This window comes from Variovorax trehalosi, assembly GCF_051216415.1.
In the GTDB taxonomy this organism is placed as follows: Bacteria; Pseudomonadota; Gammaproteobacteria; order Burkholderiales; family Burkholderiaceae_C; genus Variovorax.
In genome coordinates this window covers 55,625-110,662 of the sequence record NZ_JBPJZG010000012.1, presented here as the reverse complement: position 1 = coordinate 110,662, position 55,038 = coordinate 55,625, and the positions used below count along the sequence as shown (strand labels likewise).

At 66.7% G+C, this 55,038-nt stretch carries 55 protein-coding genes (2 of these 55 only partly in view); 32 read left to right on the top strand and 23 right to left on the bottom strand.

Annotation, left to right across the window (positions count from 1 at the left end):
• Positions 1–80, top strand: partial view of a glutathione-regulated potassium-efflux system oxidoreductase KefF gene (gene kefF / locus ACSFA7_RS31860; RefSeq protein WP_435503059.1) — the 3' portion only. 682 nt of this gene lie to the left of the window's left edge; the window shows 80 of its 762 coding nt (coding positions 683–762); its start codon lies off the left edge, out of view; it ends in the stop codon at positions 78–80.
• Positions 81–82: 2 nt separating this feature from the next.
• Positions 83–1,933, top strand: a complete 1,851-nt coding sequence (gene kefC, locus ACSFA7_RS31855) for a glutathione-regulated potassium-efflux system protein KefC (RefSeq protein ID WP_435503058.1) — start codon at positions 83–85, stop codon at positions 1,931–1,933.
• A 22-nt stretch (positions 1,934–1,955) separates the two neighbouring features.
• Here the strand turns inward: kefC and ACSFA7_RS31850 are convergent, their stop codons facing one another.
• The gene (locus ACSFA7_RS31850) at positions 1,956–2,822 is read right to left on the bottom strand and encodes an amidohydrolase family protein (protein ID WP_435503057.1); all 867 of its coding nucleotides are present in this window, start codon (positions 2,820–2,822) and stop codon (positions 1,956–1,958) included.
• Between the two features lie 104 nt (positions 2,823–2,926).
• Here ACSFA7_RS31850 and ACSFA7_RS31845 point away from each other — a divergent pair, with 104 nt between their 5' ends.
• From ACSFA7_RS31845 to ACSFA7_RS31820, 6 genes are read left to right on the top strand one after another with little or no spacing between them, the layout of a single operon-like run.
• Positions 2,927–3,700: a crotonase/enoyl-CoA hydratase family protein gene (locus ACSFA7_RS31845; RefSeq protein WP_435503056.1), complete on the top strand. Its 774-nt coding sequence runs from the start codon at positions 2,927–2,929 to the stop codon at positions 3,698–3,700.
• Complete coding sequence (locus tag ACSFA7_RS31840; protein ID WP_435503055.1) at positions 3,697–5,550, top strand: feruloyl-CoA synthase; 1,854 nt, start codon at positions 3,697–3,699, stop codon at positions 5,548–5,550. The genes ACSFA7_RS31845 and ACSFA7_RS31840 overlap by 4 nt, the downstream gene beginning before the upstream one ends.
• Positions 5,551–5,572: 22 nt before the next feature.
• Entirely contained in the window at positions 5,573–6,337 is a 765-nt protein-coding gene (locus ACSFA7_RS31835; protein WP_435503054.1) for an SDR family NAD(P)-dependent oxidoreductase, read from the top strand.
• 34 nt (positions 6,338–6,371) lie between these two features.
• Complete coding sequence (locus ACSFA7_RS31830; RefSeq protein ID WP_435503053.1) at positions 6,372–7,364, top strand: Bug family tripartite tricarboxylate transporter substrate binding protein; 993 nt, start codon at positions 6,372–6,374, stop codon at positions 7,362–7,364.
• Between the two features lie 8 nt (positions 7,365–7,372).
• Entirely contained in the window at positions 7,373–9,130 is a 1,758-nt protein-coding gene (locus ACSFA7_RS31825; RefSeq protein ID WP_435503052.1) for an acyl-CoA dehydrogenase family protein, read from the top strand.
• 36 nt (positions 9,131–9,166) lie between these two features.
• Positions 9,167–9,658: a MarR family winged helix-turn-helix transcriptional regulator gene (locus ACSFA7_RS31820; protein WP_435503051.1), complete on the top strand. Its 492-nt coding sequence runs from the start codon at positions 9,167–9,169 to the stop codon at positions 9,656–9,658.
• Positions 9,659–9,680: 22 nt separating this feature from the next.
• On the opposite strand, the gene ACSFA7_RS31815 is transcribed toward ACSFA7_RS31820, so the two are convergent.
• Positions 9,681–10,334, bottom strand: coding sequence for a TetR/AcrR family transcriptional regulator (locus tag ACSFA7_RS31815; protein WP_435503050.1), 654 nt, complete (start codon positions 10,332–10,334; stop codon positions 9,681–9,683).
• A gap of 132 nt (positions 10,335–10,466) precedes the next feature.
• Here ACSFA7_RS31815 and ACSFA7_RS31810 point away from each other — a divergent pair, with 132 nt between their 5' ends.
• The 5 genes from ACSFA7_RS31810 (at position 10,467) to ACSFA7_RS31790 (ending at position 13,858) form a co-directional block, all read left to right on the top strand.
• Complete coding sequence (locus ACSFA7_RS31810; protein WP_435503049.1) at positions 10,467–10,904, top strand: VOC family protein; 438 nt, start codon at positions 10,467–10,469, stop codon at positions 10,902–10,904.
• Positions 10,905–10,944: 40 nt separating this feature from the next.
• Positions 10,945–11,472, top strand: coding sequence for an SRPBCC family protein (locus tag ACSFA7_RS31805; protein WP_435503048.1), 528 nt, complete (start codon positions 10,945–10,947; stop codon positions 11,470–11,472).
• A 20-nt stretch (positions 11,473–11,492) separates the two neighbouring features.
• Complete coding sequence (locus ACSFA7_RS31800; protein WP_435503047.1) at positions 11,493–11,912, top strand: VOC family protein; 420 nt, start codon at positions 11,493–11,495, stop codon at positions 11,910–11,912.
• 43 nt (positions 11,913–11,955) lie between these two features.
• The gene (locus tag ACSFA7_RS31795; protein ID WP_435503046.1) at positions 11,956–13,428 is read left to right on the top strand and encodes a DHA2 family efflux MFS transporter permease subunit; all 1,473 of its coding nucleotides are present in this window, start codon (positions 11,956–11,958) and stop codon (positions 13,426–13,428) included.
• A 70-nt stretch (positions 13,429–13,498) separates the two neighbouring features.
• On the top strand, positions 13,499–13,858 hold the full coding sequence (locus ACSFA7_RS31790; RefSeq protein WP_435503045.1) for a DUF1428 domain-containing protein: 360 nt from the start codon (positions 13,499–13,501) through the stop codon (positions 13,856–13,858).
• 15 nt (positions 13,859–13,873) lie between these two features.
• On the opposite strand, the gene ACSFA7_RS31785 is transcribed toward ACSFA7_RS31790, so the two are convergent.
• Together ACSFA7_RS31785 and ACSFA7_RS31780 are read right to left on the bottom strand one after the other, a co-directional pair.
• Positions 13,874–14,632 carry a sulfite exporter TauE/SafE family protein gene (locus tag ACSFA7_RS31785; protein ID WP_435503044.1) on the bottom strand — a complete coding sequence of 253 codons (759 nt, stop codon included), beginning with the start codon at positions 14,630–14,632 and terminating at the stop codon, positions 13,874–13,876.
• A gap of 77 nt (positions 14,633–14,709) precedes the next feature.
• Entirely contained in the window at positions 14,710–15,549 is an 840-nt protein-coding gene (locus ACSFA7_RS31780) for an intradiol ring-cleavage dioxygenase (protein WP_435503043.1), read from the bottom strand.
• A gap of 379 nt (positions 15,550–15,928) precedes the next feature.
• On the opposite strand from ACSFA7_RS31780, the gene ACSFA7_RS31775 reads away from it, so the two are divergent.
• From ACSFA7_RS31775 to ACSFA7_RS31765, 3 genes are all read left to right on the top strand, one after another.
• Positions 15,929–18,868 carry a hypothetical protein gene (locus tag ACSFA7_RS31775; RefSeq protein WP_435503042.1) on the top strand — a complete coding sequence of 980 codons (2,940 nt, stop codon included), beginning with the start codon at positions 15,929–15,931 and terminating at the stop codon, positions 18,866–18,868.
• 180 nt (positions 18,869–19,048) lie between these two features.
• Positions 19,049–19,978, top strand: a complete 930-nt coding sequence (locus ACSFA7_RS31770) for a LysR family transcriptional regulator (RefSeq protein WP_435503041.1) — start codon at positions 19,049–19,051, stop codon at positions 19,976–19,978.
• A 124-nt stretch (positions 19,979–20,102) separates the two neighbouring features.
• Positions 20,103–20,570: a DoxX family protein gene (locus tag ACSFA7_RS31765; RefSeq protein ID WP_435503040.1), complete on the top strand. Its 468-nt coding sequence runs from the start codon at positions 20,103–20,105 to the stop codon at positions 20,568–20,570.
• Positions 20,571–20,579: 9 nt separating this feature from the next.
• Here the strand turns inward: ACSFA7_RS31765 and ACSFA7_RS31760 are convergent, their stop codons facing one another.
• A complete protein-coding gene (locus tag ACSFA7_RS31760) occupies positions 20,580–21,323 on the bottom strand; it encodes a Crp/Fnr family transcriptional regulator (protein ID WP_435503039.1) in 744 nt (247 codons plus the stop codon).
• Between the two features lie 29 nt (positions 21,324–21,352).
• Here ACSFA7_RS31760 and ACSFA7_RS31755 point away from each other — a divergent pair, with 29 nt between their 5' ends.
• Both ACSFA7_RS31755 and ACSFA7_RS31750 read left to right on the top strand, forming a co-directional pair.
• Positions 21,353–23,023 (top strand): adenylate/guanylate cyclase domain-containing protein, encoded by a 1,671-nt coding sequence (locus ACSFA7_RS31755; RefSeq protein WP_435503038.1) that lies wholly within the window; start codon positions 21,353–21,355, stop codon positions 23,021–23,023.
• A 114-nt stretch (positions 23,024–23,137) separates the two neighbouring features.
• On the top strand, positions 23,138–23,521 hold the full coding sequence (locus ACSFA7_RS31750; RefSeq protein WP_435503037.1) for a helicase SNF2: 384 nt from the start codon (positions 23,138–23,140) through the stop codon (positions 23,519–23,521).
• Positions 23,522–23,628: 107 nt separating this feature from the next.
• Here the strand turns inward: ACSFA7_RS31750 and ACSFA7_RS31745 are convergent, their stop codons facing one another.
• The 6 genes from ACSFA7_RS31745 to ACSFA7_RS31720 form a co-directional block, all read right to left on the bottom strand.
• Entirely contained in the window at positions 23,629–24,690 is a 1,062-nt protein-coding gene (locus tag ACSFA7_RS31745; protein ID WP_435503036.1) for a maleylacetate reductase, read from the bottom strand.
• A gap of 97 nt (positions 24,691–24,787) precedes the next feature.
• Positions 24,788–25,192 (bottom strand): DoxX family protein, encoded by a 405-nt coding sequence (locus ACSFA7_RS31740; protein WP_435503035.1) that lies wholly within the window; start codon positions 25,190–25,192, stop codon positions 24,788–24,790.
• Positions 25,189–26,547 (bottom strand): MFS transporter, encoded by a 1,359-nt coding sequence (locus ACSFA7_RS31735; RefSeq protein WP_435503091.1) that lies wholly within the window; start codon positions 26,545–26,547, stop codon positions 25,189–25,191. Before ACSFA7_RS31735 ends, ACSFA7_RS31740 begins: the two co-directional genes overlap by 4 nt.
• 38 nt (positions 26,548–26,585) lie before the next feature.
• Positions 26,586–27,797 (bottom strand): 3-hydroxybenzoate 6-monooxygenase, encoded by a 1,212-nt coding sequence (locus ACSFA7_RS31730; protein WP_435503034.1) that lies wholly within the window; start codon positions 27,795–27,797, stop codon positions 26,586–26,588.
• A gap of 1 nt (position 27,798) precedes the next feature.
• On the bottom strand, positions 27,799–28,770 hold the full coding sequence (locus ACSFA7_RS31725) for an amidohydrolase family protein (protein ID WP_435503033.1): 972 nt from the start codon (positions 28,768–28,770) through the stop codon (positions 27,799–27,801).
• A gap of 7 nt (positions 28,771–28,777) precedes the next feature.
• Entirely contained in the window at positions 28,778–29,767 is a 990-nt protein-coding gene (locus tag ACSFA7_RS31720) for a Bug family tripartite tricarboxylate transporter substrate binding protein (RefSeq protein WP_435503032.1), read from the bottom strand.
• 74 nt (positions 29,768–29,841) lie between these two features.
• Between ACSFA7_RS31720 and ACSFA7_RS31715 the strand changes: the two genes are divergently transcribed.
• Positions 29,842–30,291 (top strand): MarR family winged helix-turn-helix transcriptional regulator, encoded by a 450-nt coding sequence (locus ACSFA7_RS31715; protein ID WP_435503031.1) that lies wholly within the window; start codon positions 29,842–29,844, stop codon positions 30,289–30,291.
• Positions 30,292–30,319: 28 nt separating this feature from the next.
• Here ACSFA7_RS31715 and rtcA read toward each other — a convergent pair whose 3' ends face one another.
• The 7 genes from rtcA to ACSFA7_RS31680 form a co-directional block, all read right to left on the bottom strand.
• On the bottom strand, positions 30,320–31,357 hold the full coding sequence (rtcA, locus tag ACSFA7_RS31710) for an RNA 3'-terminal phosphate cyclase (RefSeq protein WP_435503030.1): 1,038 nt from the start codon (positions 31,355–31,357) through the stop codon (positions 30,320–30,322).
• Entirely contained in the window at positions 31,354–32,214 is an 861-nt protein-coding gene (locus tag ACSFA7_RS31705) for a nucleotidyltransferase domain-containing protein (protein WP_435503029.1), read from the bottom strand. The genes rtcA and ACSFA7_RS31705 overlap by 4 nt, the downstream gene beginning before the upstream one ends.
• Before the next feature lie 70 nt (positions 32,215–32,284).
• Positions 32,285–33,244: a ribonuclease Z gene (locus tag ACSFA7_RS31700; RefSeq protein ID WP_435503028.1), complete on the bottom strand. Its 960-nt coding sequence runs from the start codon at positions 33,242–33,244 to the stop codon at positions 32,285–32,287.
• Positions 33,245–33,294: 50 nt separating this feature from the next.
• Positions 33,295–33,969 carry a hypothetical protein gene (locus tag ACSFA7_RS31695; RefSeq protein ID WP_435503027.1) on the bottom strand — a complete coding sequence of 225 codons (675 nt, stop codon included), beginning with the start codon at positions 33,967–33,969 and terminating at the stop codon, positions 33,295–33,297.
• A complete protein-coding gene (locus ACSFA7_RS31690) occupies positions 33,966–34,883 on the bottom strand; it encodes a zinc-ribbon domain containing protein (RefSeq protein WP_435503026.1) in 918 nt (305 codons plus the stop codon). The genes ACSFA7_RS31695 and ACSFA7_RS31690 overlap by 4 nt, the downstream gene beginning before the upstream one ends.
• A gap of 48 nt (positions 34,884–34,931) precedes the next feature.
• On the bottom strand, positions 34,932–36,152 hold the full coding sequence (locus ACSFA7_RS31685) for an RtcB family protein (protein WP_435503025.1): 1,221 nt from the start codon (positions 36,150–36,152) through the stop codon (positions 34,932–34,934).
• 821 nt (positions 36,153–36,973) lie between these two features.
• Positions 36,974–38,527 carry a vWA domain-containing protein gene (locus ACSFA7_RS31680; protein ID WP_435503024.1) on the bottom strand — a complete coding sequence of 518 codons (1,554 nt, stop codon included), beginning with the start codon at positions 38,525–38,527 and terminating at the stop codon, positions 36,974–36,976.
• A 215-nt stretch (positions 38,528–38,742) separates the two neighbouring features.
• Between ACSFA7_RS31680 and rtcR the strand changes: the two genes are divergently transcribed.
• The 10 genes from rtcR to ACSFA7_RS31630 all read left to right on the top strand — a co-directional run bounded on the left by rtcR (position 38,743) and on the right by ACSFA7_RS31630 (position 46,875).
• Complete coding sequence (gene rtcR / locus ACSFA7_RS31675) at positions 38,743–40,350, top strand: RNA repair transcriptional activator RtcR (protein ID WP_435503023.1); 1,608 nt, start codon at positions 38,743–38,745, stop codon at positions 40,348–40,350.
• Between the two features lie 16 nt (positions 40,351–40,366).
• On the top strand, positions 40,367–40,894 hold the full coding sequence (locus ACSFA7_RS31670) for a 2'-5' RNA ligase family protein (RefSeq protein WP_435503022.1): 528 nt from the start codon (positions 40,367–40,369) through the stop codon (positions 40,892–40,894).
• A 3-nt stretch (positions 40,895–40,897) separates the two neighbouring features.
• Positions 40,898–41,227 carry a low molecular weight protein tyrosine phosphatase family protein gene (locus ACSFA7_RS31665; RefSeq protein ID WP_435503021.1) on the top strand — a complete coding sequence of 110 codons (330 nt, stop codon included), beginning with the start codon at positions 40,898–40,900 and terminating at the stop codon, positions 41,225–41,227.
• A gap of 79 nt (positions 41,228–41,306) precedes the next feature.
• Complete coding sequence (locus ACSFA7_RS31660; protein WP_435503020.1) at positions 41,307–42,098, top strand: hypothetical protein; 792 nt, start codon at positions 41,307–41,309, stop codon at positions 42,096–42,098.
• A gap of 12 nt (positions 42,099–42,110) precedes the next feature.
• Entirely contained in the window at positions 42,111–42,677 is a 567-nt protein-coding gene (locus ACSFA7_RS31655; RefSeq protein ID WP_435503019.1) for a 3'-5' exonuclease family protein, read from the top strand.
• Positions 42,674–43,531 (top strand): alpha/beta hydrolase, encoded by an 858-nt coding sequence (locus ACSFA7_RS31650; protein WP_435503018.1) that lies wholly within the window; start codon positions 42,674–42,676, stop codon positions 43,529–43,531. The genes ACSFA7_RS31655 and ACSFA7_RS31650 overlap by 4 nt, the downstream gene beginning before the upstream one ends.
• Positions 43,528–44,463 (top strand): bifunctional Delta(1)-pyrroline-2-carboxylate/Delta(1)-piperideine-2-carboxylate reductase, encoded by a 936-nt coding sequence (lhpI, locus tag ACSFA7_RS31645; protein ID WP_435503017.1) that lies wholly within the window; start codon positions 43,528–43,530, stop codon positions 44,461–44,463. The genes ACSFA7_RS31650 and lhpI overlap by 4 nt, the downstream gene beginning before the upstream one ends.
• Positions 44,464–44,719: 256 nt before the next feature.
• The gene (locus ACSFA7_RS31640) at positions 44,720–44,989 is read left to right on the top strand and encodes a hypothetical protein (RefSeq protein WP_435503016.1); all 270 of its coding nucleotides are present in this window, start codon (positions 44,720–44,722) and stop codon (positions 44,987–44,989) included.
• A 357-nt stretch (positions 44,990–45,346) separates the two neighbouring features.
• Entirely contained in the window at positions 45,347–46,021 is a 675-nt protein-coding gene (locus ACSFA7_RS31635; RefSeq protein WP_435503015.1) for a glycosyltransferase, read from the top strand.
• Positions 46,022–46,188: 167 nt separating this feature from the next.
• Entirely contained in the window at positions 46,189–46,875 is a 687-nt protein-coding gene (locus ACSFA7_RS31630) for a hypothetical protein (protein ID WP_435503014.1), read from the top strand.
• Between the two features lie 88 nt (positions 46,876–46,963).
• Here the strand turns inward: ACSFA7_RS31630 and ACSFA7_RS31625 are convergent, their stop codons facing one another.
• Positions 46,964–47,389 carry a hypothetical protein gene (locus tag ACSFA7_RS31625; protein WP_206175390.1) on the bottom strand — a complete coding sequence of 142 codons (426 nt, stop codon included), beginning with the start codon at positions 47,387–47,389 and terminating at the stop codon, positions 46,964–46,966.
• Between the two features lie 264 nt (positions 47,390–47,653).
• Here ACSFA7_RS31625 and ACSFA7_RS31620 point away from each other — a divergent pair, with 264 nt between their 5' ends.
• The 3 genes from ACSFA7_RS31620 to ACSFA7_RS31610 all read left to right on the top strand — a co-directional run bounded on the left by ACSFA7_RS31620 (position 47,654) and on the right by ACSFA7_RS31610 (position 50,960).
• Positions 47,654–48,025 carry a VOC family protein gene (locus ACSFA7_RS31620; protein ID WP_435503013.1) on the top strand — a complete coding sequence of 124 codons (372 nt, stop codon included), beginning with the start codon at positions 47,654–47,656 and terminating at the stop codon, positions 48,023–48,025.
• A gap of 7 nt (positions 48,026–48,032) precedes the next feature.
• Positions 48,033–50,426, top strand: coding sequence for a DNA polymerase II (locus tag ACSFA7_RS31615; RefSeq protein WP_435503012.1), 2,394 nt, complete (start codon positions 48,033–48,035; stop codon positions 50,424–50,426).
• Positions 50,427–50,534: 108 nt separating this feature from the next.
• Complete coding sequence (locus ACSFA7_RS31610; protein WP_435503011.1) at positions 50,535–50,960, top strand: hypothetical protein; 426 nt, start codon at positions 50,535–50,537, stop codon at positions 50,958–50,960.
• On the opposite strand, the gene ACSFA7_RS31605 is transcribed toward ACSFA7_RS31610, so the two are convergent.
• From ACSFA7_RS31605 to ACSFA7_RS31590, 4 genes are all read right to left on the bottom strand, one after another.
• Positions 50,938–51,996, bottom strand: coding sequence for an RNA methyltransferase (locus tag ACSFA7_RS31605; RefSeq protein WP_435503010.1), 1,059 nt, complete (start codon positions 51,994–51,996; stop codon positions 50,938–50,940). The genes ACSFA7_RS31610 and ACSFA7_RS31605 overlap by 23 nt on opposite strands.
• Before the next feature lie 80 nt (positions 51,997–52,076).
• The gene (locus ACSFA7_RS31600; protein WP_435503009.1) at positions 52,077–52,700 is read right to left on the bottom strand and encodes a hypothetical protein; all 624 of its coding nucleotides are present in this window, start codon (positions 52,698–52,700) and stop codon (positions 52,077–52,079) included.
• Positions 52,701–52,755: 55 nt separating this feature from the next.
• Positions 52,756–53,103 carry an immunity protein Imm33 domain-containing protein gene (locus ACSFA7_RS31595; protein ID WP_435503008.1) on the bottom strand — a complete coding sequence of 116 codons (348 nt, stop codon included), beginning with the start codon at positions 53,101–53,103 and terminating at the stop codon, positions 52,756–52,758.
• Positions 53,104–53,121: 18 nt separating this feature from the next.
• Positions 53,122–55,038 carry the 3' portion of a tetratricopeptide repeat protein gene (locus tag ACSFA7_RS31590; RefSeq protein WP_435503007.1) on the bottom strand. The gene runs 834 nt beyond the window's last position, so 1,917 of the gene's 2,751 nt are visible here — the last part of the coding sequence; its start codon lies off the right edge, out of view; its stop codon occupies positions 53,122–53,124.

The following is a 55,038-nucleotide window of genomic DNA, read 5'->3' as shown; positions in this document are numbered from 1 at the left end:
TGACCCGGGGCATCGCCTCCATGTCCGCCGCCAACGAAGCCAAGAACAACGACGACAGCAACCGGGAAGGCACGGCCTGAACATGGAACACGCACCCGCCTGGCTGACCAGCAGCCTCATCTATCTGGGCGCCGCCGTGCTGGTGGTGCCGCTGTCGAAGTTCCTCGGGCTCGGCTCGATCATCGGCTACCTCGTGGCCGGCATCGCGATCGGCCCCTGGGGACTGGGCCTCGTGTCCAGCGTGGAGGACGTGCTGCATTTCGCCGAATTCGGCGTGGTGCTGATGCTGTTTCTCGTCGGCCTGGAGCTCGAGCCCAAGCGCCTGTGGAACCTGCGCCGGCCGATCTTCGGCTGGGGCGCGGCGCAGGTACTGAGCTGCGCCGCAGTGCTCTTTGCCGTGGGTTGCGCGGTCGGCGCCGAATGGCGCGTGTCGCTGGTCGCAGCGCTGGGGCTGGCGCTCTCATCCACGGCGATCGCGCTGCAGGTGTTCGGCGAGCGCAACCTGCTCAAGACGCCGAGCGGCCAGGCCGGCTTCTCGATCCTGCTGTTCCAGGACGTGGCGGCGATCCCGATCCTTGCACTGCTGCCGCTGCTGGCCGGTGCATCCGCCGCCGAGCATTCGCTCAGCGGCCTGGACCGCGCGCTCGAGGCGCTGAAGATCGTCGGCGTGATCGCCGGCATCATCCTCGGCGGCCGGCTCTTGCTGCGCCCCCTCCTGCGCTGGATCGCGCGCAGCGACACGCCCGAGATCTTCACCGCCGCGGCGCTGCTGCTGGTGGTGGCCATCGCGGCGCTGATGCAGGTGGTGGGCCTGTCGATGGCGCTGGGCGCCTTCCTCGCCGGCGTGCTGCTCGCGGAAAGCGAATACCGGCGCGAACTCGAGACCGACATCGAGCCTTTCAAGGGCCTGCTGCTCGGCCTTTTCTTCATCGCCGTGGGCATGTCGATCAACTTCGGCGTGCTCATCGCGAGCCCCTGGCTCATGGCCGCGCTGGTGGTCGGCTTCATGGTCATCAAGCTGGTCGTGATCTACGCGCTCGCCAAGGCGATGGGCCTGGCCTACCAGGAGCGGCCGGTGTTCACGCTGCTGCTCGCGCAGGGCGGCGAATTCGCATTCGTGGTGTTCCAGGCGGCGGGGCCCAACGTGCTGCCGCCTGAGATCACGTCGCTCCTGATCGGTGCGGTGGCGCTGTCGATGCTGCTGTCGCCGCTGCTCCTGGTGCTGCTCGACAAGTTCGTGCTGCCGCGCTACAGCCGCAACACCGGTCCGCAGCTGGAAGAAATTTCCGAGCAGCAGGACGCCAAGGTGCTGATCTGCGGCTTCGGGCGCTACGGCCAGATCGTCGGCCGCATGCTGATGTCGCAGGGCCTGCGCGTGACGGTGCTCGACCACGACGCCGACACCGTCGAGGGCCTGCGCCAGTTCGGCTTTCGCGTGTTCTACGGCGACGCGACGCGGCTCGACCTGCTGCGCACCGCGGGCGCCGGATCGGCCAAGGCCATCGTGGTGGCGGTGGACGACATCGAGCAGTCGCTCGAGATCGTCGACCTCGTGACCGAGAACTTCCCGCAGGCCCGCATCATCGCGCGGGCGCGCAACGTGACCCACCTGTTCCAGCTGCGCGATCGCGGTGTGAAGGACATCGAGCGCGAGGTGTTCGAGTCATCGCTGCGCAGCGCCCGTTCGACGCTCGAGGCGCTGGGCTGGCCGGCGCACGAGGCGCGCGAATCGACGATGCGGTTCCGCACGCGGAATATCAAGCTCAGCGACGAGATCTATCCGCACTACAAGGACCGCGCGAAGCTGATCGCGGCCAACAAGGAAGGCCGCCAGCAGTTCGAGGAACAGATGGCGCGCGAGCGCGAGGAGCGGCAGCGCCGCTCGGGGCGCGACTGGGACCGGATCGACGAGAAGGAAGAGGCGGACTCGTAGCCCGCCTTCCTTCTTCCGTTCGTCAGCCTTCCAGCTTCAGCAGCCTGACCGCGTTGCCCTTCAGGATGCCGGGCATCACCTCCGGCTTGAACCCCGCCGCCTCGAAGTCCTTCATCCAGCGGTCGGGCGTGATCAGCGGGTAGTCGCTGCCGAACAGGATGCGGTCCTTCAGCAGCGTGTTCGCGTACTGCACCAGCTGCTTCGGAAAGTACTTCGGGCTCCAGCCCGAGAGGTCGATCCACACATTGGGCTTGTGCGTGGCCACGCTCAGCGCCTCGTCCTGCCAGGGGAAGCTGGGGTGGGCCATGACGATCTGCATGTCGGGGAAGTCGATGGCCACGTCGTCCAGATGCATCGGGTTGCTGTACTCCAGCCTGAGCCCCCCGCCGCAGCGCATGCCCGAGCCGATGCCGCTGTGGCCGGTGTGGAAGATCGCCGGCAAGCCGTATTCGGCGATCACCTCGTAGATTGGCCAGGCCATCCTGTCGTAGGGGTGGTAGCCCTGCACCGTCGGGTGGAACTTGAAGCCCTTCACGCCGTGCTCCTCGATGAGACGGCGCGCCTCGCGCGCGCCCATCTTTCCCTTGTGCGGATCGATGCTGCCGAAGGCAATCATCATGTCGGCGTTGTTTTTCGCGTGCTCCGCGATTTCCTCGTTCGGGATGCGGCGGCGGCCCATGTTCGACTCGGCATCGACCATGAACATCACCAGCCCAATCTTCCTTTCACGGTAGTACGCCACGCTCTCGGCGATGGTCGGGCGGCCGCTCGAGCCGAAGTACTTGTCGGCCGCGCGGTCGTACTCCTCGCCGTAGTTGTCGAACGGGTTCCAGCAGCTCACTTCGGCGTGGGTGTGGATGTCGATGGCGATCAGGTTCCGGTGATCCATGTCGTTGTCTCCAATGCGGGTAAGTCCCTAGGATTCGAGGCGCTCAAATGCCTTGAATTGATTATTTATCATAACCATAATTCGACTCACACTCAAACCCGATCATGACCAATTCCGACCTTCAAATCGACATTCGCGACGACGTCGCCATCGTTCGCCTCGCGCGCGGCGCCAAGCGCAATGCGCTGTCGGACGGCCTGATCCTCGCGCTGCGCGACACCTTCGAGCAACTGCCCTCCACCGTGCGCGCCGCGGTGCTCGACGGCGAGGGCCCACACTTCTGCGCCGGGCTCGACCTGAGTGAACTGAAAGAGCGTGATGCCGGCCAGGGCATGCAGCACTCGCGCCTGTGGCACAACGCGCTCGACCTGATCCAGCACGGCCCGGTGCCGGTGGTCGCGGCGCTGCACGGCGCGGTGGTCGGCGGCGGGCTCGAGCTGGCAAGCGCCTGCCACATCCGCGTGGCCGACCGCTCCACCTTCTACGCGTTGCCCGAAGGTTCGCGCGGCATCTTCGTGGGCGGCGGCGGCTCGGTGCGCATCCCCAAGCTGATCGGCGTGGCGCGCATGATCGACATGATGATGACCGGCCGCGTCTACAACGCCGAAGACGGCGAGCGCGCCAACTTCGCGCAGTACCTGGTCGACGAGGGCACGGCCTTCGACAAGGCTTTCGAGCTTGCGAAGCGCATCGCCACCAACGCGCCGCTCACCAACTACGCGCTGATGCACGCGCTGCCGCGCATCGCCGAGCAGTCGGCCGACCACGGCTTCTTCACCGAGGCGCTGATGTCCGGCATCGTGCAGGCTGCGCCCGAGGCGAAGGCGCGCGTGCGCGATTTCCTCGAAGGCCGCGGCGCGAAAGTGAGCAAGGGATGACCTCCATCCGTTACCGCCCGCTCGCCTTCGGCGTGACCCGCGCAGTGCTGCGCGACGGTGCGCCGGGCACGCAGTACCTGCAGGCCGAGACGCAACTCGAGGCCTACCGCGAACGCATGACCGACCGCCTCGCGCACTGGGCCGAGCATGCGCCCGAGCGCACCTTCATCGCCCGCCGCGAACGGCTGGCCGACGGCAGCACGGGCGACTGGCTGCGCGTGTCGTACGCACAGGCACTGCAGGAAGCGCGCGGCATCGGACAGGCGCTGCTAGACCGCGGCCTGAACGCCGAGCGCCCGGTCGCGATCCTCAGCGAGAACGGCATCGAACACGCGCTGCTCGCCCTCGGCTGCCTCTACGCCGGCGTGCCCTACTGCCCCGTCTCGCCGCCCTACTCGCTCGTGAGCCAGGACTTCGAGAAGCTGCGCCACGTGCTGGACACGCTCACGCCGGGCCTCGTGTTCGCCACCGACGCGGCGCGCTACGGCCGCGCCATCGAAGCCACCGTGCCAGCCGGCACCGAGGTCGTGCTCGCCGAAGGCCGGCTCGAAGGCCGTGCCACCACCGCGTTCCACGCGCTGGCGTCGACGCCCGCAACACCCGCCATCGACGCCGCGATGCGCGCGACCGGCCCCGACACCATCACCAAGTTCCTCTTCACCTCGGGCTCGACCAAGATGCCCAAGGCGGTGATCAACACGCACCGCATGTGGTGCGCCAACCAGCAGCAGCTACGCCAGTCGATTCCCGCCCTGGGCGACGAGCCGCCGGTGCTGGTCGACTGGCTGCCGTGGAACCACACCTTCGGCGGCAACCACAACGTGGGCATCGTTCTGGACAACGGCGGCACGCTCTATATCGACGACGGCAAGCCCACGCTCGCGGGCATGGCCGAGACGCTGCGCAACCTGCGCGAGATCGCGCCCACCATCTACTTCAATGTGCCGACCGGCTTCGAGGCCATCGCGCAGGCGATGGAAAGCGACGCGGTGTTGCGCCGCAATCTGCTGTCGCGCGTGAAGATGTTCTTCTACTCGGGCGCGGCGCTCTCGCAACCCGTGTGGGACAGCCTGCACAAGACGCAAGAAGCCGAGGTCGGCGAGCGCATCGTGATGGGCACGGGCCTGGGCATGACCGAGTCGGGCCCCTTCGCGCTCTACGTGACCGGGCCCGAGGTGAAGTCGGGCGACATCGGCCTGCCCGCGGCCGGCATCGAGATCAAGCTGATCGAGGTCGACGGCAAGACCGAGGTGCGCTACCGCGGCCCCAACATCACGCCCGGCTACTGGCGCGCGCCCGACGCCACGGCGGAGGCGTTCGACGAAGAAGGCTTCTTCTCGACCGGCGATGCGGTGAAGTGGATAGCCGACGACAACATCCACCGCGGCCTGCGCTTCGACGGACGCATTGCCGAAGACTTCAAGCTCGCCACCGGCACCTTCGTGAGCGTGGGGCCGCTGCGCGCGAAGATCATCGCGGCCGGCGCGCCTTATGTGCAGGACGCGGTGCTCACCGGCATCAACCTGAAGGAAGTCGGCGCGCTGATCTTCCCTACGCAGAAGGTGCGGCAACTCGCCGGCCTGGATGCGAGCGCCACGATGCTGCAGGTGCTCGAAAGCGCCCCGGTGCAGGCGCATTTTCAGCAGGTGGCCAACGACCTGGCCGCCATGGGCACCGGCAGCGCCAATCGCATCGCGCGGCTGCACCTGATGGCCGAGCCGCCCTCCATCGACAAGGGCGAAGTGACTGACAAGGGCTCGATCAACCAGCGCGCCGTGCTCAAGCACCGCGCCGCGCTCGCCGACGCGATGCACGCCGGTACGCTGCCTTTCACCCTCGTGCCTCGCTAGACATTCCAGGAGACAACACACCATGAAGATCGAAGGACAAGCCGCCCTCGTCACCGGCGGCGCATCGGGCCTCGGCGAAGCCACTGCGCGCGAACTTGCACGTCTGGGCGCGAAAGTCGCCGTGCTCGACCGCAACAGCGCGCTCGCCGAGAAGGTGGCCGCGGAGATCGGCGGCATCGCCTGCACCTGCGACATCACCGACACCGAGAGCGTCACCGCCGCGCTCGACAAGGCCGCCGCGGCGCACGGTCCCGCGCGCATCCTGATGAACGTAGCAGGCATCGGCAGCGCCAAGCGCATCGTCGGCAAGGACGGCAATCCGGCGCCGCTCGAGGAATTCGTGCGCGTGGTCAACATCAACCTCATCGGCGGCTACAACATGGCGCGCCTCTTTGCCGCGCGGTGCGCCAAGCTCGAAGCGCTCGACAACGGCGAGAAGGGCGTGATGCTCTTCACCGCCTCGGTCGCGGCCTTCGACGGCCAGGTGGGACAGCAGGCCTACAGCGCTTCGAAGGGCGGCCTCGTCGGCATGACGCTGCCGATGGCGCGCGACCTCGCGCAGCACGCCATCCGCGTGTGCACCGTGGCGCCCGGCCTCTTCGCCACGCCGCTGCTGCTGGAGCTGCCCGAAGCCGTGCAGCACTCGCTGGCCGCATCGATCCCGTTCCCGCCGCGCCTGGGCAAGCCTTCGGAATTCGCCGAGCTGGCCTGCCACATCGTGACGAACGGTCACCTCAACGGCGAAGTGATTCGCCTAGATGGCGCCCTGCGCATGGCGCCGCGCTGATTCCAGCCCCAGCAGCAAAAACCGGAGACAACCCATGACCAACCGACGTCAGTTCGTGAACATGCTCGGCGGCACAGCCGCCATCGGCGCCCTGCATCCCCTCGCCGCGCTCGCCCAACTGGTGCAGCAGCAGGTGAAGATCTACTACGGCTTCCCGGCCGGAAGCGCCGGCGACAGCGTGGCGCGCCGCGTGGCCGACAAGGTGGGCAACACGCCCTTCACGCAGACGAACCCGGTGGTCGAGAACAAGCCCGGCGCGGGCGGGCGCATCGCGCTGGACACGCTCAAGACCTCGCCGGCCGATGGCTCGGTGCTGTGCCTCGCACAGGCCTCGGCGCTGTCGACCTATCCGCACATCTACACCAAGCTGGCCTACACCATTGCGGACTTCGCCCCGATCTCCATCGGCGCCGTGATGACGCACGGCCTGGCCGTCGGCCCCATGGTGCCGGCCAGCGTGAAGACGCTGAAGGACTACATCGCCTGGGCCAAGGCCAACCCCGGCCAGGCCAGCTATGGCTCGCCCGGTGCGGGCTCCACGCCGCACTTCCTGGGCGCGCTGCTGGGCCTGAGCACCGGTGCCGACCTGCGCCACGTGCCCTACCGCGGCTCGCTGCCCGGCATCAACGACGTGGTGGGCGGCCAGATCGCCTCGTGCCTGACGCCCGCCGGCGACTGCCTGCCCTTCGCCAAGGCCGGCAAGCTGCGGGTGCTCGCCACCTCGGGAGCGCAGCGTCCGGCCTACCTGCCCGACGTGCCTACCTTCACTGAACAGGGCTTCCCGGAAATCGTGGCCGACGAATGGTTCGGCTTCTTCGCACCGGCGAAGACGCCCGCGCCTGTCGTCAACGCAGCGAGCACCGCGATCCAGGCTGCGCTCAAGGACAAGGCCGTGGCCGACGGCCTGCTGTCGGTCGGGCTGATCGCCCACGGCTCCACGCCCGAGGAGATGAAGAAGTCGCTGCAGGCGGAGTACGAGCGCTGGGGTCCGCTGGTCAAGAAGATCGGCTTCACCGCCGAATCCTGAAGCGGCCGATGGATTACCAGCCCCGTCCCGAAGACGTCCGCTTTCTCCTGAACGTGGTGCTTGATGCGCCTGCACGGCTGCAGGCGCTCGCGCCTTTCGCGGAGGTCGACGCGGCGCTGCAATCGCAGGTGCTCGAAGAGGCCGCGCGCTTCGTCGGCGAGGTGGTGGCATCCATCAATCGCGAGGGCGATGAAGTCGGCTGCCGGTTCGACAAAGGCGAAGTCATTTCGCCACCGGGATTTCGCGAGGCGTATCAAGCCTTCGTCGACGGCGGCTGGCCCGCCCTCTCCGCCGCAGCCGAAGACGGCGGCCAGGGCCTGCCCTCGGTGCTCGAAGCCGTGCTCTACGAATGGCTCAGCGCGGCGAACCACGGGCTCACGATGGCCCCGGGCCTGCTGCACGGCGCCTACGCGTGCCTCAAGCACCACAGCAGCGACGAACTGAAGGCCCGCTACCTGCGGAAGATCTCGACCGGCGAATGGCTCGCCACCATGTGCCTGACCGAAGCGCACGCGGGCAGCGACCTGGGCCAGGTGCGCACGCGTGCCGTGCCGCAGGCCGACGGCAGCTTCCGCGTGAGCGGCGGCAAGATCTTCATATCGGGCGGCGAGCACGACCTGACGCCGAACATCGTCCATCTCGTGCTGTGCCGGCTGCCCGATGCGCCGGCCGGACCGAAGGGCCTGTCGCTCGTGCTCGTGCCCAAGATGCTGCCCGACGGCGCGCGCAATGCCCTGCACTGCGAGCGCATCGAGGAAAAGATGGGCCTGCATGGCAGCCCGACCTGCTCGATGCGCTTTGACGACGCCACCGGCTGGCTGGTCGGCGATCCCGGCCGCGGTCTCGCCGCGATGTTCGTGATGATGAATTCGGCGCGCCTGCACGTGGCGCTGCAGGGCATCGGCCTGCTCGACGCCGCCTGGCAGAAGGCAGACGCTTACGCGGCCGAGCGCCGCCAGATGCGCGCACCCGGCACCGTGCCCGCGAGCCGCGGCGCGGAAGCGGCCGACCTGATCGCCGAGCACCCCGCCATCCGCCGCATCCTGGAGACGCAGCGCGCCTGGATCGACGGCGCGCGCACGCTGGCGTATCGCAGCGCGCTGATGCTCGACGTGGCCGCGCACGACGCCGACCCCAAGGCCCGCGAGCGCGCGCAGCGCTGGTGCTCGCTGGTCACGCCGGTGCTCAAGGCGGCCTGCACGCACCAGGCCTTTCATGGCGCGAGCGAATGCCTGCAGGTGTTCGGCGGCCACGGCTATGTGCGCGAATGGGGCATCGAACAGGTCGTGCGAGACGCGCGCGTGACGATGATCTACGAGGGCACCAACGAGATCCAGGCCATCGACTTGCTGGTGCGCAAGGTGCTGCCCGACGGCGGCGCCGCCATGTCGGCCGTGCTGCTCGAACTGCGCGACACGCTCGATGCATCGCGCGAGGCCGACGCCGACGTGCAGCGCCGGCTCGCGCAGCTGCGCTACCTGGGCACGACCATCGCAATGTCCGCCCATGCCAATCCCGTGCTGCCGTACGAAGTGGCCGACGACTACCTGCGGGTGGTGATGCTCACGATGATGGCCTGGGCCTGGGCGCGCATCGAGGCGGCGGACGACAGCGCCTCGGCGGGCCACGCCGGCCGGGTGCGTTCGGCGGCCGCCTTTCGCCGCTGGGTGCTGCCCGAGTTCGAGATGCGGCTGGGCATCGTCAAGCGCGCCTGCGAGAGCCTGGCCCTCTCGCACGCAGCGGCGGCGGAAGGTGTCGCGCGGTAGGTTCCTGGCACCGCCACGGGCGGTTACGCTCGGGCCATGCCTGCACCCGCGAAAAAAACCTCCCCCAAGAACGAGCCCCTCGCGGCCGTATCGACCCGCTCGGACCGGCTCGATGCCCGCGTGCTCGAAACCCTGGTCGGCTACAACGCCCGCCGCGCCTGGCTGATCATCAGCGGCGTCTTCTCGGAGCGCATGGCGCCCTACGGGCTCAAGCAGATCGATTTCTCGGTGCTCTCGCTGCTGGCGCACAACCCGGGCGCCACCTCGCGGCAGCTGTGCACCACGCTCGACATCCTGCCGCCCAACCTCGTGAGCTTGGTGGCCACGCTGGACAGCCGGGGGCTCATCGAGCGCCGGCCGCATCCGCACGACGGCCGCGCGGTGGGGCTGCATCTCACCTCCGCCGGGGAAGCGCTGGTGCGGGAGGCCGAGCAGACCGTGGTGCAGCTGGAGTCCGATGCCAGCGCCCAGCTCACGGTGCGCGAGCGCGAGACGCTGATCAAGCTGCTGCAGAAGATCTATCTCTGACCTTTGAGATCTCGGGCGGGCGCTACAGGCCCCGTTCGACCATGTCGATGAGCCGCTGCCCCAGCGCACGCGTGGTCTCCGCGTCGAGCGTGCGCAGCGGCCCGTGGATGATGAGCAGGGCCAGCCCGTGCACCGCCGACCATGCGAGGAATTCCGCATTCGGACGGCGCGCCGGATCGAGCACGCCGGCGTCCACCAGCCGGTCGATCGCCGCGCCCAAGAGCTGGAACGGGCCCATGCCGCTCGCCCCCGCGGCGGTGGGGCCCACCTCGCCCTCGCCTTCTTCGGTGATCACGAACGCCGTGCGGAACAGGCCCGGCTCGGCCTGCGCGAACCGCAGGTAGGCCGTTCCGATGGCGCGCACCTGCGCGCGGGCGAAGTCGGCGGGCGGCTGGTCGAAATGCAGCACGGCCAGTTCCGACTCCATCGCCTTGGCGGCGGCCGAAAGTGCCGCGCCGCGCACCGCCAGCAGCAGCTCCTGCCGGCTGCCGAAATGCCGGTACGCCGCGTTGGGCACCACGCCCACGCGCCGCGTGGCCTCGCGCAGCACCACCGCGTCCGGGCCACCGTCGCGCGCCAGTTCGACACCCGCCTCCAGCAGCGCACGGCGCAGGTCGCCGTGGCGGTAAGTGCTGCGGGCAGGAGGCAGGCTTTCGGGGACGTTTTTCAGCTTCATTGCAAATTCCATGTGGACACTGTCCATTATCCCTGCTATTCTTTGTGGACGGTGTACACAAAGTAGTTCCATCGTATTCGCGCAGAAGCCGCTGCGCATCCTTGAAACCTTTATCAGCCCAAAGGAAATGCCATGAAAGTCCAGTCTTACCTGTCCTTCGAAGGCCGTTGCGACGAAGCGATCGCTTTCTACAAGAAGGCGCTCGGCGCCGAAATCATCCAGCTCATGCGCTACAGCGATGCGCCTGCCGACGCGTTCGAAGGCAACACCGACGCCAGCTGCGCCGGCGCCACGCCCGGCCCCGACAAGGTGATGCACTCGGTGCTTCGCGTCGGCGACACCGAGCTCATGCTCTCCGACGGCCAGTGCTCCGGCAAGGCGGAGTTCAAGGGAATCATGCTGTCGATCACCGCGTCCGCCGATGCCGACGCCCGCAAATGGTTCGATGCGCTGGCCGATGGCGGCCAGGTCATGCAGCCGCTCACGCCGACCTTCTTCACCAGCAACTTCGGCATGCTGGCCGACCGCTTCGGCGTGGCTTGGATGCTGGTGGTGGACGCCGCCAAATAACCCGTTGCCGCCCGCTGCCCGCCCGCCCTGGAGTCCCTTCATGTTCAAGAAAATCGTCTTCGTCATCCTCGCGCTGATCGCGATCGTGCTCGTCTACGCGGCCACCCGGCCCGACACCTTCCGCGTGGAGCGCACCGCGCGCATCGCGGCGCCGGCCGAGAAGATCTTTCCGCTGATCAACGACTTCCACCGCTGGGGCGAGTGGTCGCCCTACGAAAAGCTGGACCCGGCCATGAGGCGCAGCTTCGGCGGCGCACCGAGCGGACGGGGCGCCACCTACGCCTGGGAAGGCAACGACAAGGCAGGCGCGGGCAAGATGGAAATTGCCGAGTCGACGCCTTCCTCGAAGGTCGCGATCAAGCTGGATTTCATCAAGCCCTTCGAAGGCCACAACATCGCCGAGTTCACGCTCGCGCCGCAGGGCGATGCCACGCAGGTCACCTGGTCCATGTCCGGCCCGAGCCCCTACATCGCCAAGCTCATGGGCCTCTTCTTCAACATGGACCAGATGATCGGCAAGGACTTCGAAGCAGGCCTTGCCAACCTCAAGACGGCCACCGAAAAGTAACCCATCCAAAGGAAACCATCATGTCTCCCATCCACGCCTACCTCACCTTCGACGGCAACGCACAGGAAGCCATGCGCTTCTACGAAAAGACGCTCGGCGGCACCATCCAGATGATGATGACCATCGGCGAAGCGCCCGATACCGAGCAGATGCCCGCCGACGTCAAGAAGCGGATCATGCATGCGTCCCTCGCCTACGGCGAAGGCATGCTCATGGCCTCCGACACCATGCCCGGCCAGACCTACGAAGGCATGAAGGGCTTCGGCGTTGCGCTCACCCTCGAGACCGTCGCAGAAGCGCGCCGCGTGTTCGATGCCTTTGCCGAAGGCGGCACCGTCTCCATGCCCTTCGAGAAGACCTTCTGGGTCGAAGGCTTCGGCATGGTGACCGACCGCTTCGGAACGCCCTGGCTCATCAACGGCGGAAAGCCGCTGGTCTAAGAAAACAGAACGCCGCCTCCGCGGCTCTTCAGGAATCCACTCCATGACCGACACACTCGACAACCGGAAGCGCTGGCTCGCATTGATGGTGCTCTGCCTCGGCGTCCTGATGATCGTGCTCGACACCACGATCGTGAACGTGGCATTGCCCTCGATCCGCACCGACCTCGGCTTCACCGAGACCTCGCTCGTGTGGGTGGTGAATGCCTACATGCTGACCTTCGGCGGCTTCCTGCTGCTCGGGGGGCGGCTGGGCGACCTGTACGGCCACCGCAAGCTCTTTCTGATCGGCCTGGTGCTCTTCACCGTCGCCTCGCTGGCCTGCGGCCTTGCCAACTCGCAAGTGCTGCTGATTGCCGCGCGTGCGGTGCAGGGGCTGGGCGGCGCGGTGGTGTCGGCCGTCTCGCTCTCGCTGATCATGAATCTTTTCACCGAACCGGCCGACCGCGCGAAGGCGATGGGCGTCTACGGCTTCGTCTGCGCAGGCGGCGGGAGCATCGGCGTGCTGCTTGGCGGGTTGCTCACGAGTTCGCTGAGCTGGCACTGGATCTTCCTGGTCAACCTGCCGATCGGCGTGGCGGTGTACGCGCTCTGCGTGGCGCTGCTGCCCAATGCACGCGGCCAGGCGCATGGCGAAAAGCTCGACGTGGCCGGTGCGGTCACTGTCACGCTGTCGCTCATGCTCGCGGTGTACGGCGTGGTCAACGGCAACGAGGCCGGCTGGGGCTCCACGCAGACGCTGGGGCTGCTCGGCGCGGCGGTGGTGCTGCTGGCCATCTTCATCACCATCGAGGCGCGCGTGCAGCATCCGCTGATGCCGCTCGGCCTCTTTCGCCTGCGCAGCGTGTCGGTCGCCAATGTGGTCGGCGTGCTGTGGGCCGCGGCGATGTTCGCGTGGTTCTTCATCTCGGCGCTCTACATGCAGCTGGTGCTGAACTACACGCCTATGCAGATCGGCCTCGCGTTCCTGCCGGCCAACATCATCATGGCGGTGTTCTCGCTCGGCCTCTCGGCCAGGCTGGTGATGCGCTTCGGCATCCGCAAGCCGCTCGCCGCCGGCTTGTGGCTCGCGGCCATCGGCCTGGCGCTGTTCGCGCGCGCACCGGTCAACGGCAGCTTCGTCACCGACGTGCTGCCCGGAATGATGCTGCTCGGCCTCGGCGCTGGCATGGCGTTCAACCCGTTGCTGCTGGCGGCCATGAGCGAGGTCGATCCGGCCGATTCGGGCCTGGCCTCGGGCGTGGTCAACACCGCCTTCATGATGGGCGGCGCCTTGGGCCTCGCCGTGCTGGCCAGCGCCGCCGCGGCGCGCACCGGTTCGATGGAAGCGGCCGGTGCGCAGATGCCGCTGGCGCTCACCGGTGGCTACAACCTTGCATTTCTCGTTGGCGCCGTGTTCGCGGCACTGGCGGGTTTGATCGGGGCCTTGCTGCTTCGCACCGCACCGCCGGCGCAAACGCAGAACAACAAAGAGGCAGCAGCACCCCGCGGAGCGGCGAGCGAATCGACGTCGTGATGAGAACGACGCCATGCAGCCGCCGCTGTTTTTCCTTCAACGGTTCTATCTTTCATTCAGGAGATCACCCATGGCTCGCTATGTAGACGGTTTCATCGTTGCCATTCCCACCGCGAAGGTCGAGGCGTATCGCAAACTCGCACGCAAGGCCGGCAAGGTCTGGATGGAGTACGGCGCGCTCGAATATGTGGAGTGCATCGCCGACGACGTGAAGCCCGGCAAGCTCACCTCGTTTCCGCAGAGCGTGAAGCTCAAGGCCGACGAGACCGTGGCCTTCTCGTGGATCGTCTACAAGTCGCGCAAGCACCGCGACACGATCAACGCGAAGGTGATGGCCGACCCGCGCATTGCCTCGATGGACCCGAAGACGATGCCGTTCGACGGCAAGCGGATGATCTTCGGCGGCTTCAAGAGCATCGTCGAACTTTGATCCGGCGCGCCGGGCTCAGGCGAAGAATCCGTCGTAGACGAGCTTGAGTCCGGTCAGCAGCATGCCCAGGTACACGAAGCGATAGAACCACGTCGCGTCGATGCGCCTGGCGATGCGGATGCCGACCCATACGCCGAGTGGCGCGAGCGGCATCAGCGCCACCGAGGTGGCCAGCGTGCGGAAGTCGATGAGGCCGAGCCACGCGTAGGGAATCCACTTGCTGAGATTCACCACGAAGAAGAAATACGCCATCGTCGCCGTGAACACCACTGGCTTGAGCCGGAGCGGAATCACGTAGGCATTGATCGGCGGTCCGCCCGCATGCGCGATGAAGCTCGTGAAGCCCGACACCACGGTGAGCGCCGCGCCCACGCCGCGCGAGGGCAGCGGATCGTCGGGCTTGGGCGGAAACACGAGCCGCTGCGCGAGGAACAACAGCGTGAACACGCCGACGATGCCCGCCACCGTGTGCGCCGACAGCACGCGGAACAGCAGCGTGCCGACCACGGTGCCGATCAACCCGAACGGAATCAGGAACTTGAGCAGCGACCGGTCGAAGTCGCGCCGGAACGCGGCGAGCCCCAGCACGTCCATCAGCAGCAACAGCGGCATGAGGATGGCGGCCGCCTGCGGCACGGTGACCGCGAGCGCCATCAAGGGCACCGCGAGCGAACCGAAGCCGGCGCCGAAGCCGCTCTTGCTGATGCCGAGCAACAGCACGGCGGGAATGGCGACCGCATAGAAATGCGGGTCGGTGATGAGGGGGAAGGCCATGGGGTGTGACGGAGCGCAGAAAAAAGCCCGCCGTCAGGGGCAGGCTTTGCGAGCGTAGCAGGCCCGGGCCTGATGCTTCAGGCGGGCTGCTTCAGCGGATTGAGCACGAAGTCGAAGTCCAGGCGCCAGCGGCCGTCGGCCTGCTGCTTCCATGGCGCAACCAGCGACTGGCGCACCGCGAACACCGCGTCGGAGTCGAGCCACTTGTCGCCTTCGCGGAACACGTGGGTGATGAGGTTTTCGTAGCCCGGCGCCTCGATCTTGAAATGCAGGTGGGCGGGTCGCCAGGGATGGCGTTTGGTCGCACGCAGCAGGTCGCCCACCGGGCCATCGACCGGAATCGGATAGGCCTCGGCCAGCACGCTCCTGAAATGCAGTGCGCCATCGGGCCCGGTGCGCAGGCGGCCGCGGTTCTCGGCGTGGTCGAGCTCTGCGTGCTGCACGTCGTAATGGCCGCCTTCGTCGGCCTGCCACACATCGACGACCGCACCGGCCACCGGCTCGCCGTCGAGCCCCCGCACCGTGGCGTACACATCGCAGGGCACGCCCGCGGCGCCGTTGGCCACGTCGTCGCCGTGTTCGTATTCGGGCGCACCTTCGACGTAGAAGGGCCCGAACACGGTGGCCTCGGTGCAGCCGGCGGGCTTGCTGTTGTTCATCGCGATGGTGAGCATCGAGAGGCCCAGCACGTCCGACAGCAGGATGAACTCCTGGCGCTTGTCGTCGCACATCTGGCCGGTGGCCGTGAGGTACTGGACGCCCTGGAACCATTCGGCTTCGGTGAGCTTCACCTCGCGCGCGAAGGCGTGCAGGTGCTGCACGAGGCTGGTCAGGATCTCGTGCAGTCGCGGGTCGGGCGTGTCGGCCAGGCGCGCGAGCACAGCCTGCGTGATGTTGTCTTGGTTGAGGTTGCGCATCGTGGCTGTCTCCTGTCTTGCCGTCGCTGTCTCTGTCTCTGTCGTATCTGCTTCTGGGGTGCCGCTGACTTTAGGCGGCCCATCGCGCCCCCGGAAGCGCCACGGCGCAAATGATTTTTCCGCCCAGCGGAACGGTCGAGGCATCGGCAACCGCGCATCGCCATTCGATGCAGCGGGCGTTCCGGAAAGAAAGTGCTCCGCGTTACGTAACGAACCGCGAAAGCAGCCAGCCGCATGGGCCGGCCCTTGCCGCTCGAAGTGCGGGAAAACCTTTTCAAATCAATCACATAGCCCGATTGCAACCAGCGCGGTGAAGGCCTGGTGCAGAGGCGGCACGCATGTTGCGCTTCGTGGCTACTTATTACACGAGGAGGTCGCCATGACCACAACCACCCAAGCCTCCGTCGGCTCGATTCCGACAGTTGCCGACATCGCGGCGCCTGTGGTCCTGGCCCAGGCCAGCGTCACGCCGATCGCCCCCATGGGTGCGGCCCCGACGACAGCGGCGTCCATCGCACCCGCGAGCCTCGGCTCGTTGTCCAACGCCACGCCCGGCACGGTGGTCGTGCGCGACGGCGTGCGGATTCCGGTGGACGGCAGCCAGAGCCTGATGGCCGGCGACCGCGTGATCGTTCCCGACGGCGGCCATGCCAACGTGCTGTTCCCGGGCTCGACGACCAACAAGGCGCCGCTCGCAGGCGTCTTCGAGGGTGGCACCGACGCCACCATCGGATCGACCAAGCTGCCCGGCGGCCTGGAGCAGGTGAATGTCGACGTGGCCGCGGGCAACCTGGAGGTCACGCCGGCCGACAGCGATGCGGACGCCGCCGCCGTGGCCGTGACCAAGAAGGCCGCGGGCGGCAGCGGCATCGGGCTGGGCGAATTTGCCCTCGGCGCGCTGGGTGCAGTTGCTCTCGGCGCCGCATTGAGCGGCGGTGGCGACGGCGGCGGTGGTGTTTCCTTCCTCGCTCCGGGCGTCGGCGAAGGCGATGCGGACGCCGATGCGGATGCAGATGCCGACGCGGATGCGGACGGAGATGCAGACGCTGACGCTGACGCAGATGCCGATGCCGATGCCGATGCGGACGCAGATGCAGATGCAGATGCAGATGCAGATGCCGACGCCGACGCGGATGCCGATGCCGATGCCGATGCCGATGGAGACCACCTGCTCGATCCAGGCGATGGCGCCGTCGGCCATCTGGTCGGCGCGCTGGACGACCTCCTCGGTCTGGGCGGCGGAAGCGCTGCGGGCCGGGCTGCGTCCAGTTCGTCCGGCACGCTGGGATCGCTGATGCCCACCGTCGATGGCCTGACGGACCTGGTGGACAACGTGCTCTCGCCGATCGCGGGCAACGAGTTCACGGCCAACGATCCGAACGAATTCGATCCGGTGGACGAGACGGTCGAGAACGTGCTCGTGGACATCGGCGGCGTGCTGGCCCCCGTGGTCGACGGCCTGCTGGGCAACGGCCTGACGGATGCGCTCATCGACTCGCTGATCGGCCAGGTCGACTATCTGACCGATGCGCTCGGCAATATCCTGGAAAACGTGCTGGGCAGCGAAGGCCTGCTCGGCGGCGTGACCACCGGCCTCGGCATCGACGGCCTGGTGGACGGTTTGATCGGCGACGACGGCGTGGTCGGCCAGGTGCTCGAAGGCCTGCTGGGCGATGACGGCTTGCTTGGCGGCCTGCTGGGCGATGACGGTTTGTTGGGCGGGTTGCTCGGCGACGACGGTCTCCTCGGCGGGGTACTGGGTGACGACGGCCTGTTGGGCGGCTTGCTCGGCGGTGAAGGTGGCCTTCTCGGCGGAGTCCTCGGTGATGACGGCTGGCTGGGCGGCTTGCTCGGCGGTGAAGGTGGCCTCCTCGGCGGCGTACTGGGTGACGACGGCCTGTTGGGCGGCCTGCTCGGCGGTGAAGGCGGACTCCTCGGCGGGGTGCTGGGTGACGACGGCCTGCTGGGCGGCCTGCTCGGCGGTGAAGGCGGGCTCCTCGGCGGCGTGCTGGGTGACGACGGCCTGCTGGGCGGCCTGCTCGGCGGTGAAGGCGGGCTCCTCGGCGGGGTGCTGGGTGACGACGGCCTGCTGGGCGGCCTGCTCGGCGGTGAAGGCGGCCTCCTCGGTGGTTTGCTCGGCGACGACGGCCTGGTGGGTGGCCTGCTTGGCGACGACGGACTCGTCGGCGGATTGCTCGGTGGAGACGGCGCGCTTGCCGGCCTCTTGGGCAGCGAAGGTCTCTCCGGCGGTCTGCTCGGCGAAGGCGGACTCGTGGACGGTCTGCTCGGACCCGACGGCGTGGTTGGCGGCGTGCTCGGTGGCGAGGGCGGTCTCCTTGGCGGTGTCCTGGGTGATGACGGCCTGCTGGGCGGCTTGCTCGGCGGCTTGCTCGGCGGCGACGGTGGCCTCCTTGGCGGCCTCCTCGGTGACGACGGCCTCTTGGGCGGTGTCCTTGGCGGCGACGGCGGTCTCCTTGGTGGCCTGCTGGGCGACGATGGCCTCCTGGGTGGATTGCTCGGAGGTGATGGCGGCCTGCTCGGCGGTGTGCTGGGCGACGACGGCCTCCTGGGCGGTGTGCTCGGCGGCGATGGAGGTCTCCTTGGCGGCGTACTCGGCGAAGACGGCATCGTCGGCGGCCTGCTGGGCGGCGAAGGTGGTCTCCTCGGCGGCGTACTCGGCGAAGACGGCATCGTCGGCGGCCTGTTGGGCGGCGAAGGTGGTCTCCTCGGCGGCGTGCTCGGCGAAGACGGCATCGTCGGCGGCCTGCTGGGCGGCGACGGCGGTCTCCTCGGCGGCGTACTCGGCGAAGACGGCATCGTCGGCGGCCTGCTGGGCGGCGACGGTGGTCTCCTCGGCGGCGTACTCGGCGAAGACGGCATCGTCGGCGGCCTGCTGGGCGGCGACGGCGGTCTCCTTGGCGGCGTGCTCGGTGAAGACGGCATCGTCGGCGGCTTGCTGGGCGGCGACGGCGGTCTGCTCGGCAGCGTCCTCGGCCAGGACGGCCTCGTCGGCAACCTGCTCGGCGGCCTGCTGGGCGGCAACGGCCCGGCGGCCAACATCCTGGAGCCTGTCTCGTCGCTCACCGATGCCATAGAGCCGGTCGCGGCCAGCGTGACGCACGCGGTGTCCGGTGCCACGGCGCCCGTGACCGACATCCTGGCCGGCGCGGGCTCGACCCTCGCGCCTGTGACCACCGTGGTGGAAGGTGTCGGGCAAGCGGTCACCCCGCTGGTGACCGAGGTGGTGACCCCGATCACCAGCCTGGTCGAACACGCGGTCTCGCCGGTGACGAACATCCTGCACGGCCTGTTGGGCTGATCCCGCTGCGCGGACGGCACGAAGAAACAAGGAGGGACCGGCGACGGTCCCTCTTTTTTTCGCGTGCGCTCCGGCCATCGCGTCGCATCGGACGGCCTCCTAGAATCATCGGCTCGGTGGCTCGGCAAGAAAAGTTGGATCAGCCACTACAAGCCAAGCCCCCGGAGACACACACCCGCCATGGACCGCTGGACCGAAATCGCACTGCTCGTGCAGATCGCCGATGCCGGCAGCCTGAGCCGCGCGGCCGAGGCGCTGGGCCTCTCGAACGCCGCCGCGAGCCGCCACCTGAGCGCGCTCGAGGCCCGGCTCGGCGCGCGGCTGGTGGAGCGCAACACGCGGCGTCTGTACCTCACCGACACCGGCCGCGAGTTCTGTGCACGCGCCAAGACCATCCTGGCCGACCTCGCCGATGCCGAGTCGACGGTGAACGCCACTGCGCTCAACCCGACCGGCGTGCTGCGCATCACCGCCTCGCTCTCGTTCTCGATCCACCACATCGCGCCGCTCCTGCGCGAATACACCCAGCGCTACCCGGGCGTGACGGTGCACGTGGAAGCGGCCAACCGCTACTTCGACCTGATCGACAACAACATCGACGTGGCGATCCGCACCCGCGAGTTCGAGCCCGATTCGAACGTGACGATCCGACGGCTGGGCGAGACGCGGCGCATCCTCGCGGCGTCGCCGCGCTACTTCGCGCAGCATGGTTTTCCGAAGACGCTGGACGACCTGAAGCAGCACAAGCTCCTGATTTACACCCACGCCAACAACCCGAACGAGCTGCGCTTCACACGCAAGGGCGAGACTCACACGGTGTCGGTCACCGGCCTGCTCGAATCGAACGACGGCCAGGTGCTGCGCGCCGCCGCGCTCGACGGCATGGGCATCCTGGTGCAACCGACCTACATCGTCTATGAGGACATCGTGGCGGGCCGCCTCGTGCCCACGCTGGACGACTGGGACCTGCCGCACCTGACGATCAACCTGGCCTACCCGAGCCGCAAGCACTTGTCGGCAAAGGTGCGCAGCTTCATCGATTTCATGGCGGCTCACTTCCAGAAAATGGACTATGAGCGCAAGTGGACCAGCCACTTCGGCGCCCATTGACCGAGCCTTTCACCAAAAGATGTGCGTAAACGCACATCCCGCTTTCCGGCAGCTCCGCACACTGGAACCGCAACCGCCGCACTCCGTGGCGGACCCTTCCTTTTTCAAGCTCCAAGGATCTGCCGTGACCACAACCGCCAACACCTCGCGTGCGCCGCTCGCATCGTCGTCGCTCGCATCCCCCTCACCCGCCGCGCTGGACGATGCCGGCAAGCTGCTGCTGCGCGTGACCATCGGCGTGCTCGTGCTGCTGCACGGCATCTTCAAGCTCTCGGCCGGCGTCGGCTTCATCGGCGGCATGCTGGCCAAGGCCGGGCTGCCGGGCGGGTTGGCCTACCTCGTGTACGTGGGTGAAATCGTGGCGCCACTGCTGCTGCTCGCCGGCTTCTGGACCCGCGCCGCCGCCGGGGTGATCGTCATCAACATGATCGTGGCCCTCGGCCTCGTGCACATGGCCGACCTGTTCGCGCTGACCAAGCAGGGCGGCTGGGCGCTGGAACTGCAGGGCCTGTACCTGTTCGGCGCGCTGACCGTGGTGCTGCTGGGCGCCGGCCGCTTCAGCGTCGGCGGGACGAACGGACGCTGGAACTGATCTGCCGGTTCAGCCGGCGTCGCCGCGCACCTGCGAGACCATGAGCTCGAGGCGAGCGGCGTCGGCCACCAACAAGGCCTTGCCGTCCTTGCGCAGCACGCCGCTGCGCACCAGCACATTGAGTTCGCGCGTGACTTGCTCGCGGTTGGTGCTGATCTGGCTGGCCAGCGCCGCGTGCTTGGGGGCCGGCTCCAGCCGGGCCTCGTTGCCCTCGACGCCGGCGGCACGCGCAAGCCGCAGCAGCTCGGCATGCAGCCGGTTCTGCACGCCAAGCGTGCTCAGGTCGATCACGCGTTCGGAGAGCTGGCGCACCAGCGAGGCCAGCCGCTGCATCACCCGCTCGGCCACCAACGGCTCGTCGCGCAAGAGGGCCATGAAGGCGGGGCGCTCGAGGCTGGCGACCACGCTGGGCTCCAGCGTCACCACGTCGGCGGAGCGCGGGCCGCCGTCGATGGCGGCGATGTCGCCGAAGTACTGGCCGGCTTCAGCATCGCGGAAGGTGACCTGCCGGCCGTTGGCCGAATAGGTCGTCACCCGCACCCGGCCCGAGACCAGCAGGAACACCTCGCCCTGCTGCTCGGCGCGCAGGAGCAGCGGCTTGCCCGCCTCCACGCTGTGCCACAGGCACTGCTGGGCGAGCAGGTCCAGGCGCTGGTCGGAGAGGCCTTCGAGCAGCGCGATCTGGCGCAGCGCGAGGCTGGAGCGGGGGGTGGGTTCGGGTGTGGCCATGCCGGTCGGTGGGGGCGCGCGCATTATGCTCGGGTGCCGCTTCGAACCCGTTCATGGACAGACGTTCCCCGCCACCCCCTTCTTCCCCTTTTTCGCTGAGACCGCCCACACGGCGCAATCTCCGCTGGGCGAGCGGGCTGGTGCTGATGGGCTACGTGACGCTTCACCTGCTGAACCATTCGCTCGGCATCTATTCCTTTGACCTCGCCGAGAGCGTGCTGCGGGTGGCGCAGAAGTTCTGGCACAGCCTGCCGGGCACGGTGCTGCTGTACGGCGCGGCCCTCACGCACCTGGCGCTGGCCGTGGTCGCCCTCTGGGAGCGGCGCACGCTGCGCATGCCGCCGCTGGAGGCGCTGCGCGTGCTGCTGGGCTTTGCGCTGCCGCTGCTCATCGCCACCCACCTGACGGCCATACGCGGCGCCTACGAGGCCTACGGGATCGAGGGCTCCTATGTGCGCGTGGTCTGGGGCCTGTGGAGCCTGCCGGGCGCGGCCGCGCAGTTCAGCCTGATGCTCGCGGCTTGGAGCCACGGCTGCCTCGGCCTGCACTTCGCGCTGCGGGCGCAGCCGGTGTACCGGCGCTTGTCTTACCTGCTGCTGGCCATCGCGGTGGTGCTGCCGCTCACGGCGGCGATGGGGTTCATCTCGATCGGGCGCGAGTTCCAGTGGACCGGCGTGCCGACCGTGCCGGTGCCGACGCCCGCGCAAGGGCTGGCACTGAACGCAGCCGAACAGAGTCTCAAGTGGCTTTATGTACTGGCGCTGCTCGCACTGCTCGCGGCGCGCTGGGGGCGCAACTGGTTTGCGCGCCTGTCGCGCCAGCCGTCCATCGCGCTGCGCTACCCCGACCGCACGGTGCAGGTGCCGCGCGGCTGGAGCGTGCTGGAGGCGAGCCGCTCGCACGGCATCGCGCACGTGTCGATCTGCGGTGGCCGCGCGCGCTGCTCCACCTGCCGTGTGCGCGTGGTCGGTGCGCCCGAGCACATCGGCGAGCCGGGCCGCGACGAACAACGCACGCTCGAACGCGTGCGCGCGCCGGCCGACGTACGCCTGGCCTGCCAGCTGCGCCCGCACGGCGACATCGAGGTCACGCCGCTCTTCGCGCCGCTGCCCAACGAGGGCCGGCCCGCGCCGGTCGGCAGCTTCGGGCGCGAGCGCGACGTGGCGATCCTCTTCGTCGACCTGCGCCGCTGGTCGGGGCTCTCGGAGCGGCAGTGGCCCTTCGACCTCGCCTACGTGCTCGACCGCTACTTCGCCACCGTCGGCGCGGCCGTGCGCGAGAGCGGCGGCGTGCCCAACCAGTTCATCGGCGACAGCGTGATGGCGATCTTCGGGCTCGAGACCGACCTGCCCACCGCGTGCCGGCAGGCACTGCATGCGACCACGCTGATCGCCCAGCGCATGGACGCGTGGAGCGAGGGTTTCGAGGCGCAGTTCGGGCAGCGCCTGGAGTTCGGCATGGGCCTGCATGCGGGGCGTGCGGCGGTCGGTGAGGTGGGTTACCTGGAGACCACCACCTTCACCGCCATCGGCGAAGTGGTGAACACCGCGAGCCGCCTGCAGGACCATTCGAAAACGGCCGCATCGCGCCTCGTCGTCTCGCTGTTCGCGGCGCAACAGGCCGGTGTTGCGGAAGCGATGGGTGCGCCCGAAGCGCTTGCCGTGCGCGGCCGCTCCGAGCCGCTTGAAGTGCTGTATCCGCAACCCGCGACGATCCCTTTGTAGTTGACGAAAGCGGTGCGCAAACGCACAGCGCGAACCACGATGCGGTTTCACACTGCATCCCGTGGCAACGACGAATGTCCGCCGACCACACAGTCAGCCGAAAGGACCCTCATCATGAACACCAAGCAACTCCTCTCCATGTCCGCCGTCGCTCTCGCCATGCTCGGCGCAGCAGGCGCACACGCCGAAACCTACGAGGGCGTGCAATCGATCGCCTCGCAGGCCAGCCGCGCTGACGTGCGCGCCGAAGCCGTGGCGGCCGCGCGCAGCGACAACCCCTATGCAGAGGGCGCCAGCGCCGGCCCGGCTTCGACCATCGTTTCGGCGACCAGCCGCGCCGCGGTCCGCGCCGAAGCCGTTGCAGCCGCGCACAGCGACAACCCGTACGCCGAAGGCGCTTCGTCGGGCGTGGCCCCGATCGTCGCCAGCACCGTCGACCGTGCCGCGGTGCGCGCAGCCGCCCGCGCTGCCGCCCGTGGCGATGCACTGCCGCTGTAAGCGGATCGCAGCGCCCACCCGCTTCGGCGGGCTCGCACATCCAAGCCGGCCCTTGCGAAAGCGGGGTCGGCTTTTTCCTGCATGCCGGGGAGCCAGGAAACAGCGGCTCAGGGCCGCACACCCTCCCAGGCGTTCTGCAGCAACGCACGAATCGCATCGCGCTCCAGCGGGCGTGGATTGGGGTACTGGTTCGTGAGCGCATTCGCGCAGGCGACGTCGAGATCCGATTCCTTCATGCCGATGTCGCGCAGTGCGACCGGCGCGCCGTTGTCGCGCGCGAGGTCGAACACCGCCTGCGCTGCATTGCTTCCGCCCAGCGCCTTCGCGATGCGCGCCATGGCTTCGGGCGCCGCTGCGGCGTTGTAGGCCAGCGCATGCGGCAGCACGATGGTGTGCGTCTCCGCATGCGGCAGGTTGAAGCTGCCGCCCAGCGTGTGGCAGAGCTTGTGGTGCAGCGCCATGCCGACATTGCCGAGCACGGTGCCGCAGAGCCAGGCGCCGTAGAGCGCATCGCTGCGCGCGGCCGCATCCTGCGCAAAGGCGCGGATCGCGGACAGCGCACGGCCCAGCGCGGCGATGCCCTCCTGCGCCATCAGGTCCATGATCGGGTTCGCATCGGTGGCGTAGAGGCCTTCGGCCGCATGCGCGATGGCGTTGATGCCGCTCGTCACGCTCATGCCGACAGGCAGGCTCATCGAGAGCTCGGGGTCGTAGATCACGGTGCGCGGCAGCACCTTGAAGTCCTTGCCGGTCTTCTTCATGCCGGCTTCGGTGAGGCCGTAGATCGGCGTCATCTCGGAGCCCGCATAGGTGGTCGGTATCGCGAGGATCGGCAGGCCCGAGTCGAGCGCGATGGCCTTGCCGAGGCCCGTGGTCGAGCCGCCGCCGATGGCCACGGCGCAGTCGGCGCCCAGGCGCTGGGCCACCTCCCTCGCTTCGCGCGCGGTCTCGATGGGCACGTGCATCACGGCGCGGTCGAACACGCCAGCCGCATGCGCGCCCAGCATGTCGGCGATGCGCTCGGCCTGCGGGCGCTGCTCGGGCGTGGAGAGCACCAGCGCCCGCCGCGCGCCGAGCGCATCGATCTCGCGCGCCAGGTGCTGGAGCGAACCCGCACCGAAGACCACGCGCTGGGGAACGCTGTTGTAGACGAAGGATTGGACAGGCATCGCTCGATCTTTCAGGAAAAGGTGCGGGCGAGTGTCTACCCGCCTTGCGGGTCGTTCAACTGTGCGGGTGGAAAGGAGTTTTCCACCCGGCCCGGGCTCAGCTGCCCGCGGTCTTCCGCTCGCCGCCCGTGGCTTGGACGATCAGCAGCAGGAAGCCGCCCGCCATCGCCACGTTCTTGAGGAAATTGTTGAGCTGCCCCGAGAACTGCGCCGCATCGGCGGACCAGAACGCATGCGCCGTGAAGGCCGTGGCCAACGTGAACAAGGCCAGTGCGCTTGCCACCCATTGCAGGCGCCAGCCGGCGATCAGCAACAGGCCACCGCCGATTTCCAGCGCGATGGTCAGTGGCAGCACCACGTCGCCCAGCGGAATGCCTAGCTTGGCGAAATAGCCGAGCGTGGCGCCGTAGGTCATGAGCTTGCGCACGCCCGCAACCAGGAAGATCGCGGCCATCAGCACGCGGGCGGTCAGGGTCCAGCCCCGGAAGGAAGTCGTCGTCATGCAGTTTCTCCTGGGCGCGCGGTGGCGCCCGTGAATTTCAATCGCCCCATGCAGAGCACCATCAAACAAGAAAGCAGCGCCGGCACTGCCGCTGCGATGAAGAGCGCACTGTTCGTCCAATGCAGCCCGATGAGCCAGCCCGCCAGCACCGGTCCGACGATGGAGCCCGCCCGGCCGATGCCCAGGCTCCATCCCATGCCGGTGGCGCGCACCGTCGTCGGATACACGCTCGAGGCCAGCGCGATGAGCGCGGGCTGCGCGCCCACCACGCAGAAGCCGCTGACCGTCACCACCGCGAGCAGCAGCGCCAATGGCAAGGCCGGCTGGCCGATGACGCCGATGGTCAGCACCGCGATCGCGAAGATCGGCACCAGCACGCGGTAGAAGCCGATGCGGTCGATCAGCGGCCCCATCGCCACCGTGCCGACCACGCCGCCCACCTGCAGCAGCGTGCCGACCAGCACGGCCGTGCCGCCGCTGTAGCCCGCTTCGGTTGCGATGGTGGGCAGCCAGTTCGCGAGGAAGAACAGGTTCAGCAGGTTCATGAAGTTGATGCCCCACAAGAGCAGCGTGGCCGGGCCGCGCCCCGCGCGGAACAGCTCGGCGACCGGGGCGCCGTCCTGCTTCGCCTCGTGCACCACGTAGCGTGTGCCGGGGCCGATGCGCACTTCGGGTGCGATGCGTTGCAGCCAGCCGTGCACGCGGTCGAGCTTGCGCCCGCGCAGCACGAGGAACTGCATCGACTCGGGCATGTAGCGCCACATCAGCGCGGCGATGACCAGCGGCACGATGCCCCCGAACACGAACACCGCCTGCCAGCCGCCCAGTGGAATGAGCACCGCCGAGATCAGCCCGCCCAGCACCGCGCCGCCCGTGAAGCCGCACGACACCCACATCATCAGCGTGACGCGGCGACGCAGCGGGCTGTATTCGCTCGCCAGCGCACTCGCGTTGGCCATGATGCCGCCCAGGCCGATGCCGGTGATGAAGCGCATCACGAGCAGCTGGTTCAGCGTGTGCGCGAAAGCCGTGGCGAGCATGCACAGCGCGAAGAACACGGTGGCGCCCAGCAGCACGGGCCGCCGTCCGATGCGGTCGGCGCAGATGCTCAGCACCAGCGAACCGATCAGCATGCCGAAAAGCCCCGCGCCGAAGACGGGGCCGAGCGCGGCCTTGTCGATACCCCAGGCGCGCACGATAGCCGGCGCGACGAAGCCCATCGCCTGCACGTCGAAGCCGTCCATCACCACCGCGCAGCCGACCAGCAGCAGGATCCATTTCTGGAAACTGCTGACGGGGTGGCTGTCGATGAGTGCGGGGATGTCGATGGCGGCCGCGGCACTTCCACCACCCACGCCGCCCGCGCTCGCTTCGAGCGAATCCGGAAATGCCTTCACGCCGTCGTCTCGTCGAGGCAGGTGGCGGCCGTCCAGCCGTAGAGCCATTCGAGCGCGTCATAGAAGCGCTCTTGCGGGCGACCGTTCCACATGCTGTTGCGCACCAGGCGCTCGACGCCCTTGGCGTGATAGATGCGGCCCATCTCGCGCGCCGACAGCACCACGCGCGCGGTGCGTGCGACACGCGAGCGCTCGTACAGCGCGAGCGCACGCGGCCAGTCGCCGCCTTCGCGGCGCAGCGCGAGGCCCAGCGTCACCGCATCCTCGCAGGCCGTGCAGGCACCCTGCGCGAGGTACTGCACCATCGGGTGTGCCGCATCGCCCAGCAGGGTCGCGCGGCCGAAGGTCCATTGCTCGATGGGGTTGCGGTCGGCCGTGGAATAGCGCTTCCACGCCTTCGGGATTCGCAGCAGCTGCTGCACCTGCTCGCAGGTCGGGCGGAAGTAGCGCTGCACCTCGGCCGGGTCGCCGTCCATCGAACCCCACTCCTCGGGCTGGTCGCTGTGGAAGGTGACGGCGATGTTGAACTTGTCGCCGCCCTTGAGCGGGTAGTGCACCAGGTGGCAGTTGGGGCCGACCCAGATGCAGGGCGCGGTGAAGCGCAGCGCCTCGGGGAAATCGGCTGTTTCGACCACCGCGCGGAACACCACGTGGCCCGACACGCGGATGCCGTCGCCCACGTACTGCTGGCGCACCGCCGAGCGGACGCCGTCGCAGCCGATCACGGCCTGGCCTTCGTGGCGGCCGCCCTGCGCGTCGATGAGCGTGACGCCGTGGTCGTCCTGCTCGATATGCACGACCTTGGTCGAAGTGAGGAACTCGATGCCGTCGGTCGTCTGCTTCACGCCTTCGAGCAGCGCGCCGTGGATGTCGGCGCGGTGGATCACCGCATAGGGGTTGCCGAAGCGCGCGCGGAACTTGTCAGAGAGCGAAATGCTCGCCACGCGCTTGGCGTCGATGGCATCGAACATCACCATCTCTTCGGTGTAGACCGCCTTGGCGCGCAGGTGCTCGCCCACGCCGAGCGCGTCGCAGGCCGCGAAGGCGTTGGGGCTGAGCTGGATGCCCGCGCCGATCTCGCCGATCTGGCTCGCCTGCTCGATCACCTTCACGCGGTAGCCCTCGCGCACCAGGGCCAGTGCGGCGGCCAGGCCGCCGATGCCGCCGCCGGCGACGAGCACGGGGCGGGTGTCTTTCTGCGTACTCATCTCACTTCAAGCCGAAAAGCTTGCGGGCGTTGTCGCGACCAATCTTCTGGCGGTCGTTCTCGCTGATCTCGCATCTGTCGAACCAGCGGGCGGCGTCTTCGTGCTTCTCGAACGGGTAGTCGACCGAATACATGATGCGGTCCGAGCCCACCTCGAGCATCGTCGACAACAGCGTCGGCGTGCGAAAGTTGCCGCTGGTGGTGATGTGCACGTTGCTGCGAAGGTAGTCGCCGATCTCCTTGTCGCACGGCATGCCGCGGCGGCCCTTGCGCAGGATGTGGTCCACGCGCCAGATGTTGAACGGAATGCCTTCGCCGAAGTGGCCGAGGATCATCTGCAGCGCGGGATGGCGGTCGAACATGCCGCTGGACATCAGGCGCAGCGCATGGATAGCCGTTTCCATCGCGAAGGCCCAGGTGGGGCCGGTGAGCCAGTGCGCGCCGTCGTAGATCGGTTCGCGGGCGAGCAGCGGATCGCGCGGGTGCATGTAGAACGGTTTCTTCAGCGCTGCAGCTGCGGTCCAGAAATCGTTGAAGCGCGCGTCGTCGTAGTAGACGACGGTGTTCTCGTCGCCCACCTGCGAGAAGCCGTTGACCAGGAAGCCGTGAAAACCCAGCTGGTTCACGCAGCGCTCCAGCTCGCGCGCGGCGGCCTCGGGGTCCTGCATCGGCAGCGCGGCGAATCCGCCGAAGCGTGTGGGGTGACGCTTGATCTGCTCGGCCAGCACGTCGTTGGCGCGCTGCGCCACCTCGATGGCGCGCTTCGCATCGGGAATGCCTTGCACCGCCGGCGAGTTGAGCGAGAGGATCGAGAACTCGGTGCCCCACTCGTCCATCTGCGCGAGGCGCTGCTGCTCGAAGTCGAGCAGGTTGCTCTTCAGGCCCTGCCACACTTCGGGACGGGCGTAGACCTGCGAGTCGGCGATCGTGAGGTCGATCGCGAAATGCTCTTCCAGAGCGATCTTGTTTTTCATGGGGCGGTTACTCCGGTTTGATGTTCAGTTTGTCCAGCACGTCCTGCCAGGTCTTGCGGTCGTCGGCGATGTAGCGCGCCAGTTGTTCGGGGGTGCCGGGACGTGGATACGTGCCGAGTTCGCGCGACTTGGCGATCACGTCGGGCAGCAGCAGCGCCTCGTTCATGTCCTTGTTGAGCTTCGCGAGCACGAGCGGGTCGACGCCCTTCTTCGCGATCACCGCGAACCAGCCGTGCGCCACTGCGCCGGGCACCGTCTTGCTTGCGAGGGGGAACGATTCAAGTCCGGCCTCGACGCGGTCGCCCATGCTGGCCAGCACGCGCATGCGCCCGCCCTGCACGTTGCCAGCGACCACGTTGTAGGTCTCGACCATCATCTGCGTCTGGCCGCCGAGCGTGGCCTGCATGGCCTGCGCGCCGCCTGGGTAGTGCACTTCGAGGAATTGCGCGCCCGATTGCAGGCCGAGCAATGCCGAGGCCAGGTGCGGCGCAGTGCCACGGCCGTTGTCGGCCACCTCGATGCCCTGCGGCTTGGCGCGTGCGGCGGCGATGAAATCGGCCAGCGTCTTGTAGGGAGAGTTCGCCGGCACCGCCAGCATGAAGGGCGCGACAGCCGCAAGCGTGACGGGCACGAAGTCGCGGTTGAAGTCGTAGCTCACGCCCTTGATAGTGCTCGGCGCGACGGAAATGGCCGAGCCCTGCACGAAGCCGAAGGTGTAGCCATCGCTCTGCGCCGCGAGGATCGCGTTCATGCCGATCACGCCGCTGCCGCCGGGCTTGTTGTCGACGATCACGCCCTGCCCCCATTTTTCGCCGAGCTTGGCGCCCACATGGCGGATCAGCACGTCGGGCGCCGAGCCCGCGGGGAACGGCACCACGAAGCGCACCGCCTGCACCGGCCACTTGGCGCCAGCGCCCTGTGCATGCGCCAGCGGCGCTGCCGACAGAAGAGAAAGCATCACCGCGATGGCGCTTCGGCGCGTGGGCTTCAGGTTCATGACTGTCTCCGTTTTTGCTTGATTATTCAAGTAATTGCGGCGGACTATATACTTGAATAATCAAGCACGTCTAGATGAAAACCCTACACTCCGATCACGACCTCGAAAAGGCCATTCCGTTCCTTCTTGCACGCGCTGGCGCCCGCATGGGCAACGCCTTTGCGAAGGCGTTGAAACCCTACGGGCTCAGCCTGAGCGAGTGGCGCGTGTGCGCGTCGCTACAGCACACGCCGCGGCAGACGCTGTCGGAACTGGCGACGCACGCCTCCACCGATCTGTCGGCGCTATCGCGCATCGTCGACCGGCTGGTGGCGCATGAATTGATGGCACGCGAGAAGTGCGACACCGACAAGCGCGCGGTGCGCATCAATCTGACGGAGCGCGGATTGGCGCTGACCTGCGAACTGATCCCGCTCGCGCAGCACTACGAAGCGGTGGCGACCTCGGACTTCAGCGCGGCCGAAGTCAAAGCGCTGCGCGCGATGCTGCTGCGCCTGTACGCCAACGCGACGCCGCTCGCCTGAGCGAGCGGACCTCTTTCTTCTTCTTTCATCAGGCCGGCGAAACCTGCACCGTCGAGGCCGCGCGGCTCTCGGTGATCGCGAAGCGCACCGGCAGGAAGCGCTCGATCACCGCGCAGTTGGTGCGCGTGTGCTCCGTCACCTCGCTGCAGGTGAACGCAGCCGGCTTGCGGCTCTGCCATGTGGCCAGCGCCAGCAGCAGCGCGAGTTGGTCGGCCAGGTGCGGACCAACGGCCGCTTCGCTCTTCTGAAACGCACGCAGCTCCTTGACGAGGCCATGCGCTACCTGCTCAGCGCTGAGCGTCTTCTCGCCGAACGCCGTGAACACCTCAGTGACATGTTCATAGGCCAGCGTGGCGATCAGCGCGTTGCCCGGGCCCTCGTTCTGCCGCGCCGCGCCAAAGCGCAGTTGCTCACCGGACCAGCCCATTGCAGTGCCCAACGTGTCGAGCTCGCGCGTCGGCACATGGCGTGGCAGGCCCGGCGCCAGGCATTCCGCATGGGCCGATTGCTGCGCACCGCGCGCCATCAGGTCGAAAGGCTGCAGCGCACCCGCGGCCGGCACGATGGTCGCCTCGACCTCGCCGCCGCCCGCCGGATAGAAACCGCAGCGGCGCAGCGTCAGTTGCAGGTTGGCGCCGAGGCGGCGCACCAGCGGCACGAACGCACGCTCCAGGAAATGGAACGGTGGCGCCATCGGGTTGTGCGTGCCACCGCTCAGATGCACCGTGCTCGGCGCACCGGCCAGCAGCAGCGGCGGCAGCACGGTCTGCAGCACCAGCATGCAGCTGCCCGCGCTGGCGATCGCGAAGCGGTAGTCGCCCGCGCACACCGGGCCGGGCGCGAAGCGCAGCGACTGCGAGCCGAGCTCTGCGCCTTCGACCTGCGCGCCGCTGATCTCGGCCGCAGCCTTCACGCACGCAAGGTGCTGGCGCATCAGGCCCGGTTTGGCGCGGCCCGCGCGAATCTTCTCGATGACGAGGGGCTGGCCCGTCGCCACCGACAGCGCGAGACTGGTGCGCAGGATCTGGCCGCCGCCCTCGCCTTGGGAACCGTCGAGTTCGATCATGCGCGGCCTCCTTCGTGCTCGGCCGCTGATGCAGCAGCATCGAAGCGCAGCACCGTCTCGCAGAGGAACGCATCGAGCCCCGCCTCTTCCGCCTGCGGCAGCGGCGTGATCGGCTCCGCGGCATTGGCCGCCAGCTCGCTTTCGATGAACGCATGGATACCGGGCCAGCGCGGGCTGGTCGCGGCTTCACCGGCGCGCATCTTCACTTCGAGCAGCGCGTTGATTTCGTCGATGAGCGCGGCATCGCGCACAACATTCAGCGTGTGCTGCGCCAAGTCGGCGAAGCGCATCGGCGGCACACCGGGCTGCGTGCGGATCCATCGCGCCGCCAGCAGCGGGCGCAGCACGTAGAGGTACTTCTTGTAGCGCACCTCGTCGGCTTGCAAGTGCTCCCGGAAGTTTTTCTTCGCCATCGAGCTGTAGTGGTGCCACGCGCGCGCGTTGGAGAACACCGCCTCCGAGAGCGCGCGAAAACGCGGCATCGCTACCGCATCGTCGCGGTACACGATGGGCGAGCGCAGCCACTCGAGCAACGTCGGGTTCGACTCGCGCATCAGGCCCAGCGCCTTGCGCAGGTCCCAGCCGTTGATGTCGAGGTCGCCGCTGATCGGCAGTTCGATCACGTCGCGCATTGGCGTCACGGTGAGGTACCACGGCAGGCGGTTCACGTAGATGAAGCGCACGTCGTAGTCGCTGTCGGGCGAGGCGAAGCCCCAGCCACGGCTGCCGGATTCGCAGGCGAAGAGCACGGTCACGTCGTGGCGCGACTCGATGGCGCACAGGTTGGCCATGATCTCCTCGCGCATGGCGGGGTCGATGGGGTGGGCGGAGCGGAGGAATTCTTGTTGGGTGCTCATGAAAATCCCAGTTTCTTTCTTGCTGTCTGTCTATCTGTCTGTTCGTTCTTGTTGCTCGGCCTGATCGCATTCAGGCGCGAGCGACGCTCACCTTGCCCCGGCTGTCGAGCTCGAACACGTCGAGGTCGTTCGCCAGGAAGGCATGGCCGCGGTAGCAGGCTTCGGTCTCGGCCATCAGCGCCGCCATGCCTTCGGGGTTCTGGTGCCGCGCACTGAAATGCGTGAGAACCAGATTGGGCACTCCGGCGGATGCCGCAAACTCGGCGAGCAGCCGCGCAGAACTGTGCATCGGGCCGGGCCCGACCTTGTCAAGCACTTCTTGCGTATAGGTGGCCTCGTGCACCAGCAGCTGTACGCCTTCGCAGGCCCGGCTCAGCAGCGCGGGTTCGGCGTTGTCGCCGCCGAACACCGCACTCGCTGTGTCGACATACGCCTCGGCGAAGTCGGCACTGCGCAACACCGCGCCGTTGAAGGGCACGTCATCGCCGTCCTGCAGCGCACGCCATGCGGGCCCCGGCGGCAAGCCGATAGCGCGCAGAGCTTCCACCTTCAGGCGCATGCGCCTTGTCTGAACCTGCATGCGATAGGCGTGGCTGGGCACGCGGTGGCGCAGCACATGGCGCTCGATGCACAAGCCTGGCGCCTCGTGTACGAGCGGCCCCGCCTGCGGGTCGACATGTTCGATCTCGTAGGGCAGGGGGTGCATGTCGGTCAACCGGCGTGTGGCCTCGAACCATTCCCACACCGGCTGCGGCGCGATCAGCTTCAGCGGCTTCGTTCGCTTGCCCATGCCAGCACTCGCGAGCAGGCCCGGCAGGCCGTAGCAATGGTCGCCGTGCACATGCGTGATGCAGACGGCGGCCAGGTCGTTCAACGACAGCGGCGTCTGCTGCACGCGATGCTGCGTGCCTTCACCGCAATCGATCAGGAACCAGTCGGAACCCAGCATGGTCTGCACGGCCAGGCCTGAGACATTGCGCTGGCGCGTCGGTACACCCGCGGATGTTCCCAGGAACGTGAGTTTCAGCATCATTTTTTTCCTTCCTCCCAGCGCTAGGGCGCGGTTTTTTCTTCTTTCGTTCAGTCGGTCTGGCTCGCAATCATGGCCGCCAACGTTCGTCGCTTCGGGTTCCACACGGTAAAGCACCAGATGCCCCACCATTCCTTGCCGACGTCGAAGTAGGTGCTCCAGGTGCTGCGCCAGGGTTCGCGCTGCGGGTCGCCGACCCAATCGAGCACAGTCACGCGCTCATCTGGCAGCAGCCCTGTGCATAGGCAAAAGCGCGGGAACAACTGCGCGCGCTCGGCTTCGTCGGCGACCCGCAGTGAGTAAGGCGGATCGCCGAAGGCTTGGCAGAGCCATTCGAACCACGACACTCGTGAGAGGTCACGCCTGTAGGCCACCTGGTGCCGCGGGGCAAAGCGCTGTGCGGGGATCACCGCCGATGCATCGAACGCCCTGGGCCGCGCGGCATCGACATCGAACGCGAGACCGGCGCCGAACGCCGAAGCCAGCGAGGGATCGCGTGTGATCGTCTCCTGCCGGTAGCGCTCGACGCCTGCCTCGATGCCGTCGCACAACAGGCGCAGCACCGCGCGGTGGTGCGCCTCGCCCACATGCTCGACATCGGCGGCGACGCCGTAGACGGCGAACTCGAAGGCCGAGCCGGCGCGCTGCAGGGTTTCGCGCAGCGCGGCCACTTCGGACTCCTTGCGCGACGAAAGGAGCACTGTCCAATGCGAAGACGTGTTCATGCCACCTCCGACGGAAAGTACTCGGCCCACTGGCTCACTTCACGGCGTGGATGCGCGCGCATGACGGCCATCTGATGCGACGACGGCGACTGGCCAACGCAACGCATCAACGCGAGCATGCGCACCAGGCACTGCGGATCTTCTGGCCGCCGCGCGAACTCGGCCTTGGCATTCGCGGCGATCCGTTCGCTCGCGACGCGAACGAGGAAGCTACGCCACCGCCACGGATTGGCATTTCCGCGCAGGCAGGCTTCGATAGCCCAGGCTTCGTCGGCGGGATGACGCAGGCATCCAGCCAGGGCCTTCGCCGCTTCGTTGGCGCCCAGGTACTCCCAGCTTCCTCGCGACGAAGAATCCGCGTCGAAGAGCGCACGCAGTCGCACGATGTCTTCGTTCGCACCCCAATGTCCAAGCACCGTGATGGCGAGCGTACGAAGGCTCCACCACTTGCTTTCCAGCGCGGCGTTCACCGCGGCGCGCGCGTCCGCCGTCGGCGCGGAGCGAGCCAGCATGCGCAGGCGATCAGACGCTTCGCCCAGCAAGTTCGCACCCTTTCCCTCGCGCGATGCGGCATGCGATGCGCGGCGCGCGCGCCGGCATGCAAGGCAGCGCGCAGCGCTGCTTTCGATGCTTCCGTGCACGACCTCATACCACCACTTCTGCTGCTTCGCGGTCCATATCTCTTCTGCACCGCAATCGCGGCAAACAAAGGGGCGTGCAACGTAGTACCTGGGCAGGGGCCCGCAGGTGTTGTTATGGCGGAGCAGAACGTCCGCATCAGCCGGCTCGACGCCGAGCGCACACGAAAACACATGGCGCCGCTGATCGGGCGCAGGCAGTTGCGCCTCGATGCGCGCAGCGCGCGCCCGGCGGAGCGCCTTGATCTCGGCGCGGCGTTGCTTGTTGCTTTTCATGGCCTTGTTCTCCAACTACCGGCCGAGGCACACGCCAACGGCCTTTGTCTAACCCTTCACGCAAACCACCTGCTTGAGCGTGTAAACCACCTCCACCAGGTCCTTCTGCGCCTCCATCACCGCATCGATGTCCTTGTAGGCCATCGGGATCTCGTCGATCACGTCGGCGTCCTTGCGGCATTCCACCCCTTCGGTCGCGGCGATCTGGTCGGCGACGGTGAAGAGCTTCTTCGCCTTCGTACGGCTCATCTTTCGACCAGCGCCGTGGCTGCAGCTCATGAAACTCTCGGGGTTGCCCTTTCCGCGCACGATGTAGCTCTTGGCACCCATGCTGCCGGGGATGATCCCGAGTTCGCCAAGCTTCGCGCTCACCGCGCCCTTGCGGGTCACGAGCACGTCTTCGCCGAAGTGCGTCTCGCGGCTCACGTAGTTGTGGTGGCAGTTCACCGCTTCCACATGCGCCTCGAAAGGCTTCGTGATGACCTTGCGCGCGGCCGCGACCACGCGCTGCATCATCACTTCGCGGTTCGCACGCGCGAACTTCTGGGCCCAGCCCACCGCGCGCACGTAGTCACCGAAGTACTGAGCGCCTTCCTCGAAGTACGCCAGGTCCTGGTCGGGCAGGTTGCGCTGGTGCAGCTCGGCGTCCTTCTTTGCGAGTTCGATGAAGTGCGTACCGATGGCGTTACCCACGCCGCGCGAACCCGAGTGCAGCATGAACCACACCGCGCCCGCTTCGTCGAGGCACACCTCGATGAAGTGGTTACCGGTACCCAGCGTTCCCAGGTGCTTGTGGTTGTTCGTGTTCTTGATGCGCGGGTAGTCCTCGCAGATTGCATCGAACTCTTCCACCAGCTTGGCCCAGGCGGCGTCGGTTTCATCGGGCGGCGTTTCCCACGAGCCCTTGTCGCGGCCCATGCGCTTGGGGTTCGATCCGTGCGGCACGGCCTTCTCGATCGCCGAACGCAGCGGGCCCAGGTTGTCGGGCAGATCGCGGGCGTTGAGCGTGGTCTTGCAAGCCATCATTCCGCAGCCGATGTCCACGCCGACGGCGGCGGGGATGATGGCCTTGAAGGTCGGGATCACCGAACCCACGGTCGCGCCGATGCCGTAGTGCACGTCGGGCATGGCCGCGATGTGCTTGAACACGATGGGCAGGCGCGCGGCGTTCTCGAGTTGCTTCTGCGCTTCGTCTTCCACGGGCACGCCGTTGGTCCACATCTTCACGGGGACGCCGTTGGGTACTTCGTGCAGTTTGTAGTTCGTCATTTTTTCTTTCTCTCTCTGTCTGTCTATCTATTCTTGCAATCAACTGGTGGACACGGCGGGATTCGAACCCGCATCAATACGGCGACCGTGGTGTTTGAATCCAGCGGCCCAGTCGACGATTGGAAACGCGCTCCAGTGACAGACCCGTCATCGGAGCCAGCACCTGCATCCTCAACCTTGCTCGTCGACCGACTTGCCCGCCGTACCTGGTCTTACCCAGGCTGCCGGCAATTCAAAACATTTTTGGCAGTGGCGCTCCCTTCTGTGCCTGCGTGCCCAAAACAAAAAAAGAGGTGACCAGGGGCGATGAAACGCTTCATTCCGCCATCCGTTTCCGGACCGGGGCTTGAACCCGGACACCTGGCGAGCATTGCTGCTTGCCGGGTCTGCAGCCGAGGCTGCATGCGTCTACCTGTAGTTCCATCTGCATTCACCTCAAAACAAAAAACAGCGACAAGAATCGACGAAACGTCGTGCTCTACCACTGAGCTACGGTCTTGCGACCGACGGGATTCGAACCCGCGACAACGAGATTAGGAGTCTGTAGTTCCGTCAGCATTCGCTGCAAAAAACAGTGCGACAAGGATGGCAAGACGTAGACCACGCCAGAGAACCGGCGCCGGGATTCGAACCCTGGTCAAACCAGATGTAGTCCTGCCTGCATTCGCACAACAACTTTCATCCCCGTTCGGCGACAAACATTCGATGCGAGGAAGAACATGGTTGGATGTACTCGCATCTGCATTCGCCGAACGACGACGTTCAATTTCTTCGGATCGGGCACCGCGGGCCAAGGCCCACGGCACCCTCTCGCTTCACTCTCAGATCGAAGTCTCTTCGATCACACCCACCCAGTGGTCGGCACCCAGGCCACCCGCGGCATACACCGCCAGCAGCTTGAACACTTCGTCGCTGAAGCCGCCGATGTTCAGCACATCCTCACGCTCCTGCGCCTGGGTGGTCGCATAGGGCTGGATGTCGATGCACACCAGCCGCGCCTTCGGGTTGCGTTCCTTGAACGCCGCCCATTCCTGCATGGTCGCGGTACCGCGGCCACGTGCACGGTCGGCCCACGATTCGTTGTCCGACACCAGCACCACCAGATCGGCCTTCGCCTTCTCCTTGTTCAGCAACGCCAGCGGCGCGCTGCACGAGGTACCGCCGCCACCCACCGCCGCCAGCTTGGCCGCGTTGGTCATCACCGAATCGCGCGGGTTCAGCTTGAGCGACACCACCTTCGTTTCGAAGGGCAGCACACGCGCATCCGCATTGCGGCGCAGCACGGCGGCAGCCACCAGCGCGGCCACGTCGATGCAGCGCACCGCCGAGGTCGCAGAACCGCGGTGACCCGTCACCGGCGAGCTCATCGAGCCCGACACGTCGGGGCACACCACCACGCGGCCCTCGAACACCGGCACGTTGGCCAGCGCGAGTTCCATCGCGTCCTGCAGCGCCTCCTTCACCACGTGCGGCACCTCGGCGCCGGTTGCGGTGAAGGCCGCCATCAGCTGGTACGGCAGCACACGCGCCTTGGCCACGGCCTGCGGGTCACGCAGCTTGGCGGCCACCGCCTCAGAGAGACCTGGCAGTTCGAACACGCCGTGGCGCGCAAAGGTGTTCAGGTTCTGACGCACCATCTGCCACGATCCACGCTGCGCGATCTGCGCCCAGGCCTGCGCATCCAGCTCCAGTGCCGTAAGCATCTGGAACGGCACATCAGGCACTTCGAGCGAACGGTCGCGCTTGAAGCGCTCGAAGGCCTGCGTCGCCGGAGGCAGTGCCTCCAGCGCATACGGACGATCGATCAGCCATGCGAACCACGCGGCGCGCCATGCTTCGGCGGGCTTGGGGTGAACCATCTTCACCACGTCGGCCAGCGAAGGCGTGTTACCCACCGAGGCGTTCAGTAGTTGCGCTTCGGTCGCTTCGAGCAGCCATTGCTGCACAAGCTTCTTCGGACGCGTACCGAGCGACTTGCGGCCCACGGCACCCGAACGCAGCATCTGCACGAAGTTGCGAAGCATCTTGCCGTTGTCCACCACGCGGGGGAACACCTTGGCGAGCAGCGACACGTCACGCACCGCCAGCGTTGCAGCCAGCAGCGCGGGCATGTCCTTCATATGGCCGGCGCGGCGTGCGTACACGGCCGTCTTGGCGACGAACACCGGATCGACTTCGCGGGCCAGGGCCAGCACGGCGTCGAGCTGGTCCTGCGCTTGTGCGTAGAAGGTGTTGTTCAGGCAACCGGTCGCGGCGAGTTGCGCCAGCTGGTGCTTGGGCGACAGCGCGTAAGCCACGCCGCCCGCTTCGTTGAGCGTGGTGGCCGAAGGCAGCAGCGCACCGCGCAGGGTCTGGAAGAGTTGAAGGTTGGCCATGTGACTTCTCCTTGTGGGGTTCTTTTTGTTCGTTCGTTTCTTGAATGTGTGATCCTTATTGCAACGGGTGTGCCAGCACAGGCTAGCTGGCCGGATAAATTCTTCAAGCCATTGATTTAATTGGAATTTTTCTGATCTTTCAGTCTAAGCAGGGAGCAATCTTGCAAGGATCAATCGGTATTTCTTATAATTTTGGATAGTCTTTTATCCACGCAATGAAGAAATCTACCGTCGTCATCGGCTTCCTCGGCACCCAGCTCGATGCCGGCCAGGGCGCGGGCCGCTGGAACAAGTGGCGCCCGACCGTCTCGCTCGCGCAGCACGAGGACATGGTCGTCGCTCGCATGGAGCTGCTCTACACGCTGCGCCACAAGGCGCTGGCCGAGGTGGTGAAGGCCGACATCGCCACCGTGTCGCCCGAGACCACCGTCAACCTCGTGCCGCTCGACCTCGAGGACCCGTGGGACTTCGGTGAGGTCTACACGCGCCTGTACGACTGGGCGCGTACCTACACCTTCGACACCGAGCGCGAGCAGTACTGGACGCACATCACCACCGGCACGCACGTCGCGCAGATCTGCATGTTCCTGCTCTCGGAATCGCGCGTGGTGCCCGGTGTGCTCGCGCAGACCTCGCCGCCGAAGAAGCAGCGCGAGGGCGAGGCGGGCAAATGCACGCTGATCGACCTGGACCTCTCGCGCTACGACGTGATCGCGCGGCGCTTCGACGCGGAGCAGCGCGATGCGGTCGCATTTCTCAAGAGCGGCATCGCCACGCGCAACGCGCGCTTCAACGCGCTGATCGACGAGATCGAGCGCGTGGCCGTGCGCTCGCGCGCGCCGATCCTTCTGGTCGGTCCGACGGGCGCGGGCAAGTCGTTCCTGGCGCGGCGCATGTTCGAACTGAAGCAGGCGCGGCACCAGATGACGGGGCCGTTCGTGGAAGTGAACTGCGCCACGCTGCGCGGCGACGGTGCGGCTTCCACCTTGTTCGGCCACAAGAAGGGTTCTTTCACCGGGGCCGCGACCGATCGGCCCGGCCTCCTGCGCACGGCAAACCAGGGCGCGCTGTTCCTCGACGAGATCGGCGAACTCGGGCCCGACGAGCAGGCAATGCTGCTCAAGGCCATCGAGGAGAAGCGCTTCTTCCCCGTGGGCGCCGACAAGGAAGTGGAGAGCGACTTTCAGCTGATCGCCGGCACCAACCGCGACCTGCGCAGCGATGTGGCGGAGGGACGGTTTCGCGAAGACCTGTTCGCACGGATCAACCTCTGGACGTATGACCTGCCCGGCCTCGCGCAGCGGCCCGAAGACATCGAGCCGAATGTGGATCACCTGCTGGCCATCCATGCGGCCGAGAACCATCGCGTGGTGCGATTCAACGCCGAGGCGCGCGCGGCCTACCTGCGGTTCGCGCAAAGCGGCGAGGCGATCTGGAGCGGCAACTTCCGCGACCTCTCGGCGAGCGTGACACGGCTCGCGACGCTGGCGGATGGCGGGCGGATTCCGGTGGCGCTGGTCGAGGCGGAGATCGCGCGGCTGCGGTGGTTGTGGAAACGCGGTGGTCCGGCAGCGGCGGCCGGTGGCGATGTGGATCTGGATGCGTTGCTGGGTGAAGAACGCGCGGCTGCGCTCGATCTGTTCGACCGGCTGCAGCTTGAAGCGGTGGTGCGGGTGTGCAGGCAAGCGCGCAGCCTCTCCGATGCGGGACGCCAACTCTTCCAGGCGTCACGCGAGCAACGCAGCGTGGTGAACGATGCAGACCGCCTCCGCAAGTACCTTGCGAAGCATGGCGTCGAATGGAGTCGCCTCGCCGAGGCCTGAGCTATCCTCCGCGCCGATGCCCATCTCCGCATTCGCCGTGAAGGTTCCCGCCGCCGAGCCGCTTGTCGGAGATTTGCGCCGTCGCTACGACGCGACTGTCACGCTTGGCGTGCCCGCGCACATCACGCTGTTGGTTCCGTTCATGGACCCGGCGCTCATCACGGAAGAAGTGATCGATCGCGCGCAACGCATGCTGCAACGCACGCCGTCGTTCGCGTTCTCCCTCGGCAGGGTCGGCCGCTTTCCCGAGACCGCGTACCTCGCGCCCGAGCCGGCCGCGCCTTTCATCGGCATGACGCTGGCGCTGGTGGAAGCCTTTCCCAATTTCTGGCCTTATGGCGGCGCGCATGCCGACGTCATTCCGCACCTCTCGGTGGCACATGGCGACGCATTCCATGCGGAGGAAGCGGCCATCGAACTGCAGGAGCGACTGCGCTCATCGGGCGCTGTGCATGCGGCTTGCACCGAAGTCGTGCTCATCGAAAACTCATCCGGCCTGTGGCAAGACCTACATGTCTTCCAACTGCCCAACGCCACTGCCTGATTCATGCGCAACGTCCTCTTCATCTGCAGCCGCAACCAGTGGCGCAGCCCCACCGCGGAACAACTCTGGCGCCGGCACCCGCAGATCGCGGCACGCTCCGCCGGCACCAGCCCGAATGCGCGGCACAGAGTCTCCGTCGACGACATCGAGTGGGCCGACGTCATCCTCGTGATGGAAGAAAAACACAAGTCGCGGCTCGTGGCCGAATTCACACGGATGCTGGAAGGCAAGCCGATCCATGTGCTCGACATTCCTGACGAGTACAAATACATGGACCCCGGGTTGATCGAAGAACTCGAACGATCGGTTCCATCGATTCTCGGCATCGATTGATCGTTCCACCTGGCTGTGACCGGACAGAAATCGCCTCGCCGCAACAACGGAAACCGCCCACCGTGATCGAAGGAAATCAATGAACTGGCTAGATCGAATCCTCGGAAAGAAATCCCCGAAGCAGTCGCCTGATCAGGGAGCGCCCTCGAACCGCTCCAACCCTGTACAGGCTGACTCGGCCCAAAAGGACGAAGTCCCGGATTTCCAGCCCGATCCCGAGATGCAGCGCCAGCTGGAGCAGGGATGCGACGCCAGGGCCGCCGTCCTGTCTCGACTCGGAGCACTCGACATGGACGTTCTCGCGCCCCTGATGAACCCGACGTTCATGGGCGGTCCGAAGTGGCCATCGCTGCGGCAGTCGTGGCGCGTCGTCCGTCGCCCGGCCTCGACGATCCTGGTCAGCGATGGCTTGTCGGACCCTTTCGAAGACGAAGGGATTCCCCTCGGCTTTCGCGTCGAGGTCTGTGCGGAGGCGCCCGAACTCTTCGAAACACCGCATCACAGCTGGCTCTTCGACATGGTCTTCCAGGTCAGTCAGCTCATTGCGAACCACGGCAAGGTGGACGAGTTGCTGCAGAAATACAAGACCCTTTCGACGATCGTCTCCGTCGGGAGCGTTCCGGCTCACTTTCAGAACGAGAAGGGACAGGTGGGCGTCATCATCGGCTTCCCCACCGATGCCTTGCCTGCCGGTTTCGACCTGGAACACGGCAGGGTGCGGTTGCTGGTGATCAAGCTGCTCTTGCCCTCCGAGCTGACCTACATCGAGAGTGCCGACGATCTCGAAGCAGGCCGAAACAGCCTGGTTGCCATGCTTCAAGGATCGCCGGACGCGCATCTTTCCTCGGTGACGCGAGCCGCCGTCGTCTAGCACCTGCCATCCATGACCGAGATCTACATCAGCACCGACGTCGAATCCGACGGCCCCATCCCCGGCCCGAACTCGATGCTCAGCTTCGGTTCGGCCGCCTACACGGCCGACAAGCAACTCGTCTCCACCTTCAGCGCCAACCTCGAAACCCTGCCCGGCGCGGAGGCCGACTCCAAGACCGCCGCGTGGTGGAAGACTCAGCCCGAGGCCTGGGCCGCCTGCCGCACCGACCTGCAGGACCCGGTGCGCGCCATGAAGAACTACGTGGCCTGGCTCAAGGGCTTGCCCGCGCGGCCGGTGTTCGTGGCCTATCCGGCGGGCTTCGACTTCCTGTTCATCTACTGGTACCTGATGCGTTTTGCGGGCGAGAGTCCGTTCAGCCACTCGGCGCTCGACGTCAAGTCGTTCGCGATGGCGATGCTCAGGCTCGACTACCGCGACAGCACCAAGCGCGCGATGCCCAAGCGCTGGTTCGACCCGCTGCCGCACACGCACATCGCGCTCGACGATGCCATCGAGCAAGGCGCCCTCTTCTGCAACATGCTCGCGGAAAACCGCCGGGCCGCAGGCCAGCCATGACAGCCTCGATCTGCCGCTGGTGGCAGCTCGCGCTGTGCGCAGTGCCGCTCTTCCTGACCGGCTGCGTGCAGTCGATGTTCTATTACCCCGACCGCGTGCGCTACGAAACGCCCGATGCGCTCGGCCTGCGCTACGAGAGCGTGCAGTTCCAGAGCGCCGACGGTACGCGCCTGGCCGGCTGGTTCATTCCCGCCGTCGGCCGGCAGAAGAACCCGAAGGAAGCCAAGGGCACCGTGGTTCACTTCCACGGCAATGCGCAGAACATGTCGACGCACTGGCGCTTCGTGGCGTGGCTGCCGAAGCAGGACTACAACGTGTTCGTGTTCGACTACCGCGGCTACGGCGAGTCCGAAGGCAAGCCGGAGCCCAAGGGCGTGTTCGAGGATTCCAGCGCCGCGCTGAACTACGTGCGCTCGCGCGGCGATGTCGATCCGCAGCGCCTCTTCGTCTTCGGGCAGAGCCTGGGTGGCACCAACGCGATCGCGGTCGTCGGCTCCGGCAATCGGGCGGGCGTGAAGGCGGCGGCGATCGAATCGACCTTCTATTCGTACGCGTCGATCGCGAACGACAAGCTCTCGGGCGCGGGCCTGCTGGTGAGCGATGACTATGCGGCGTCGAAGTACGTGGCCGCCATCTCGCCGATTCCGCTGCTGCTGATCCACGGCACGGCCGATGGCGTGATCCCCCACGCGCATTCGCAACGGCTGCTGTCCGATGCGCGCGAGCCCAAGCGGCTGATCGAAGTGCCGGGCGCCGGCCACCTTGAGCCGATGTCTTCGCCGCGATTCGGCAGCACCTACCAGCAGGCGCTGGCGGACTTCTTCGACGCCTCGCTGCGTTCGCCGACCCCATGAAGCACTTCGACGAAGCCGCCACCCGCGCGCCATTGGGTTTCGAAAAGCTCGTGCCCGCATTGCGCGCGGCCTTCGCGGCCGAGGCGCAGGTGCCGCCGCGCCATGTGCACAGCATCGAGACGGCGGGCGTGGACAAGGGCACCGTGCTCATCATGCCGGCGTGGAGCGACGCGGGCTTTCTCGGCATCAAGACCATCAACATCTTTCCCGGCAACAGCGCGCGCGGCCTGCCCGGGCTGCACGCGACCTACGTGCTGTACGACGCGCGCACCGGCGTGCCGCTGGCGATGATGGACGGCAACGAGATCACCGCCCGGCGCACCGCTGCGGCTTCTGCGCTCGGCGCCTCGTTCCTGGCACGAAGCGATGCGCGCCGGCTGCTGGTGCTGGGCACCGGCCGCATCGCGCGCATGTTGCCGGCCGCGCATGCGAGCGTGCGGCCCATCGAAGAAGTGATGGTGTGGAACCACCGGTCCGAAGGCGCCGAAGCCCTGGCGGCGCAACTGCGCGCCGAGGGCTGGAACGCGCGGGCTACGGTCGATCTGGAGGCGGCCGTGCGCAGTGCCGACATCGTGAGCTGCGCCACGCTGGCCACCACGCCGCTCGTGCGCGGCGAATGGCTCGCGCCGGGGTCGCACCTCGACCTGATCGGCAGCTTCACCCCCGCGATGCGCGAGGCCGACGTGCAGTGCTTCGCAGGTGCGCGCACCTTCATCGACACGAGCGAGGCCCTGCAGAAATCGGGCGATCTGCTCGATGCGATCGCGGCCGGCACCCTGCGCGCGCCAGAGGTGCAGGGCACGCTCGCCGACCTGTGCCGTGGCGAGCGCGCGGGCCGCGCCGGCGATGCGGAACGCACGGTGTTCAAGGCCGTCGGCAGCGCACTCGAAGACCTGACGGCCGCTGCGCTGGTCTGGCAAGGTGCGGCCTGAACAAACCCTTCGTTCAGGGTAAGTCCTCATCGTTCGGCAGGGTCGGCAACCCATATGTGGGTCATGCGTAGGGGAAACTTCACGGAACGAACGCTTGCTTGCCGCCACGAAGCCGGCGAGGCCGTTCATGGCACGAAACTTGAAAGCAGCAAGCTGACCCGGCATTGGACGACAGGCGCATACGTCATACGGCTGATAGCGCCCGACGCCGAGTAGCACTAATCTGCTAATGCGATGAAATCAGAGAGGCAACCGCATGCTCACCATCCTTCAGAAAGCCAACATCCTCCGCAAGGTGGGGTTCGACGTGCCGGCGCGTCCGGACGACGATCTTTCGACCAACGCCGTGACGGAATCGACCGTCAAACCCGAAGGCATTTCCCAGAAGGCGCACGACTGGGCCAAGGCCATCGAGACGCTGTACGTCGCCTACGTGGCGGCGCGTGCCGCCAAGAGCCTGCGCGATTCCGAGGAAGTGCGGCAGACGGCGATGCTGCAGAAGCTTTCTTCGAAGGCCTACGCCTGAGGCGCTGAGCCCTTTGCATCGCTCGGCGAGCGATGCAAGAACAGTGCAGCCTGCGGTTGATGCCCACGAGCAGCATCGTCGGCCCCCGCACATCAATATTTCGAGCAAGACACACCAGGCGCCGCGGCCTCACGGACTGCTCGGCAGCAAATGGGCGCCCGGCACGGCGCCAATGGCGGAGCCTGCCGTCACCGCTTAGAGCCGCTGCTAAAACGTGGGAACATCGATGCGGCGCTCGAAGCCGGTGTGCAGCTTGCCGAAGGCCTGCGGCCATGAAGCGCCATCACCCGAACCTTGTCGCCATCGCGCTTGCTGCGACAGAACCCTTTCAGGCGCGGTTGCGCGCCCCAGAGAACAATGATCGATATCGTCAGTGCGACAAGATTGCCTGAAGCCGAGTTCTGGGCCAATTCCGCTCTTGGGCAATCGCTGCGTCGGCTCAACTTCGATGGCCGCTTGAGGCCCCGCGTGAGCTTCGAGAACCGGCGGGGCTTGCCCGATGTTTTCAACAGCGCGCTCACGGCGGCCGATGCCAATGACATGCTCGTCTTCGTTCATGACGATGTCTGGCTGGAAGACTTCTTCCTGACCAATCGCATCTCAGAGGGATTGCGTGCCTACGACGTCATCGGCCTGGCGGGCAATCGGCGCCTGCCAAAGCAGCATGTGAGCTGGAACTACATCGACACCAACCTTACCTGGGACGATCTGGCGAATCTCTCAGGAATCATTGCTCATGGACTGCAGCCGTTCGGCCACATCGACTGCATGGGCTCGGTGCCGGCCGACTGCGAATTGCTGGACGGCGTTTTTCTGGCAGCGAACCGGCACACCCTGCTGGAGAAAGCTGTGCAATTCGATCCGTTGTTTGACTTTCATTTCTACGATATCGACTTCTGCAGAACCGCGCGCCGGCAGGGGCTGCGCTTGGGGACATGGCCGATTTCCATCACGCATCAAAGCGATGGCGCTTTCGGAGATGCGCACTGGCGCGAGCTTTATCAGGTCTATGCGCAAAAGTGGGGTGACTAGGCGCAGGCCCTTCGCCAACTAGCAACGACTGCGTCTTCTGCGCGTTTTTGCTGGTCGCTCTTGGCGCCTGAGCAGCTGGATGGCCGTGCAGCTTGGAACTGATCTAACAGCGGAACTGTTTGCTAAATTCCACGCACGCCCTTTTTCCAGAAATCATCGAGATGCCCATGTCCATCCCGGCAACCGAAACCATCTTTTCGAACATCTTCGCCACCAACACGTGGGGCTCTACCGAAAGTGTTTCGGGCGCAGGCTCCGAGTTGAGCAATACCGCGCAGATTGTTCGCGAACTACCGGTCCTGTTGCGCGAATTGCGCGTCCAGACCTTTCTCGACATGCCGTGCGGCGATTTCAACTGGATGCAGCATGTCAACCTCGAGGGTATCGACTACCTGGGCGCGGACATCGTCGCCGACCTGGTGCGGCGCAACAACGAGCGATTCGGGCGCGCCGGCCGGCGCTTTGAACAACTCGACCTGCTCCACGGCGGATTGCCCAAGGTCGACCTGGTGCTGTGCCGCGACTGCCTCTTTCACTTCTCCCATGCGGATGTGTTCCGCGCGCTCCATGCACTGGTCGAGAGCGGCTCCAGATGGCTGCTGACCACGACCTTCACCTACCGGACGCTGCCGCGCAATCAAGACATCGAAACCGGTGGCTGGACGCCCATCAACCTCGAGATGGCGCCCTATCACCTGCCGTCGCCCCGCCGTCTGATCATCGAGGGCAACGTGACGGAGGCGATCATCTATCCCTCGCTGGAAGGATCTCCGCAGCTTCCGCAGACCGACCGCTGCCTGGGCCTGTGGTTGCTGGACGACGTACGAGAGACGTTGGCTCGCATCGGACGCTGAAGACGCGTTGGCCATCGGCACGCGCTCGATGGCGCGCCGACAGCGTCAGGGTGCAACGGCCATTCTTACTGGCCGCTTGCTTGTCTGCTTACTTGCCTTGCGCCGACTGCAGCACCGGGTTCTGCATGGTCGAGACGACCTTGCTGTTCACGCGGGAGCCGCTGGTCACGTTCTGGTCGGGAGCGGCGGCGGTGGCCATGGCTTCCTGGTAGACCTGGGCCGGATCGCGCTGCGAGGTGAACGGGTCCGCACCGCGCGAGCCGCGCGTCACGTTCTGGTTCGGCGCGTGGGCGGTGTCCACGGCTTGCTTGTTCATGGCTTCGGGATCGGCCGACGAAACGAAGGGATCGGCGCCGCGCGAACCGCGCGTCACGTTCTGGTTCGGTGCGTGGGCGGCTGCGACGGCTTCGGCTTCGACTTCCGCGCGGCTGCGGCCGCCGGATTGCTGGGCCTGGGCGGTGGTGACGGCGAGCACCGCGAATGCGGCGGCGAGGGCGAGTTGCGAGGTCTTCATGGTTGGTTTCTCTGCGAGTTGTTGGAGGGAGTCGGCCCGTGGATGCGGGAAAACCCTGACCGAGTCTCGCGGGCCCAAAAGGCATGTCTGTGACGGCCCCAGGCGGCGCTGGGTTGCCAATTCGGCTGCCGACACGCTGCGCGCGCTTCTGGTACAGAAGTTCTCGAAACCCGATCGGACCCGGTACATGACAATCCTGCGAACCACCGGATGCGCGCGCACGACCCGACCGCTTCCAAAGCCACCTTCAGCACGAGACACCCCATGGAATCGCCACTCGGAACCGTCATCCTCTACGCCAGGGACATGCAGAAATCCGCGGCCTTCTATGCCCGGCATTTCGGCTTCGTCACCAGTGGCGAAGTCGTCGAAGGGCTGATCGAGCTGACGCATCCGGACGGCGGCGCGGGCATCCTGATCCATCAGGCCGCCAAGTCCGTGAAGCTTGGACAAGTGGGCGTGAAGCTGAGCTTTCATGTGAAGGATGTGAAAGCGTTTGCGGCGCAAGCGGCGCTTCAAGGCCTGGTGTTCGGCGCCGTGCATGAAGCCAACGGCTACGCATTCGCCAATGCGAAGGATCTCGACAAGAACTCGATCGGCATTTCGAGCAGGGCACATCGGGGCACCACGGTTTGACGCGACCGTGACATCCACCGACCTCCAGGGCTTCATCCTCACCCGCCATTGGCGGGATGCACCGACAGGCACGGAGATCGAGTACTGGCTCGCAACAGATGCCGGGCCGATCAAAGTGCTTCTGCCCTCCCAGACCTCCGTCGCATTCGTCGCAACCCGGCACAGGGCAGAGGCGCAAACGCACCTCGCGGCCATGCCGGGCGTGGAGGTCCGCGAGCTCGCGCTGAAGACCTTCCACCAGGAACCCGTCGTCGGTGTCTATGCGAAGCACTTCCGCCAGCTCGGTCGGCTGGCACGTGCCCTCCAGGCGCAGGGCATTCCCCTGCTCGAAGCCGATGTGCGCCCGCACGACCGCTACCTGATGGAACGCTTCATCACCGCCGGCGTGCTGGTGGAGGGTGGGCAGGCAGACCGCCGCTCCACCATCGTCGACTGCAGGCTCAAGCCCGCGCCCGAGTACCGGCCGGTGCTGAAGGTGGTGTCGCTGGACATCGAGACGAGCCAGCACGAGGCGCTCTATTCCATTGCGCTGGACGGCATGCAGGAGCGCGTCGTCTTCATGCTGGGCGAGCCGCCACGCGAATCGAGCGAGGCAAGTGAGCCAGCCGAGCCGATGGACTTCTCGCTCGTCTATTGCCCGACCCGCAAGGCCATGATCGAGAAGCTCAACGACTGGTTCGAGCGGAACGACCCGGACGTCCTCATCGGCTGGAACGTCATCCAGTTCGACCTGCGGGTGCTCCAGAAGACGGCCAACGAGTGCGGGGCGCAGCTCCTTCTGGGGCGGGAGCGCCGGCCCATCGAATGGCGCACGCATCCCGGCAAGCAGGGCTACCTGTTCGCACCCACGCCGGGCCGGGTGATCATCGATGGCATCGACGCACTCAAGGCGGCTGTGTGGAGCTTTCCTTCCTTCAGCCTCGAGACCGTCTCGCAAGCGCTGCTGGGCGAGGGCAAGGCCATCGGCGACGACTACGACAAGATGGCGGAGATCGAGCGGCGCTACCAGGAAGACAAGCCTGCGCTCGCGCTCTACAACATCCGCGACTGCGAGTTGGTCCTGCGCATCTTCGACAAGGCCAAGCTGCTGCAGTTCGTGATGGAGCGCGCCCAGACCACGGGCCTTCCGGCCGACCACTTCGGCGGCTCCATTGCCGCGTTCAGCCACCACTACCTGCCGCGGATGCATCGCCTGGGCTACGTGGCGCCGAATGTCGGCGAGATTGCGAGCAAGGCCTACCCCGGCGGCTACGTGATGGACTCGAAACCGGGGTTCTACGACTCCGTCGTGGTCCTGGACTACAAGAGCCTCTACCCCTCCATCATTCGGACCTTCCTTGTCGACCCCGTGGGCCTCGTGGAAGGCTCCGCTGCCGCCGACCCGGCGACAGCCGTCAAAGGGCCGCAGGGGACGGTGTTCTCGCGCGAAAAGCACTGCTTGCCGGAAATCGTGACCACGCTCTGGCGCGCGCGGGACGAGGCCAAGCGGGTAAAGAACGAGCCGCTGTCCCAGGCCCTGAAGCTGCTCATGAACTCCTTCGCCGGCGTGCTGGGCGCGACCGACTGCCGCTTCTTCAATCCCAAGCTGGTGTCCGCCATCACCCTTCGCGGCCACGAGATGATGAAGCTCACGCGCGAATTCGTGGAAAAGCGGGACTACGAGGTCATCTACGGCGACACCGACTCCATCTTCATCTGGCTCCGGCGCACCCACACCAACGAAGAAGCGCACGCCATCGCGGCCACCCTGGCCAGGGACATCAACGCGTGGTGGACGCACTCCCTTCGCGAGGCGCACGGCCTTGCGAACTTCCTCGAGATCGAGTTCGACACCCACTACAAGAAGTTCTTCATGCCGACCATCCGTGGCTCGGAGGTGGGCAGCAAGAAGCGGTACGCGGGCCTGAGCGTCGACGCCAAGGGCAAGGAGGAAATGGTCTACCGGGGCCTGGAGATGGCCCGCAGCGACTGGACCCCGCTGGCGCGCCAGTTTCAGGAGGGTCTGCTCTCGCGCATCTTTCACGACGAGCCTTACAAGGCGTTCGTGACGGACTATGCAGAGGCGCTGCTGGCGGGCGAGATGGACGACCTGCTCGTCTACCGCAAGCGCCTGCGCCACCGCCTCGATGCCTACCAGGTCAACGTACCGCCGCAGGTGCGGGCGGCGAGGGTGGCCGACGACTACAACGCCCGGGTCAACCGCCCGAAGCAATACCAGAACGGCGGCTGGATCCGCTACGTCATGACCCAGGGCGGGCCCGAGCCCATGGAGGCTCGCCAGTCGCGAATCGATTACGAGCACTACCTGAGCAAGCAGCTCCAGCCAATTGCCGACGCCATCCTCCTGCCGATCGGCGAGAGTTTCATGGCCTTGACGACGGCACAACAAGGTCTTTTCTAGCCAGGGCGGCCGGGTCCGGGCGCCATCGGAGCCACTAAATAGAAGCCCCCTTGCTTTGTTCCAGCAGATGGACGCCCAATCCGTATCAAGCGCTGGAGAAAAACCAAGATGTCCGCTGCCATGTTCGCCGCCCTGTTCTTCACGGTGGCCCTCCTCGTCACCACGGCCTACTTCATCATGGGCTCCATCCCGCTCCTCGTGCTCAAGCACGACACGCCACTCGACGCGCGCTTCGTGCGCGGCTTCTTCAACCTCTACTACGTCGGCGCATTCATCACGGCCAGCGCGACGGCGATCAGCTTTGCGCTCGCGGGTCGCTTCGGCATCGCGGTGGGTGCCGCGGCGCTGGCGGCAATGGCCATCGTGCTGCGCAAGAAGGTCATTCCCAAGATGGACGCGCTCGGGGAGCAGATCAAGTCCAACTACATGGACGCGATTCCGGGGTTCCGCAAAACGCACATCACCGCCATCCTGATCAACCTCGCCCAGCTCGTGGTGATCGTGTGGACGCTCATTGCGGTGAGCCGGCAGTAGCAGCAGTCGCAGCACCTCGTCGCAGCACGACCGGCGAGCCGCCTGCGGCCCGCGCCCTCAACTGGCCGCAGCCGCCGTCGACATCCTGCCCGGCCGAATCGCGCAGCTTCGTCAGGATGCCCCGCTCGTGCAGCGTGCGCGCAATCTGCTCGCAGCGCTCCCATGACGGCCGGCTGAACGCCACGCCATCCACCGCGTTGAACGGAATCATGTTCAGCACCCCGTACTTCCCCGAGAGCAGCTTGACGATGCCTTCGATCTCGTCTTCACCATCGTTCACCCCTTCGAGCAGCGCCCACTGGTACTGGATCGGATAGCCGCTGGCCCGCGCATAGCGCTCGCCCGCATCGACCAGCTCCTCGGGCGTCATGTTCGGCGCGCGCGGAAGGAGCGTCTTGCGCAGCCCGGCCTTGGTCGTATGCAGCGACAGGGCCAGCGCAGGCTTCACGCGCTCCTGCTGCAGCCGCTCGAACGCACGCGGATCGCCCACGGTGGAGAACACCAGGTTCTTGTGGCCGATGTTGCCCACCGTGCCGAGCAGTTCGATCGCCTCCATCACGTTGTCCAGGTTGTGGGCCGGTTCGCCCATGCCCATGAACACGACCTTGCGCACCGGCCGGCGCGTGCGCGCGAGCGCGACCTGCGCAATGATTTCTGCGCTGCCCACCTGGCGCAGCAATCCGTCCCGGCCCGTCATGCAGAACTGGCACCCCACGGCGCATCCAACCTGCGACGAGACGCACAAACCGTCGCGCGGCAGCAGCACGCTCTCCACGGTCTGGCCGTCCGCGAGGGCGACCAGCAGCCGCTCGGAGCCATCCGCGCCGGGGTGCACCGTGTGAATGCGCGCGAGCCCTGCCAGCTCGGCCTCGATGGCCGGCAGGGCCTCCATCAACGACGACGGAAAGAAGCTGTGCGGCAAGCGCCTGCCGCTGTTGCGCGGCAGCGCATGAGACCACAGCCGCAAGATGCGCTGCTCGTGGCTCGGACCCGCGCCGGCTTCGCGGAGGCGTCGTTTCAGTTCGTGGATGCGCATGGGCTGCGTTGGGGGATGGCTGGTGGTGAGGGCGTGCTGGAGGTGTCAGCGATCCGGTGCCCGATTTTCCACCAACCCCATCAAGCCGATTTTTCGACCTGCTCGACGGCGCGCCGCCCCGCGTTGGCAACCTGGGAGTGGGGATGCGCCGCGCACATCCTCGCAATCGGCGCGAGCGCCTGGCTCGGCCGCCGCGCGATCTCGATGGCCACGGCCTCGCCGAGATAGAAATCCTCATCCGTCGCAAGCCGCTCCAGCAGCGCGAGGTCGCTCAGGTCGAGCGAAGGGATCAGCGCGGTCACCACATCGGTCAGCGTGCCATCGTCGAGCAGGCGATGGACCAGGTCGCTCAACGCGGGCTGGTCGTTCGCCACCGGCGAGGCTTCGGGGTGAAAGTCGGAGACATCGTCCCCTTGCTCGGCGGCCTCCCGCGCCGCCGCCAGGAAGTCTTCGAGCGAATCGAAGACCACGCGGCTCTGCCTGTCGTGCGCCAGGTAGAGCACGCACCCTTCCAGCGGCACCCTGCCCAGCAACAGGTGGTGGTCGCTCGTGTCGGGGTCGTCGAGCACGAGGCCTTGCAGTTCGTCGACGATGGGCTGCCCGCTGAAGGCCTCGGTCAGTTCACTCGCGCCGTCCATCGGCAGCAAGCCGAGCGCGGAGAAAAGCGGATCGTCGATCGCGTCGAAGTATTCGTCTGGCGTCATGGCGTTGGCAATCTGTCGGGCGAGAACGGTTGCAGCGGATGCTGATGCAACGGCCTTAGCGGCGCTGCCTGAAACCGAACACCTCTTCCCAAGCCGCATCCGCGCCGCTGCGCTCCCACGCCGAGCCAACGGGCTTGTCCGTGATTTCAATCAACGTGGGGTCCATCTTGAGAAAGGAATTCAGGGGGCAGATTTTCGGCGGATTGTCATCGAGCACGCTTTGGCTCTCTTTGCCGCTGATAAAAATCCAGCCCGAATCATGTGGGTTGTTCGGCTTCACCCGGTAGGCAAAGCACACCGGCAATCGGTTCGGCCCCATGACCTCGTCCGACGCCAGGACCAGCGGGCCGAGCGCGGCGAACTTTTCTTCCCACGGCTCTTTCTTCTTTTTGAATGGCCACATGTCGATACCTCCTTCGGTTCAGTGTTTGATGCCCTTGACCCGCTCGATCAGCTTGCGCGCAAACCGCCCCAACGTCATCGGCCCCAGCCGGTGGCTCAGACGCGCCTTCTGCGCTTCCGACATCTGGGTGCTGAAGCGCCGCAGCGTGTCCCTGATCGTCGTGTACTCCTGCTCATGCAGGCCCAGCTTGCCCTGCGCCTCCGCGAGCCATTCGCTCGCGTTGATGACCCGCTCGCGCAGCTGCGCGTCGGTGCTGCCGCCAAAGCGGTCGATGAGCGTCTTGTAGACCTCGGCACGCCCCGCCTGGTCGCCTTGCTGGCCGCGCACGCTCGCCTTGTCGATCATCGCCTTGGCCACCCAGACCTGCAGCGCGACGTCCTTCGCATCGCCCTCCGTGCGGATGAGCCGCGCGTAGCTTTCCAGCGCGGCATCGGTGTCGCCTGTCTGCTTGTAGGTCAGGCCCTGGCAATAGATCGCACGCGCCACGCGCCGGCGAAGATCGATGACGTTGGAGCCGGCCCAGCGCGCGATGATGTCGCTGTAGACCGCCTGCTCTTCCTCATGCCGCCCGAGCTTGTCGAGTGCCGCGCTCTTGTAGCCCAGGCACAGCGCCACGCGCTCCTGGATGGACATCGACAGCTCTTCGCCGTAGCGCGTGTCCATCTCTTCCGCGCACGCGATCACGCGCTCCAGCTGGCCCAGCTGCTGCAGCATGTAGGTCTTGTTGGTCAGCGCGCGCGAGCACTGGTTGCGCAGCTCGGGGTGGCTGGCTTCGATGTGTTCGGCCAGCACCTGGTCGGTCAGCTCGATGCCCTCGCGTTGCTTGCCGGCTTCGCCGAGCTCGTAGCCGCGCGTGATCGTCTCGCGTATCTCGTCGAGCTTGTCCACGGGCAGGTCGGGGAAGTCGCCGCCGAAATCCGCGCCCGAAAGCTTGTCGAGCGTGACAAGGCAGGTCTGCCGGCTGGCAGCCGCCTTCGACAAGGTGTCGCGCATCGACTCCGAGGTGATGTTGCGAAAGCGCGCGACGATCTCGTCGTACACCACCAGCGCCTCCGCCGGGCGGTCCACGAGCTTGAGCAGCAGGTAGCCCTTGTTGAGCAGCGCGCTGGCCACGATCTGCAGCACCTGCGCGTCGCTCTCGTCGGCCGTGAGCGCGAGCAGGCGGTCGTAGGCCGCGATCGCTTCTTCAAAAGCCTCGGCTTCGCGCAGTTCGTGGGCATGGGAATACAGCGCATCGATCACTTGCCTGCGCAGCTCCGGCACCGCGTCGCGTCCGAAATCCGCGGCCAGCGCGTTCAGCATCGGCGCCTGCACATCGGCCGGCTCATTGCGCAGGGCCATGATCTGCAGGCGCGCGTGGACGGCCTCCTCGCGCAGCGCCTGGCTCGCGCTCGCATCGACGCCCGACGCAGCGGCCTCGTACAGCGCGATCGCTTCGTCGTTGCGGCCGGCCCCGCGCAGCACGCTGGCGCCGGCCATGGCCCCGCGCGTCGCGGTCAGCAGCAATGCGGCGTCGATCTCGCCGGTGTGCCTTCCGAAGCGCGCGTGCACCGCTTCGTACACGGCGGCGGCGTCTTCCGAACGGTCGATGTCGCGCAGCGCCTGGCCGCGCGCCATGCCGGCGCGCGCCACCCAGCGCCGCACCGGCGTGAGCGTCGATTCGCCGAAGCGGGCGTCGAATGCGTCGCAGATGGGCAGCACGTCTTCGGGCTCCTCCGCGTCGTAGGCGGTACGGCACATCACCTCGGCCATCAGCTCCTCGATGTCGGCACCGGTGTGATGGCCGAAACGCGCGATGAGCGCGCTGCGCAGCGCAGGGACTTCGTCGTCCCGCTCGAGGCGAAACAGCACATGCGTCTTCAGCGCCATCGCGCGGCAGGCGCGCAGCGCGACACCGGGCAACTCGTCGGCAAGGTGCGCGGCCAGCACGTCGTC

Bases quoted from the DNA above. Each gene is read 5' to 3' on its own strand.
- ACSFA7_RS31775 (WP_435503042.1), top strand. From the start codon at position 15,929: ATGACCACAACCACCCAAGCCTCCGTCGGCTCGATTCCGACAGTTGCC.
- ACSFA7_RS31815 (WP_435503050.1), bottom strand. From the start codon at position 10,334: ATGAAGCTGAAAAACGTCCCCGAAAGCCTGCCTCCTGCCCGCAGCACT.
- ACSFA7_RS31665 (WP_435503021.1), top strand. From the start codon at position 40,898: ATGCGCAACGTCCTCTTCATCTGCAGCCGCAACCAGTGGCGCAGCCCC.
- ACSFA7_RS31600 (WP_435503009.1), bottom strand. From the start codon at position 52,700: ATGACGCCAGACGAATACTTCGACGCGATCGACGATCCGCTTTTCTCC.
- ACSFA7_RS31605 (WP_435503010.1), bottom strand. From the start codon at position 51,996: ATGCGCATCCACGAACTGAAACGACGCCTCCGCGAAGCCGGCGCGGGT.
- rtcR (WP_435503023.1), top strand. From the start codon at position 38,743: ATGAAGAAATCTACCGTCGTCATCGGCTTCCTCGGCACCCAGCTCGAT.
- ACSFA7_RS31705 (WP_435503029.1), bottom strand. From the start codon at position 32,214: ATGAGCACCCAACAAGAATTCCTCCGCTCCGCCCACCCCATCGACCCC.
- ACSFA7_RS31670 (WP_435503022.1), top strand. From the start codon at position 40,367: ATGCCCATCTCCGCATTCGCCGTGAAGGTTCCCGCCGCCGAGCCGCTT.
- ACSFA7_RS31730 (WP_435503034.1), bottom strand. From the start codon at position 27,797: ATGAGTACGCAGAAAGACACCCGCCCCGTGCTCGTCGCCGGCGGCGGC.
- ACSFA7_RS31845 (WP_435503056.1), top strand. From the start codon at position 2,927: ATGACCAATTCCGACCTTCAAATCGACATTCGCGACGACGTCGCCATC.
- ACSFA7_RS31720 (WP_435503032.1), bottom strand. From the start codon at position 29,767: ATGAACCTGAAGCCCACGCGCCGAAGCGCCATCGCGGTGATGCTTTCT.
- ACSFA7_RS31770 (WP_435503041.1), top strand. From the start codon at position 19,049: ATGGACCGCTGGACCGAAATCGCACTGCTCGTGCAGATCGCCGATGCC.
- ACSFA7_RS31655 (WP_435503019.1), top strand. From the start codon at position 42,111: ATGACCGAGATCTACATCAGCACCGACGTCGAATCCGACGGCCCCATC.
- ACSFA7_RS31640 (WP_435503016.1), top strand. From the start codon at position 44,720: ATGCTCACCATCCTTCAGAAAGCCAACATCCTCCGCAAGGTGGGGTTC.
- ACSFA7_RS31630 (WP_435503014.1), top strand. From the start codon at position 46,189: ATGTCCATCCCGGCAACCGAAACCATCTTTTCGAACATCTTCGCCACC.
- ACSFA7_RS31780 (WP_435503043.1), bottom strand. From the start codon at position 15,549: ATGCGCAACCTCAACCAAGACAACATCACGCAGGCTGTGCTCGCGCGC.
- ACSFA7_RS31810 (WP_435503049.1), top strand. From the start codon at position 10,467: ATGAAAGTCCAGTCTTACCTGTCCTTCGAAGGCCGTTGCGACGAAGCG.
- ACSFA7_RS31690 (WP_435503026.1), bottom strand. From the start codon at position 34,883: ATGAAAAGCAACAAGCAACGCCGCGCCGAGATCAAGGCGCTCCGCCGG.
- ACSFA7_RS31750 (WP_435503037.1), top strand. From the start codon at position 23,138: ATGAACACCAAGCAACTCCTCTCCATGTCCGCCGTCGCTCTCGCCATG.
- rtcA (WP_435503030.1), bottom strand. From the start codon at position 31,357: ATGATCGAACTCGACGGTTCCCAAGGCGAGGGCGGCGGCCAGATCCTG.
- ACSFA7_RS31835 (WP_435503054.1), top strand. From the start codon at position 5,573: ATGAAGATCGAAGGACAAGCCGCCCTCGTCACCGGCGGCGCATCGGGC.
- ACSFA7_RS31790 (WP_435503045.1), top strand. From the start codon at position 13,499: ATGGCTCGCTATGTAGACGGTTTCATCGTTGCCATTCCCACCGCGAAG.
- ACSFA7_RS31830 (WP_435503053.1), top strand. From the start codon at position 6,372: ATGACCAACCGACGTCAGTTCGTGAACATGCTCGGCGGCACAGCCGCC.
- ACSFA7_RS31795 (WP_435503046.1), top strand. From the start codon at position 11,956: ATGACCGACACACTCGACAACCGGAAGCGCTGGCTCGCATTGATGGTG.
- ACSFA7_RS31620 (WP_435503013.1), top strand. From the start codon at position 47,654: ATGGAATCGCCACTCGGAACCGTCATCCTCTACGCCAGGGACATGCAG.
- ACSFA7_RS31805 (WP_435503048.1), top strand. From the start codon at position 10,945: ATGTTCAAGAAAATCGTCTTCGTCATCCTCGCGCTGATCGCGATCGTG.
- ACSFA7_RS31740 (WP_435503035.1), bottom strand. From the start codon at position 25,192: ATGACGACGACTTCCTTCCGGGGCTGGACCCTGACCGCCCGCGTGCTG.
- ACSFA7_RS31760 (WP_435503039.1), bottom strand. From the start codon at position 21,323: ATGCGCGCGCCCCCACCGACCGGCATGGCCACACCCGAACCCACCCCC.
- ACSFA7_RS31840 (WP_435503055.1), top strand. From the start codon at position 3,697: ATGACCTCCATCCGTTACCGCCCGCTCGCCTTCGGCGTGACCCGCGCA.
- ACSFA7_RS31685 (WP_435503025.1), bottom strand. From the start codon at position 36,152: ATGACGAACTACAAACTGCACGAAGTACCCAACGGCGTCCCCGTGAAG.
- ACSFA7_RS31625 (WP_206175390.1), bottom strand. From the start codon at position 47,389: ATGAAGACCTCGCAACTCGCCCTCGCCGCCGCATTCGCGGTGCTCGCC.
- ACSFA7_RS31745 (WP_435503036.1), bottom strand. From the start codon at position 24,690: ATGCCTGTCCAATCCTTCGTCTACAACAGCGTTCCCCAGCGCGTGGTC.
- ACSFA7_RS31635 (WP_435503015.1), top strand. From the start codon at position 45,347: ATGATCGATATCGTCAGTGCGACAAGATTGCCTGAAGCCGAGTTCTGG.
- lhpI (WP_435503017.1), top strand. From the start codon at position 43,528: ATGAAGCACTTCGACGAAGCCGCCACCCGCGCGCCATTGGGTTTCGAA.
- ACSFA7_RS31680 (WP_435503024.1), bottom strand. From the start codon at position 38,527: ATGGCCAACCTTCAACTCTTCCAGACCCTGCGCGGTGCGCTGCTGCCT.
- ACSFA7_RS31610 (WP_435503011.1), top strand. From the start codon at position 50,535: ATGTCCGCTGCCATGTTCGCCGCCCTGTTCTTCACGGTGGCCCTCCTC.
- ACSFA7_RS31850 (WP_435503057.1), bottom strand. From the start codon at position 2,822: ATGGATCACCGGAACCTGATCGCCATCGACATCCACACCCACGCCGAA.
- ACSFA7_RS31825 (WP_435503052.1), top strand. From the start codon at position 7,373: ATGGATTACCAGCCCCGTCCCGAAGACGTCCGCTTTCTCCTGAACGTG.
- ACSFA7_RS31650 (WP_435503018.1), top strand. From the start codon at position 42,674: ATGACAGCCTCGATCTGCCGCTGGTGGCAGCTCGCGCTGTGCGCAGTG.
- ACSFA7_RS31715 (WP_435503031.1), top strand. From the start codon at position 29,842: ATGAAAACCCTACACTCCGATCACGACCTCGAAAAGGCCATTCCGTTC.
- ACSFA7_RS31800 (WP_435503047.1), top strand. From the start codon at position 11,493: ATGTCTCCCATCCACGCCTACCTCACCTTCGACGGCAACGCACAGGAA.
- ACSFA7_RS31725 (WP_435503033.1), bottom strand. From the start codon at position 28,770: ATGAAAAACAAGATCGCTCTGGAAGAGCATTTCGCGATCGACCTCACG.
- kefC (WP_435503058.1), top strand. From the start codon at position 83: ATGGAACACGCACCCGCCTGGCTGACCAGCAGCCTCATCTATCTGGGC.
- ACSFA7_RS31700 (WP_435503028.1), bottom strand. From the start codon at position 33,244: ATGCTGAAACTCACGTTCCTGGGAACATCCGCGGGTGTACCGACGCGC.
- ACSFA7_RS31595 (WP_435503008.1), bottom strand. From the start codon at position 53,103: ATGTGGCCATTCAAAAAGAAGAAAGAGCCGTGGGAAGAAAAGTTCGCC.
- ACSFA7_RS31755 (WP_435503038.1), top strand. From the start codon at position 21,353: ATGGACAGACGTTCCCCGCCACCCCCTTCTTCCCCTTTTTCGCTGAGA.
- ACSFA7_RS31820 (WP_435503051.1), top strand. From the start codon at position 9,167: ATGCCTGCACCCGCGAAAAAAACCTCCCCCAAGAACGAGCCCCTCGCG.
- ACSFA7_RS31660 (WP_435503020.1), top strand. From the start codon at position 41,307: ATGAACTGGCTAGATCGAATCCTCGGAAAGAAATCCCCGAAGCAGTCG.
- ACSFA7_RS31695 (WP_435503027.1), bottom strand. From the start codon at position 33,969: ATGAACACGTCTTCGCATTGGACAGTGCTCCTTTCGTCGCGCAAGGAG.
- ACSFA7_RS31785 (WP_435503044.1), bottom strand. From the start codon at position 14,632: ATGGCCTTCCCCCTCATCACCGACCCGCATTTCTATGCGGTCGCCATT.